The 54,289-nt window shown below is 64.2% G+C and carries 59 protein-coding genes and 3 pseudogenes (2 of these 62 cut by a window edge); 27 read left to right on the forward strand and 35 right to left on the reverse strand.

What is annotated here, in order from left to right; genetic code table 11:
- The 8 genes and pseudogenes from EJ067_RS35065 to EJ067_RS03785 form a co-directional block, all read right to left on the reverse strand.
- Positions 1-14: pseudogene (locus EJ067_RS35065) on the reverse strand (hypothetical protein) (it extends 393 nt beyond the left edge of the window).
- Between the two features lie 193 nt (positions 15-207).
- Positions 208-501 (reverse strand): hypothetical protein, encoded by a 294-nt coding sequence (locus EJ067_RS03750; RefSeq protein ID WP_126084732.1) that lies wholly within the window; start codon positions 499-501, stop codon positions 208-210.
- 147 nt (positions 502-648) lie between these two features.
- Positions 649-2,190 carry a tetratricopeptide repeat protein gene (locus tag EJ067_RS03755; protein ID WP_126084733.1) on the reverse strand — a complete coding sequence of 514 codons (1,542 nt, stop codon included), beginning with the start codon at positions 2,188-2,190 and terminating at the stop codon, positions 649-651.
- 83 nt (positions 2,191-2,273) lie between these two features.
- Positions 2,274-3,023 carry a class I SAM-dependent methyltransferase gene (locus EJ067_RS03760; RefSeq protein ID WP_126084734.1) on the reverse strand — a complete coding sequence of 250 codons (750 nt, stop codon included), beginning with the start codon at positions 3,021-3,023 and terminating at the stop codon, positions 2,274-2,276.
- Between the two features lie 202 nt (positions 3,024-3,225).
- Positions 3,226-4,008 carry a hypothetical protein gene (locus tag EJ067_RS34395; protein WP_189510366.1) on the reverse strand — a complete coding sequence of 261 codons (783 nt, stop codon included), beginning with the start codon at positions 4,006-4,008 and terminating at the stop codon, positions 3,226-3,228.
- A gap of 602 nt (positions 4,009-4,610) precedes the next feature.
- On the reverse strand, positions 4,611-5,021 hold the full coding sequence (locus EJ067_RS03775; RefSeq protein WP_126084736.1) for a TadE/TadG family type IV pilus assembly protein: 411 nt from the start codon (positions 5,019-5,021) through the stop codon (positions 4,611-4,613).
- Positions 5,011-5,451, reverse strand: a complete 441-nt coding sequence (locus tag EJ067_RS03780) for a TadE/TadG family type IV pilus assembly protein (RefSeq protein WP_126084737.1) — start codon at positions 5,449-5,451, stop codon at positions 5,011-5,013. The genes EJ067_RS03775 and EJ067_RS03780 overlap by 11 nt, the downstream gene beginning before the upstream one ends.
- Before the next feature lie 4 nt (positions 5,452-5,455).
- Positions 5,456-6,694, reverse strand: coding sequence for a pilus assembly protein TadG-related protein (locus EJ067_RS03785; protein WP_126084738.1), 1,239 nt, complete (start codon positions 6,692-6,694; stop codon positions 5,456-5,458).
- 279 nt (positions 6,695-6,973) lie between these two features.
- On the opposite strand from EJ067_RS03785, the gene EJ067_RS03790 reads away from it, so the two are divergent.
- Positions 6,974-8,191, forward strand: a complete 1,218-nt coding sequence (locus tag EJ067_RS03790) for a pilus assembly protein TadG-related protein (protein WP_126084739.1) — start codon at positions 6,974-6,976, stop codon at positions 8,189-8,191.
- A 111-nt stretch (positions 8,192-8,302) separates the two neighbouring features.
- Here EJ067_RS03790 and EJ067_RS03795 read toward each other — a convergent pair whose 3' ends face one another.
- Positions 8,303-8,539, reverse strand: coding sequence for a hypothetical protein (locus EJ067_RS03795; RefSeq protein ID WP_126084740.1), 237 nt, complete (start codon positions 8,537-8,539; stop codon positions 8,303-8,305).
- A gap of 81 nt (positions 8,540-8,620) precedes the next feature.
- On the reverse strand, positions 8,621-8,857 hold the full coding sequence (locus EJ067_RS03800; protein ID WP_126084741.1) for a polymerase: 237 nt from the start codon (positions 8,855-8,857) through the stop codon (positions 8,621-8,623).
- A 2-nt stretch (positions 8,858-8,859) separates the two neighbouring features.
- Here EJ067_RS03800 and EJ067_RS34400 point away from each other — a divergent pair, with 2 nt between their 5' ends.
- On the forward strand, positions 8,860-9,117 hold the full coding sequence (locus tag EJ067_RS34400; RefSeq protein ID WP_189510368.1) for a hypothetical protein: 258 nt from the start codon (positions 8,860-8,862) through the stop codon (positions 9,115-9,117).
- A 267-nt stretch (positions 9,118-9,384) separates the two neighbouring features.
- Here the strand turns inward: EJ067_RS34400 and EJ067_RS03810 are convergent, their stop codons facing one another.
- On the reverse strand, positions 9,385-9,576 hold the full coding sequence (locus EJ067_RS03810) for a hypothetical protein (protein ID WP_126084742.1): 192 nt from the start codon (positions 9,574-9,576) through the stop codon (positions 9,385-9,387).
- A gap of 365 nt (positions 9,577-9,941) precedes the next feature.
- Between EJ067_RS03810 and EJ067_RS35070 the strand changes: the two genes are divergently transcribed.
- Both EJ067_RS35070 and dinB read left to right on the forward strand, forming a co-directional pair.
- Positions 9,942-10,556, forward strand: a complete 615-nt coding sequence (locus tag EJ067_RS35070) for a cupin domain-containing protein (protein ID WP_245468154.1) — start codon at positions 9,942-9,944, stop codon at positions 10,554-10,556.
- A gap of 101 nt (positions 10,557-10,657) precedes the next feature.
- A complete protein-coding gene (dinB, locus tag EJ067_RS03820; RefSeq protein ID WP_126084743.1) occupies positions 10,658-11,920 on the forward strand; it encodes a DNA polymerase IV in 1,263 nt (420 codons plus the stop codon).
- A gap of 59 nt (positions 11,921-11,979) precedes the next feature.
- Here the strand turns inward: dinB and EJ067_RS03825 are convergent, their stop codons facing one another.
- The 7 genes from EJ067_RS03825 to EJ067_RS03855 form a co-directional block, all read right to left on the reverse strand.
- On the reverse strand, positions 11,980-12,852 hold the full coding sequence (locus EJ067_RS03825) for an aldose 1-epimerase (RefSeq protein ID WP_126084744.1): 873 nt from the start codon (positions 12,850-12,852) through the stop codon (positions 11,980-11,982).
- Positions 12,853-12,857: 5 nt separating this feature from the next.
- Entirely contained in the window at positions 12,858-13,613 is a 756-nt protein-coding gene (locus EJ067_RS03830; RefSeq protein ID WP_126084745.1) for an SDR family oxidoreductase, read from the reverse strand.
- 9 nt (positions 13,614-13,622) lie between these two features.
- Positions 13,623-14,354: an ATP-binding cassette domain-containing protein gene (locus EJ067_RS03835; protein WP_126084746.1), complete on the reverse strand. Its 732-nt coding sequence runs from the start codon at positions 14,352-14,354 to the stop codon at positions 13,623-13,625.
- Between the two features lie 4 nt (positions 14,355-14,358).
- Positions 14,359-15,336, reverse strand: a complete 978-nt coding sequence (locus tag EJ067_RS03840) for an ABC transporter permease (RefSeq protein ID WP_126084747.1) — start codon at positions 15,334-15,336, stop codon at positions 14,359-14,361.
- A gap of 196 nt (positions 15,337-15,532) precedes the next feature.
- Positions 15,533-16,510: a sugar ABC transporter substrate-binding protein gene (locus EJ067_RS03845; RefSeq protein WP_126084748.1), complete on the reverse strand. Its 978-nt coding sequence runs from the start codon at positions 16,508-16,510 to the stop codon at positions 15,533-15,535.
- A 40-nt stretch (positions 16,511-16,550) separates the two neighbouring features.
- Positions 16,551-17,753: a mandelate racemase/muconate lactonizing enzyme family protein gene (locus tag EJ067_RS03850; RefSeq protein WP_126084749.1), complete on the reverse strand. Its 1,203-nt coding sequence runs from the start codon at positions 17,751-17,753 to the stop codon at positions 16,551-16,553.
- Position 17,754: 1 nt separating this feature from the next.
- Positions 17,755-18,474, reverse strand: coding sequence for a FadR/GntR family transcriptional regulator (locus EJ067_RS03855; RefSeq protein ID WP_126084750.1), 720 nt, complete (start codon positions 18,472-18,474; stop codon positions 17,755-17,757).
- Between the two features lie 98 nt (positions 18,475-18,572).
- Between EJ067_RS03855 and EJ067_RS03860 the strand changes: the two genes are divergently transcribed.
- Both EJ067_RS03860 and EJ067_RS03865 read left to right on the forward strand, forming a co-directional pair.
- The gene (locus tag EJ067_RS03860; protein ID WP_126084751.1) at positions 18,573-19,472 is read left to right on the forward strand and encodes an SMP-30/gluconolactonase/LRE family protein; all 900 of its coding nucleotides are present in this window, start codon (positions 18,573-18,575) and stop codon (positions 19,470-19,472) included.
- A gap of 128 nt (positions 19,473-19,600) precedes the next feature.
- Complete coding sequence (locus EJ067_RS03865; protein WP_126084752.1) at positions 19,601-20,044, forward strand: SRPBCC family protein; 444 nt, start codon at positions 19,601-19,603, stop codon at positions 20,042-20,044.
- Positions 20,045-20,355: 311 nt separating this feature from the next.
- On the opposite strand, the gene EJ067_RS03870 is transcribed toward EJ067_RS03865, so the two are convergent.
- On the reverse strand, positions 20,356-20,559 hold the full coding sequence (locus EJ067_RS03870) for a hypothetical protein (RefSeq protein ID WP_126084753.1): 204 nt from the start codon (positions 20,557-20,559) through the stop codon (positions 20,356-20,358).
- Between the two features lie 153 nt (positions 20,560-20,712).
- Here EJ067_RS03870 and EJ067_RS34405 point away from each other — a divergent pair, with 153 nt between their 5' ends.
- The gene (locus tag EJ067_RS34405) at positions 20,713-20,931 is read left to right on the forward strand and encodes a hypothetical protein (RefSeq protein ID WP_189510370.1); all 219 of its coding nucleotides are present in this window, start codon (positions 20,713-20,715) and stop codon (positions 20,929-20,931) included.
- A gap of 29 nt (positions 20,932-20,960) precedes the next feature.
- On the opposite strand, the gene EJ067_RS03875 is transcribed toward EJ067_RS34405, so the two are convergent.
- Together EJ067_RS03875 and EJ067_RS35075 are read right to left on the reverse strand one after the other, a co-directional pair.
- On the reverse strand, positions 20,961-22,340 hold the full coding sequence (locus EJ067_RS03875) for a phospholipase D-like domain-containing protein (RefSeq protein ID WP_245468155.1): 1,380 nt from the start codon (positions 22,338-22,340) through the stop codon (positions 20,961-20,963).
- Between the two features lie 71 nt (positions 22,341-22,411).
- Positions 22,412-23,035 carry a hypothetical protein gene (locus EJ067_RS35075; RefSeq protein WP_245468156.1) on the reverse strand — a complete coding sequence of 208 codons (624 nt, stop codon included), beginning with the start codon at positions 23,033-23,035 and terminating at the stop codon, positions 22,412-22,414.
- 279 nt (positions 23,036-23,314) lie between these two features.
- Between EJ067_RS35075 and EJ067_RS03880 the strand changes: the two genes are divergently transcribed.
- The 5 genes and pseudogenes from EJ067_RS03880 (at position 23,315) to EJ067_RS03900 (ending at position 26,942) form a co-directional block, all read left to right on the forward strand.
- Entirely contained in the window at positions 23,315-24,052 is a 738-nt protein-coding gene (locus tag EJ067_RS03880) for a DUF3616 domain-containing protein (RefSeq protein ID WP_189510371.1), read from the forward strand.
- Positions 23,974-24,273 carry a DUF3616 domain-containing protein gene (locus EJ067_RS35635; protein WP_126084755.1) on the forward strand — a complete coding sequence of 100 codons (300 nt, stop codon included), beginning with the start codon at positions 23,974-23,976 and terminating at the stop codon, positions 24,271-24,273. Before EJ067_RS03880 ends, EJ067_RS35635 begins: the two co-directional genes overlap by 79 nt.
- 35 nt (positions 24,274-24,308) lie before the next feature.
- Positions 24,309-25,541 (forward strand): patatin-like phospholipase family protein, encoded by a 1,233-nt coding sequence (locus tag EJ067_RS03890; RefSeq protein ID WP_126084756.1) that lies wholly within the window; start codon positions 24,309-24,311, stop codon positions 25,539-25,541.
- 203 nt (positions 25,542-25,744) lie between these two features.
- Positions 25,745-26,121: pseudogene (locus EJ067_RS03895) on the forward strand (GFA family protein).
- Positions 26,122-26,240: 119 nt separating this feature from the next.
- Complete coding sequence (locus EJ067_RS03900; protein ID WP_126084757.1) at positions 26,241-26,942, forward strand: SDR family oxidoreductase; 702 nt, start codon at positions 26,241-26,243, stop codon at positions 26,940-26,942.
- Between the two features lie 23 nt (positions 26,943-26,965).
- Here the strand turns inward: EJ067_RS03900 and EJ067_RS03905 are convergent, their stop codons facing one another.
- Positions 26,966-27,196 (reverse strand): hypothetical protein, encoded by a 231-nt coding sequence (locus EJ067_RS03905; RefSeq protein ID WP_126084758.1) that lies wholly within the window; start codon positions 27,194-27,196, stop codon positions 26,966-26,968.
- Positions 27,197-27,334: 138 nt separating this feature from the next.
- Between EJ067_RS03905 and EJ067_RS03910 the strand changes: the two genes are divergently transcribed.
- From EJ067_RS03910 to EJ067_RS03930, 5 genes are all read left to right on the forward strand, one after another.
- The gene (locus EJ067_RS03910) at positions 27,335-28,126 is read left to right on the forward strand and encodes a pyrroline-5-carboxylate reductase dimerization domain-containing protein (RefSeq protein ID WP_126084759.1); all 792 of its coding nucleotides are present in this window, start codon (positions 27,335-27,337) and stop codon (positions 28,124-28,126) included.
- Between the two features lie 385 nt (positions 28,127-28,511).
- Positions 28,512-30,044 (forward strand): family 16 glycosylhydrolase, encoded by a 1,533-nt coding sequence (locus tag EJ067_RS03915; RefSeq protein ID WP_126084760.1) that lies wholly within the window; start codon positions 28,512-28,514, stop codon positions 30,042-30,044.
- 32 nt (positions 30,045-30,076) lie between these two features.
- Entirely contained in the window at positions 30,077-31,834 is a 1,758-nt protein-coding gene (locus EJ067_RS03920) for a type I secretion system permease/ATPase (RefSeq protein WP_126084761.1), read from the forward strand.
- Positions 31,835-31,837: 3 nt separating this feature from the next.
- On the forward strand, positions 31,838-33,157 hold the full coding sequence (locus tag EJ067_RS03925; RefSeq protein ID WP_126084762.1) for an HlyD family type I secretion periplasmic adaptor subunit: 1,320 nt from the start codon (positions 31,838-31,840) through the stop codon (positions 33,155-33,157).
- Between the two features lie 184 nt (positions 33,158-33,341).
- Positions 33,342-33,773 (forward strand): hypothetical protein, encoded by a 432-nt coding sequence (locus EJ067_RS03930; RefSeq protein ID WP_126084763.1) that lies wholly within the window; start codon positions 33,342-33,344, stop codon positions 33,771-33,773.
- 76 nt (positions 33,774-33,849) lie between these two features.
- Here the strand turns inward: EJ067_RS03930 and EJ067_RS03935 are convergent.
- The 3 genes and pseudogenes from EJ067_RS03935 to EJ067_RS34410 form a co-directional block, all read right to left on the reverse strand.
- Positions 33,850-34,808: pseudogene (locus EJ067_RS03935) on the reverse strand (EamA family transporter).
- A 123-nt stretch (positions 34,809-34,931) separates the two neighbouring features.
- Positions 34,932-35,213, reverse strand: a complete 282-nt coding sequence (locus EJ067_RS03940) for a hypothetical protein (RefSeq protein WP_126084764.1) — start codon at positions 35,211-35,213, stop codon at positions 34,932-34,934.
- A 526-nt stretch (positions 35,214-35,739) separates the two neighbouring features.
- A complete protein-coding gene (locus EJ067_RS34410; RefSeq protein ID WP_189510374.1) occupies positions 35,740-36,153 on the reverse strand; it encodes a hypothetical protein in 414 nt (137 codons plus the stop codon).
- 233 nt (positions 36,154-36,386) lie between these two features.
- Between EJ067_RS34410 and EJ067_RS03950 the strand changes: the two genes are divergently transcribed.
- The 3 genes from EJ067_RS03950 (at position 36,387) to EJ067_RS03960 (ending at position 39,158) form a co-directional block, all read left to right on the forward strand.
- Positions 36,387-37,535, forward strand: coding sequence for an amidohydrolase (locus EJ067_RS03950; protein WP_126084765.1), 1,149 nt, complete (start codon positions 36,387-36,389; stop codon positions 37,533-37,535).
- Positions 37,536-37,621: 86 nt separating this feature from the next.
- On the forward strand, positions 37,622-38,623 hold the full coding sequence (locus EJ067_RS03955; protein WP_126084766.1) for an NAD-dependent epimerase/dehydratase family protein: 1,002 nt from the start codon (positions 37,622-37,624) through the stop codon (positions 38,621-38,623).
- The gene (locus EJ067_RS03960) at positions 38,613-39,158 is read left to right on the forward strand and encodes a DNA-3-methyladenine glycosylase (protein ID WP_126089485.1); all 546 of its coding nucleotides are present in this window, start codon (positions 38,613-38,615) and stop codon (positions 39,156-39,158) included. Before EJ067_RS03955 ends, EJ067_RS03960 begins: the two co-directional genes overlap by 11 nt.
- Positions 39,159-39,293: 135 nt before the next feature.
- Here the strand turns inward: EJ067_RS03960 and EJ067_RS03965 are convergent, their stop codons facing one another.
- Positions 39,294-39,587 carry a GYD domain-containing protein gene (locus tag EJ067_RS03965; RefSeq protein ID WP_126084767.1) on the reverse strand — a complete coding sequence of 98 codons (294 nt, stop codon included), beginning with the start codon at positions 39,585-39,587 and terminating at the stop codon, positions 39,294-39,296.
- A gap of 323 nt (positions 39,588-39,910) precedes the next feature.
- Here EJ067_RS03965 and EJ067_RS03970 point away from each other — a divergent pair, with 323 nt between their 5' ends.
- Positions 39,911-40,270 (forward strand): hypothetical protein, encoded by a 360-nt coding sequence (locus tag EJ067_RS03970; RefSeq protein WP_126084768.1) that lies wholly within the window; start codon positions 39,911-39,913, stop codon positions 40,268-40,270.
- Between the two features lie 23 nt (positions 40,271-40,293).
- Here the strand turns inward: EJ067_RS03970 and EJ067_RS03975 are convergent, their stop codons facing one another.
- The 4 genes from EJ067_RS03975 to EJ067_RS03995 all read right to left on the reverse strand — a co-directional run bounded on the left by EJ067_RS03975 (position 40,294) and on the right by EJ067_RS03995 (position 43,192).
- Positions 40,294-40,893 carry a dihydrofolate reductase family protein gene (locus EJ067_RS03975; RefSeq protein WP_189510376.1) on the reverse strand — a complete coding sequence of 200 codons (600 nt, stop codon included), beginning with the start codon at positions 40,891-40,893 and terminating at the stop codon, positions 40,294-40,296.
- The gene (locus EJ067_RS03980) at positions 40,893-41,441 is read right to left on the reverse strand and encodes a cupin (protein ID WP_126084770.1); all 549 of its coding nucleotides are present in this window, start codon (positions 41,439-41,441) and stop codon (positions 40,893-40,895) included. The genes EJ067_RS03975 and EJ067_RS03980 overlap by 1 nt, the downstream gene beginning before the upstream one ends.
- A gap of 311 nt (positions 41,442-41,752) precedes the next feature.
- Entirely contained in the window at positions 41,753-42,769 is a 1,017-nt protein-coding gene (locus tag EJ067_RS03990) for a zinc-dependent alcohol dehydrogenase family protein (protein WP_126084772.1), read from the reverse strand.
- Positions 42,770-42,796: 27 nt separating this feature from the next.
- Positions 42,797-43,192, reverse strand: a complete 396-nt coding sequence (locus tag EJ067_RS03995) for a cupin domain-containing protein (protein WP_126084773.1) — start codon at positions 43,190-43,192, stop codon at positions 42,797-42,799.
- 221 nt (positions 43,193-43,413) lie between these two features.
- On the opposite strand from EJ067_RS03995, the gene EJ067_RS04000 reads away from it, so the two are divergent.
- Entirely contained in the window at positions 43,414-44,307 is an 894-nt protein-coding gene (locus EJ067_RS04000; protein ID WP_126084774.1) for a LysR family transcriptional regulator, read from the forward strand.
- A gap of 48 nt (positions 44,308-44,355) precedes the next feature.
- On the opposite strand, the gene EJ067_RS04005 is transcribed toward EJ067_RS04000, so the two are convergent.
- Positions 44,356-46,293 carry a GGDEF domain-containing phosphodiesterase gene (locus tag EJ067_RS04005; RefSeq protein WP_245468157.1) on the reverse strand — a complete coding sequence of 646 codons (1,938 nt, stop codon included), beginning with the start codon at positions 46,291-46,293 and terminating at the stop codon, positions 44,356-44,358.
- A 443-nt stretch (positions 46,294-46,736) separates the two neighbouring features.
- Here EJ067_RS04005 and EJ067_RS04010 point away from each other — a divergent pair, with 443 nt between their 5' ends.
- Entirely contained in the window at positions 46,737-48,275 is a 1,539-nt protein-coding gene (locus tag EJ067_RS04010; RefSeq protein ID WP_126084775.1) for an FAD-dependent oxidoreductase, read from the forward strand.
- Between the two features lie 53 nt (positions 48,276-48,328).
- On the opposite strand, the gene EJ067_RS04015 is transcribed toward EJ067_RS04010, so the two are convergent.
- Positions 48,329-48,670, reverse strand: coding sequence for a hypothetical protein (locus EJ067_RS04015; protein WP_126084776.1), 342 nt, complete (start codon positions 48,668-48,670; stop codon positions 48,329-48,331).
- Between the two features lie 155 nt (positions 48,671-48,825).
- Positions 48,826-49,020 carry an SDR family oxidoreductase gene (locus tag EJ067_RS04020; RefSeq protein ID WP_126084777.1) on the reverse strand — a complete coding sequence of 65 codons (195 nt, stop codon included), beginning with the start codon at positions 49,018-49,020 and terminating at the stop codon, positions 48,826-48,828.
- 135 nt (positions 49,021-49,155) lie between these two features.
- On the opposite strand from EJ067_RS04020, the gene EJ067_RS04025 reads away from it, so the two are divergent.
- Positions 49,156-49,350: a hypothetical protein gene (locus EJ067_RS04025; protein WP_126084778.1), complete on the forward strand. Its 195-nt coding sequence runs from the start codon at positions 49,156-49,158 to the stop codon at positions 49,348-49,350.
- 95 nt (positions 49,351-49,445) lie between these two features.
- On the opposite strand, the gene EJ067_RS04030 is transcribed toward EJ067_RS04025, so the two are convergent.
- Together EJ067_RS04030 and EJ067_RS04035 are read right to left on the reverse strand one after the other, a co-directional pair.
- Positions 49,446-49,688 (reverse strand): helix-turn-helix domain-containing protein, encoded by a 243-nt coding sequence (locus EJ067_RS04030; RefSeq protein WP_245468158.1) that lies wholly within the window; start codon positions 49,686-49,688, stop codon positions 49,446-49,448.
- Positions 49,689-49,870: 182 nt separating this feature from the next.
- On the reverse strand, positions 49,871-50,065 hold the full coding sequence (locus EJ067_RS04035; RefSeq protein ID WP_126084779.1) for a DUF3606 domain-containing protein: 195 nt from the start codon (positions 50,063-50,065) through the stop codon (positions 49,871-49,873).
- A 448-nt stretch (positions 50,066-50,513) separates the two neighbouring features.
- On the opposite strand from EJ067_RS04035, the gene EJ067_RS04040 reads away from it, so the two are divergent.
- The 3 genes from EJ067_RS04040 to EJ067_RS04050 form a co-directional block, all read left to right on the forward strand.
- A complete protein-coding gene (locus tag EJ067_RS04040) occupies positions 50,514-51,512 on the forward strand; it encodes a L,D-transpeptidase (protein ID WP_126084780.1) in 999 nt (332 codons plus the stop codon).
- Positions 51,513-51,657: 145 nt separating this feature from the next.
- Positions 51,658-54,096 (forward strand): FAD-dependent oxidoreductase, encoded by a 2,439-nt coding sequence (locus tag EJ067_RS04045; RefSeq protein WP_126084781.1) that lies wholly within the window; start codon positions 51,658-51,660, stop codon positions 54,094-54,096.
- A 54-nt stretch (positions 54,097-54,150) separates the two neighbouring features.
- Positions 54,151-54,289 carry the beginning of a mandelate racemase/muconate lactonizing enzyme family protein gene (locus tag EJ067_RS04050; protein ID WP_126084782.1) on the forward strand. 971 nt of this gene lie beyond the right edge of the window, so the window shows 139 of its 1,110 coding nt (coding positions 1-139); its start codon is at positions 54,151-54,153; the stop codon falls past the right edge of the window.

Here is a 54,289-nt window from a genome sequence, read left to right on the forward strand (position 1 = left end):
GAGACCCGCGGCATTTGATGTCCTCCCAATGCCCTGTGAAACCCTCACCCGCCAACTCTACACGCCGCAAGGCATATTAGCCATGACACCCGGGGAGCGGCGGCGCGTTTTGGTGTGGATTTTGGGACAGTGTCCGGCGGGGTCGGAAAGCTCGACAATGTTTCAGCCGCTGACGGGGCAGCCTCTGTCCTGCCGGCGGCGCCGCGCTCAGGACTCGCGGCCATGACGGCGATCGTCAACGACGCGCGCAAGCACCTCGGTGGGGTCGCGGTCGACAGGCAGCGCGAGCGCGTTTTCGATGTCGAAGGCGGTGAGGCCGATGTCTCGGCGCTCGCATTCGGTCATGGCGGCAAGGCCCGCGAGGTCGCTGCGCGCCTTCCAGAAGCGCGGCAGCCACAGCAGCGCCGACGTTACAACGGCCAGCAGCCGGAAAAGCCGCGAGGGAGAAGCATGTGACAGGCGATCGGCTGCGAGGCCGACGAAAGGAACCGTCGTTGTCATGGTGTGGTCTCCGTCCTCGAACTGTCTTGAGCGACAGCGAGGATGAGGGTAGCCGGCGCCTGGCCGGAGATCGTGAAGTCCCGCCGAAACTTCGGGGAAATTGCGGCGAAACCGGCGGGCGCCGGCGCCTGGTCGTCCGGCATAGTATCAATCCGGCAGGCCGGCCTCGCGCAGACCCGCGGCGACGCGCTCCGGCGTGCCCGTCTCAAAAGGCAGCTGGTCCCAGACCTTGGCGACCGTCAGCCCCGGATTGCTTTCCAGCAGCCTGACGCAAACGCGCCGTGCCTCATCCTTGCGGCCGGCATGGACAAGCGTCGTCACCAGCCAGCGCAGCGCCCAGGTGGCGCCAGGCTGCCGGCTGACCCCGCGCTGGATCATGACCAACGCTTCCTCGTAGCGTTCGGCAATGAAATGGGCGGCGCCGATGCCGATCTCGGCCATGTAGCCCATCGGGTCGCGCGGGCTCAGCCGTTCGAAATGCTCGAACTTCTCGATCGCCGCCTCGGGCCGCTCGCGATAGACATCGAGCCAGGCGCTGCGCAGCCAGGCCCAGGCGGAATTCGGATCGAGCGTGCGCGCCCGCGCCAGATGCATCTCGGCGACCTCATAGTCGCGGGCAAAGGAATGCGCGGCGCCGAGCACGGCAAGCACCATCGGGTCGTCGCCGGAGAGCGCCGCCCCCTTCTGCGCCAGGCGCAGGCCCTCCTCCCGAGACGCCGCCGGCGCTTCGGTCCAATGGTAGGCGACGCGCTGCAGATGGCACCAGGCAAGCAGCGAAAGCGCCAGCGGATAGTCGGGCTCGATCGCGATCGCCCGTTCAAGCAGCGTCCCGGCCTCGTCATTCTGCGCCCGGTCGAGCGACCAGGTGAGCGGAAAGGCGCGCAGCACGTAGTCGTAGGCGGCAAGGCTTTCCGGCCGCTTGCGCCGCGAACGCTCGATCTCTGCGGACAGGATGGAGGGCTGGATGGCGCCGACGACACTCTCGGCAAACCGATCCTGGAGGTCGAACACGTCGGCCATGGTGCCGTCATAGCGGTTGGCCCAGATCGTCTTGCCGGACGACTGGTCGATGAGTTGTCCGGTGAGACGGATGTGGTCGCCGGCCTTGCGGACGCTGCCGGTCAGCACATAGCGCACGCCGAGCTCGGCGCCGGCCCGTTTCACGCCGTCGGCCTGCCCTTTGTAGGCGAAGCTCGAGTTGCGGGCGATGACGAACAGCCACCGCATGCGCGACAGCGCCGTGATGATCTCGTCGACCATGCCGTCAGCGAAATAATCCTGCGCCGGGTCGCCGCTGAGATTCTCGAAGGGCAGCACCGCGATCGACGGCGCGTCGCCGGCGCCCTCGCCCGCCCCGCCGGCCGACGCGCCACGGTCTCCGATGCGACGGACACGATCCTCGTCGATCACATAGCCTCGCCGCAGTACGGTGCGGATCAGGCCGTCCGCCTCAGGGCCGAGGGCCTTGCGGATATCCTTCATGCATTGGGTGAGGGAATCGTCGGAGACGGCGATGTTCGGCCAGACGGCATTGACCAGTTCGTCCTTGCCGATCACGCGGCCGGCATTCTCCAGGAGATAGATGAGCAGCGAGAGCGATTTGGCGCGCAGGTCGACGTCGAGCCCGCCCCTCTGCAGCCTGCCCTTGTGCAGATCGAGCCTGTGGCCGGAGAATTCGAACGTCGTCATGTCGCCCCCGAGGAGACATCAAGCCTGTTCGGCCGCGCGACGAATAGGTGTCGATCAACACCCTAGCACATCTGAAGTCATCACTACTGTCCCGCGACATCGGGCTTGCGGCCGCTGAAGATAGCATGGCCGGCGAAGAGCCAGGTGCAGTCGACCTCAGTGAAACCGGCTTCGGACAGCCAGGCAAGCTGCTCGGCAAGCGAGGACGGCTTGTCGATCGGCTCGCCGTCGGGATTGCGGAAATAGTTCCAGCCGAGGCGGTTGAACTCGGCGAAGGCCGCAAGGTCGCCGTCGATCGCGAGCGAACGCGAACGCACCGCCTCGTCCCACTGGCGCGCGGCGATGGCGAGAGCGCGCGCGCTCGGCGGCCGCACGATATCAGCGACGACCAGCACGCCACCGGGGCTGAGCGCCTCCGCAAGGTCGGCAAACAGGATCCGTTTCTGTCGGCCGTCGAGATGGTGAATGGCAAGCGAGGAGACGATCGCATGCGGCGGCTCGGCAAAGCGTCGCCAGTCGCGATCCGCCAGCTCGAAGGCGGTCGTGGTCAGGCGGCCGGCATGATCGCGGCAGGTCTTCCGTGTCTGCTCGAGCATACGCTCAGAACCGTCGAGCGCCAGCACGCGGCTGTCCGGAAATCGCTCCAGCAGCGCGCGGCTGAGCAAGCCCTCGCCTGGGCAGAGCTCGACCAGCAGGCCGCCCGGCGCGGCGGGGATAAGGTCGGCGATCATCTCGATCTGGCGTTCGCGCTCGGGAACGAAGTAGCGCGCATAGTCGAGAAAGCTGCGGGAATTGTCCTCGTTCCAGTGCTGTGCGCCTTGCATGTCCGCCATGGTCGGCTCCTTCCTTTTCGGCCATGCTGCCCGAAGCCCCGCCTGCCGGCGTGATGCCCGGCTGAAATTCGGCTGAAATCGACGTGATGCGGCGGACCGCCGATCCCAGGCCTACAGGGGGAGATCGATGTCACCAACGAAAATGCCGCCGGGCTGAGGCCCGGCGGCATGGCAGTTCACCCTCTGGGAGGTTGCGATCGCCTTACGGCGTGGATGTCGCCGCGGCGGCCTGGTCGATCTTGTCGGCCAGCACGTCCTTGGCCCAGTCCGTCACCTCCTGGTCGACCGGCTTGTTGGCCATGTCCTGCAGGGCGGCGTCGAGCGAGGCATCATCGGGGGCAGGTGTATTGTCAACCGTGGCCTGGGCATCCGCGACCGCTTGGGTGTCATCGGCGACTGCCGTGTTCTGCGCGTCGACCTGCGCCTGCACGTCGGCGATCTGCGCCGCCAGAGCCGCCTTCTCGTCATCGGTCATATTGGACTGGTCAGTCGCATTGAGGTCGTCGAGCTGCTGATTGAGCGTGTCGAGCGTGGCCTGGTCGGCGGCCAGCTTGGCGTTTGCGGCATCAAGCGCGGCCTGCGCGTTCTTGGCCGCCGCCGCCTGCGTCACATAAGCCTGAATGCCTGCGAACTTCTTGCTCTTGGAGTTCATGTAGGCGTTGATGTTGCGCTGCAGCGAGTTCAGCCGGCCGAGCTTGGCATGGATGTTCTTTTCCTTGGGTGTCGCGGCCGCGGCCGTATCATCCGTGACGTCGTCGGTCGACTTCGCCAGCTGACCCGGAGCCGATGCCTTGCCATGCGAGGCGCCGCTATTGCCCTTGCCGCCGCCATGGCCATTGCCGTTACCGCCGCCATTGCCGTTGCCGCCGCCGTGGTTGCCGCCGTTGCCGTTGCCGCCACCGTTGCCACCGGCCCCGGCAAGGGCCGGAGCGGCCGCGAGCGCCAGAATGGCCAGTGACGCCAAGAGTGTTTTTCGGATTGTCATTGTCTATCTCCGCAGGTGAATCTTCACGTCTGCCCAACCGCTAGGCCGCGTCTTATGAGAATTCCCTAATGGCTTGGAGTAACTTTTAGACAAATACCGTCGCGACATGCGAGCAAACCGGGGAAACAGGCCCGGCGCCGGCCGAGATCTGATATTAACTCGTTGAAATCATTTCGTAAATAAAAGGGCTAGGCCCAGGTACACCCTCCGGAACAATGAAGGCCCATGCCCCATCGGACCAAGGGCCCAGCGCCATGCAACCTGCGTCGGCAAAAGGAGGCCAGACCCTTGTTTATGCAGCGGTTTTCGAAAAAAAGCCTGCCGGTTTCGGGCGCGGGGGATGAGAGAGCTGCCGGCATCGGCGCGCGAGCGCGCAAACGTTTTGTTTTTGAGCAGTCGCGGACCAACGCCGTTATATACTTTTATATATCTTTCCCGGAACGGCTCTTTGTTTCCACGCAATCCGTACGGAAACCCGGTGCGCACTTTTCTCTCGGCTCTAAGAGCAATTCCACGAAAAAGTGTGAGCGGTTTTCCGTCCGGAATTGCGTAAAAACAAGGAGATAGGGCGTTTCGCCGTTTCCGTGAAACGGTGAAAAGCACTAGGGGCTGATCAGAGGCACGTTGACGGTGGTGGAGTAGTTGATCGGGTAATCGCTGAAATAGGGGAACTGGATGACAAAGGCGTAGCTGGCGTTGACATGCGCCATCTTGAAGCCGCCGCTCGGCGGATCGGTGGTGATCGTGACGTTGACGTTCTTCAGCCCGAGCGCCTGAAGCCTCTTTGTCGCGATGGCCTGGATCTGGGCCTGGGTCATCGTGTTGTCGAGCTGCAGCGAGCGCGCGGAGGCCTCGAGCGCGTAGCGCACGCTGGACTCGCTGTTCATCGACCAGCCGAAGGCGAAGATGCCGAACAGGAGCATGATCAGGAAAGGCACTACCAGCGCGAATTCAATCGCGGCTCCGCCATAGGCATTGCCGGCAAACGCCTTCGCTCCCTGTCTAGCGGACACGGATCACCTGCTGATGGCCGAGCGCGGTGTCTTTTGGGAAGGGGCCGAAGGTGAAAGGCGGGACCCAGGTGCCCGATGCCTGGATCTGGACGAAGACCGAGGGAAGCTTGGATCCCGCGCAGATGGTGGTCGACGTGACCACGGTCGTTCCGCACTTGTAGGTGCGGGTCACCGCGATCGCGGCATCGTCCGGTTTCTTTTCCCAGCTTGCCACCGCCGCGGCCTGGACGGCGCTGTCGTCGGTGGCGCCGGCGAGCAACAGGTTCGCCGCCGTCTTCACGCCCGCCCGCATCGCCAGCGAGTTGGTGACGTAGGACCAGCCGTCGACGATGCCGAAGAGCGCGGCGCACAACACCGGCAGCACCAGCGCGAATTCCACCGCGGCGGCGCCGGAGCGGTTCTTGCGGAAGCGGATTGCCTGCGGCCCCATGGCGCTACTCGACGATCGCAATCGACTGGGCAGCCGGAATATTCTTCATCCCAAGGCTGGTGCAGTCCTGTTTGATGGTCGTACTGCCAGACCACTGGATCGTGTCCGCAACGACTTGGGTGCAGCCGCCGGTCCCGGAGAAGTTGCCGAGATAGTCGACCTGCTGCCTGGGGAAATAGATGGCGCCGGTCAAAAGCGAATCCGCGGTGCCGTTGAATGTGTTCGACGCGTTAGTGCCGGTCCTGTCGCCGTAAAACAGCACGCCGGAATAGGTGCCCGAGGTCTGCGCGCTCAGCGTCACCGTGGCGTTGCCGTTCATGCTGACGGTGTTGCTGCCGGCCATGAAGATGGTCACGCCGGTTCCGGAGACGACCGCGCCGGCGTTGATTTTCAAAGGGCCCTGGACGACATAGACGCCGGGAGAAAGCGTGACATTGCCCTTGAGGTCCATGCCATTGCAGTAGGTGCCCTCCTGGAGTGTTTGCGACGTCTTGCTGCCGTTGACTTTCGAGCACTGGCTCGAGGCCGCGGGCGTCGGCAGGCTGGCGTAAGGATCGGCCGCCGGAAGGGCCCCAGTGATCGGGGCCTTGCAGACCATCGTGGGTGTGGTGCTAAGCGAAACGCCGCCAACCGCTATCAGGCAGTCAGTCTGGAGGGTCGCCGAGCCCTGAACCTTGATCGCATCGCTGGCGATCGAATTCGCCATGATGACGCAGCCGATCTGCTTGAGGCTGGTGTTGCCGGAAATGCTCACCGCCTGCGAGGCCGACGGACTGAGCGCCCTGTTGCAGGCATAGGCGCCATCGGTGATCAGCGCCACCGCCCTCGCCTGCTCCGGCACTTTGCTCTGACTGAAGATGGACGTGAACATCCGGTCGAGGTCCTGGTTGAGGATCACCTCGACCGCCTTGTTAGCCGTGTTCGGCCCCGAGGTGGGCGGCGTGTGGACGGTGATCGTGCCGGTGCCCAGCCCGTTTTCGGTGGCGGACGTTGTGGCGGCCGCCGTGATCGCCGCCGTGTCGGAACCCGCGATCTTCTCAAGCGCGCCGGCGTAGGCGGCGGCGTCGGCCGTCGCCTGCAGCTTCAGGCTCGAATAGTACCAATAGGAGGTCTCGACGCCGAGCCCTGCCCCGCCGACGACAATGGGCAAGGTGAGCGCGAAGATGGTGGCAACATTGCCGCCCTCGCCGCTTCGCAGGCGACGCGAGACGAAATTCCTGAAGATCAGACCGAATGAGGCCATGGCCGAGCTCGCCCAAGCTATCCCGGCCATCACGTTCAGCACCTGCGGATAAACGAATGGCTAATTTTTTTTCTCGACTTGCGGCTTTTGGACCCCTGAGGGCATATTTGCCGCCTTACGTCGCAGCCGCTCAGACTTAGGTCCCAAATACACTAGGACTAAGGTATAAGGCATAGAGAAAGCTGCTATTTTAGCATTTTCTGCATTTTATCTTTTTCGGAAATCTCCCGTAGAGACAGGATGGCGTATCGCTCTTCCATATCCGGCGAGGGTGCTGCCATGATTGGACGGTTCTGGGCTTCGACGAGCGGTAATTTCGCGCTGGCGACCGCTATCGCCATGGTGCCGCTAATGCTGGTCGTGGCCGGCGCCGTCAACGTGGTGGGCACAAGCGACGACGCCGCGCAACTGCAGAACTCGCTGGACGCGGCGGGACTCGCGGTGGGCACGAAATACCAGCCGGACATGTCGGCCGGCGACATGCGCCAGCTCGGCCTGACTTTCTTCGCCGCCAATATGAGCGCCGCCGACGCCGGGGAATATTCGGGCAGCCTCGACGCCTTCCAGGCAACGGCCAGTGGCGATCCCAGCGCCTACACCATTTCGCTGTCGTCCAGCATCAGCCGCCCGGCTTTCGTCAGCGGCACGCCGGCCTGGCAAGCGATCCGCTCGGCCTCCGTCCAGGTCAAGCCCGGGGCGCAGGCGTGCGTGCTGGCGCTTGATCCGCATGTGGGCTCCGCCGTCAATCTGCAGGGCTCGACCAATGTCGCGATGAACGGCTGCGTGATCGCCTCCAACTCGGACGCGGCCGACTCCGTCAACCGGGGCGGCTCGGCGATCGTCAGCGCCGCATGCGTCTCGACGGTCGGCGCCACCTCGGGGCTCACGCCGCCCAGCGCCACGCTTTCCTGCGACGCGCCGCTCGAAAAGCAGTATGCGTCCTTCGATCCGCTGGCCAACGTCACCCCACCCGCCTACGGGACGTGCCAGTCGGTGCCCAACGGCAAGACGATCACGCTCTCGCCCGGCACCTATTGCGACAAGACATGGTCGGGAAAGATCACGCTCAATGCGGGCACGTACATCCTGCGCAACGTCACCATTAAGCCCGGCGGCAACGGCACCCTCACCGGCCAGGGCGTGACGATCTTCCTGATGGAAAACTCGCAGATCTACATCAACGCCAATGAACAGGTGAACCTCTCGCCGCCGACCAGCGGTCCTTATGCCGGCATCACCATCTTCCAGGCCCACGGCAACACACAGGCGCTGACGCTGAACGGCGGATCCGGTTCGATGGTGAGCGGCTTCATCTATGCGCCCGACGCGCCGATCTCCTACGCCGGCAATTCCGACATGAACGCGCAGGGGAGTTGCCTGCGGCTGGTCGGCAAAACCGTGGAAATGACGGGGAACTCTGCCGTGGAGTCGGACTGCGCGGCCGAGCTCGGCAACCGCGAGATGTATGCCGGCAGGATGATCACGCTGGTGAAGTGAGAGATGGCGGGGCGCCACTCTCCCGTCGAGGGGAGATGGCCAGAGGGGGTTGTCTCATCGGAGGCGACCCCCTCTGTCATCGCCTCGGCGTCGCCTCCCTCGAGGAGGAGATCACAACTCGCCGACGATATCGGCGCCCGGCTGTTCGTCGAAGAGCACCGCGCAGCCGCGCTCCAGCGCCACCTGGCTCAAGGCATTCGCCGCGGCTTCGTCCGACGAGACGAAGTCGCCGGTCAAGACGCGCAATTCCTCGACGGCTCTCGACATCGAGATAAGGCGCCCGGCCGAGCGGTCGCTCGCGCAGGCATCGACGACGCAGAGAAGATCGATGAGTTCGAAGCTGTCCATGGCGGCCTCCGCCCACAGCATCCCTTCGCGGGAATAAACGGCGTGGCGCGCAGCCGGTTCCACCCGGGGGTCGTGCAGTCACTATTTCGACAGCGGCCTGGGCGGCGCGCGCCTGAGATCGAAGCGGAGCGGCAGGCAAGGCTCGAAGCAGGCGCCGCGCACGGAGCCGGTCGTGGTCGCATCGACCGGGAATGGGGTCGCCATCCCCGTCCGCCGTTCCGGCCAGAGCGGCCCGCCGAAGACGAGGAAGACGCCGGCGATCAATCCTGCCAGGATGAAGATGGCGAATAGGTTCGCGATAGATTCGCCGGGCTGCATGCATGTCTCGCGGGTTTGCCGCAATTCCGGACGGAAAACCGCTGCGCACTTTTCCTGGAATTGCCCCTCCATTTGCCGCAATTCCGGACGGAAAACCGCTGCGCACTTTTCCTGGAATTGCCCCTCTATTTGCCGCAATTCCGGACGGAAAACCGCTGCGCACTTTTCCTGGAATTGCGGGAGAAGCCCGCCACATCGCAGGAGATGGCGGGCCTCCGTGGTCAACCGCCGATGAAGGGACTTTGCTCGACGGCCTGTGAAGCAATGAATTGCCGGCACACTTGTTTCCGCAAATCCGCCTGCTCGGGCCTCTGCGTTGCAATGTAAGACTTCGGTCCCATCCGCGGCTGGACCCCAGCCCTCGATGCCGAACCGCTCGCCCTGGCTCTGCCCGCCGGCTGCGGCTGCTCGTTTCGACCAGCCTGCAACCAGTTGCCCGGAAGCGCGTTGATTGAACGGCTACTCCAGCTTCGGCCCGCGCATTTTTCCGGAAAGACGCGGGCCTTTTTCACGCCGGCAAGGCGCGCTCAGTCATCCATCTCCATCGGCTTGTGCCCGGGTCTTTGATGCCAGACGACCTGGCGGAAATCCGTCAGTTCGACGACTTGCTCGCAGACTGGGCAGACATAGTTGTCGCAGCACTGGCGAAGCGCCGGCTGGGTGCGGTGCACTGACCCGAGCGGCGGACGGGTCTGCGTTTCTACGGCCCGATGAAGCATCGGTTTCCTCCCTGTTTTTAGTTGATTGCCTCCGCGCGATAGCTCTCCCGCCCCCGGCTACGTCCCGCCCGTCCAGGGTGCGGCGAGCACTCGAGCGTGCCGCGCGCATTTGAGCGAACGCGAGAGGATTCATCGAATTCTCCCTTTTTGGGCGAGAACGGATGGTCCCTCAACCATCGTCGTGCCAACGCTTGGAACAGCAAATCACCGGCATGACGTGCCTGCAATAGCCGTTGTGTGGCAAAATCGATTTCCTGCCGCGACCGGCAATTAAATTAGCAATCGCTCAACAAAAGGCGTATGAGACAGGCAGCGGTCGCCGACGATCGCGCGTCAGGCTCCGCTTGGAATATGGGGAGGATGCCATGGCCGAAGCTCCAATGAATGTCGCCAAACTCGAATCCAAGTCGCACAACAATCCCGACGAGGTCCGCACGCCCGCCAAGACCCGCGTCGAAGTGGTGCGGCTGCCCGGCTACACGCTCGGGCGGCTCAACATGGAGCCGGGCTGGAGATGGTCCGAATGCGTGAAGCCAGTGGTCAAGACCGACAGCTGCCAAGTCTCGCATGTCGGCTATGTCGTGTCCGGAACGATCACCGTGCGCATGAACGACGGGACGCAGAAGACCTTCGAGGCCGGCACGTCCTACACCATCCCGCCCGGCCATGACGCCTGGGTGGAAGGCAATCAGCCGTTCCAATGCATCGAGGTGCTCAGCGCCGAGCAATACGCCAAACCGGCATGGCCGAAGCCAGTCTCTCCCTCGAGGGCAAGATGGCAGCGAAGCTGCCGAGGAGATCATCTCACGCAGATCGCGGCGCCATTTTTCGTCGCGCAGGGCGCTGGTGCTCCATGCGAGACGATCCCCCGCCACCCCCGGCGATATCCCCTTTTTGAGGGCTCGGGCATCGCAACCAGCCGCCAAAATCCCCGGTTGCGCGAGGTTGTAAATGTTCTCCTGTCCGATGCGACGGCTTGACAAGAGACTGGTTTTGTTCTCTTTATGTTCCGGCAAACACCTCTTACAAAAGTCTTTACTAATGCTGCGGCGCGGTATCGGGCCGGAGATGGGAGCGCGCGATGCCCGCCACGAACGCCGCTTCAGCCGCCACCATCCTGCATGCCGATCTCGACGCCTTCTACGCCTCGGTCGAGCAGTTGCTCGACCCGTCGCTGCGCGGCAAGCCGATCGCGGTCGGCGGCGGCGTGGTGCTTGCCGCCTCCTATGAGGCGAAGGTCTTCGGCGTGCGCGGCGGCATGCCCGGCCGTAAGGCGCGCGAGCTCTGCCCGCAGCTGATCTTCGTCGGCGGCCGCTTCAGCGAATATCAGCGCCTCGGCGATGCCGCGATCAAGGTGCTCGATGATTTCACGCCGCTGGTCGAGCGCATCTCGATCGATGAAGCCTTTGCAGACGTCGCCGGCTGCACGCATCTGTTCGGGCCGCCGGAGGAGATAGCCAGAACCATCCGCCGCCGCGTGCAGGCCGAGCTCGGCCTGCCGATCTCGATCGGCGTGGCGCGAACCAAGCATCTCGCCAAGATCGCCTCGCAAGTGGCCAAGCCCGACGGCCTGGTGGTGGTCGAGCCCGGCACCGAGCTCGCCTTTCTGCACGACCTGCCGGTATCGCTGATGTGGGGCGTCGGCCCGGCGACCAAGGCCAGGCTCGCCGAGATCGGCGTCGAGACCATCGGGCAATTGGCGCGTACGCATAGCGGCGCGCTGGAGCGGCTGATCGGCCACGCCGCCGGCCAGAAGCTTGCAGCCCTTGCCTGGAACCGCGACCCGCGCCGGCTGGAGACGCATCGCCGCGCCCATTCCGCCGGAGCGCAGTCGGCGCTTGGCCGCAAGCCGGCGCTGCCACGCATATTCGTGCCGACGCTGTTGCATCTCGCCGACCGCGTCGCCAGCCGCCTGCGGGCCAAGGACCGGCCGGGCCGCACGGTGACTGTGCGCGTGCGCTTCGCCGACATGCGCGCCGTCACCCGCGCGGTGACGCTGGAGCAGCCGATCCAGGCCACGACCATGCTCGCCGAGATCGCCGAGGAGCTGGTGCGCGGCGTGCTCGCCGCTCACCCAGGCGAGCGGGAAATCTCGCTGCTCGCCATCTCGGTCTCGCATCTCGAAGAGCATGCCGAATTGCAGCTCGAGCTGCCGCTCGGCCTCGCCGACGAGAAGCTCAAGCCCGGCAGCCGCAAGGGGCTCGCCCGCTTCGGCGCCGACCGCGCCATCGACAAGATCCGCCAGCGCTTCGGCAAGGAGGCCGTCGGCTACGGCACGGTGGCGCTGGAGGCGGCGCGCTCGGTGCCGGATGAATTCAGGGAGCTGGCCGAGAAGGAACTGTGAGGCGACGTCCGATCTCCCCCACAAGGAGGGAGATTGCACGCTCCGCCGTTGGCGTATCCTCAATCCGTCTCCACCACCGCCCACTCCAGACGCATCGTTGCACTCATCGTCTCCCGATCATCGAGCGCCGTCAGCCCCTCCCCGTGATGCGCGTCGACCGCGTGCGAAACCGGCTCGAAGCAGAAGAAGCCGGCGTCCTGCGACGGCGAATAGAGGATGTAGACATCGAGCTCCGGCGATGCGGCGAGCGTGACCGCGATCCCCTCTCCCGGTTGCGTGATCATGGCGCGGCCGTCCCAGCCGTCGAAGGCGTTGTTCACCCATTGCGGCGGCAGCGGGACAGGGCGCTCGAAATCCCACCCTGGGCGCTCGCTCACCGGCACCACGCCGACGGGCAGATGGCGTTCGTCCTCCAGCCAGACGCGCCTGGCCTTCGCCTCCAGCATGGTTGTCTTGTCGCGCCGGAACCAGGGATGGAACCCGAGGCCGTAAGGCAGGCGCATGCCGGCGCGGTTCTCCACCGTCAGCCGAGCCTCCAGCGCGCCGTCGCGCAGCGCGTAGGTGACCGACGCCGCATAGCGATAGGGTCCGATGGCGCCGTCCTCCAGCACCAGCTCCGTCTCGGTGGCGGTGCGGACGGCGAGCCGCCATGGCTTCTGGAATCCGTCGCCGTGGATCGGAAAGGCTTCGTCCGGCACGTTCGGCTCGACGGCATGGAACCGGCCGTCGAAGGTGAAGCCGCCACCCGAGATACGGTTCGACCACGGCACCAGGAGCTGGCAGCCGGACGCGCCGGTGCCGTCCCCGGGCTTCAGCAGCGGGACCGGCGAGCTGCCGGCGACAAGCGCGTCGTAGCGGGCGATCGCCGCGCCCTGTTCCGGCGCCAAGACCAGCCGCGCACGCCCGTCGTTCAGCTCGACCATGCCGGGCATGCGCCTCACCAGCCGCCGTCGATGGCGATGTTCTGGCCGCTGATCATGTCGGAGGCCGGCGAGACGAGGAACAGGACAAGCTCGGCGATGTCTTCCGGCTCGATGCGCTTCTTCAGGCTCTGGTTCTCGAGGATCCAGTCATTGTACTCTCTCAACCGGTCGCCGAAGACGCGCTCCTCGGCCTCCGAGACAACCGCGCCCGGCGACACGGCGTTGACGCGGATGCCATGCGCCCCGAGCTCGCGCGCCAGCGACTTGGTGAGGCCGAGCATGGCGCCCTTCGACGCGACGTAGGGCACATAGCCGTCCCAGCGGCCGTTGAGCGTGATCGAGCAGAAGTTGACGATCTTGCCGTAGCCCTTCGCCTTCATGCCCGGCGCGCAGGCCCGCGCCAGCGCGAAGGCCGCCGAGGAATTGACGCGGATCTGGTCCTCATACTCGGCGAGCGAGAATTCCTCAAACGGGCGGTTGATGATCAGCGCGGCATTGTTGATGAGGATGTCGATGCCGCCCTCGCTCGCCGCCAGCGCCGCGACCGCGGCTTCCGCCTCGGCGAGACGGTTGAGATCGCAGCCGATGAGGGCGATATCGCCACCGGCTTCGCCGGCCAGCATCTGGACGATCTGTGACCCGTCGGTGACGTCAGGCCGGTCGAGCACCAGCACGCGCGCGCCGGCCCGCGCCAACGTCACCGCCTGGGCCCGGCCGAGCGAGCCGAGGCCGCCCGTCAGCAGAATTTTTCGACCAGCGAGCACCTTCATTGCCTAACCTCACAGGACAGAATGGACTTCGTCGATCGAGGTGTCCCCGATGCGCTTGTCCAGCACCACCTCGCCGCGCGCCATCGCCACGACGCGGTCGCAGCAGTCGAAGACGTGGTGCATGTTGTGGCTGATGAAGACGCCTGTCACCCCCTGCTCCTTCAGGCCGCGCACGAAGCCGATCACCTTGTTGGTCTCCTTGACCGAGAGGTGGTTGGTCGGCTCGTCGAGGATCATCACCTTGGACTTGAAATGCATGGCGCGCGCAATCGCGACGCCCTGGCGCTGGCCGCCGGACAGCTCGCCGACAAGCGCGTCGGGCGAGCGCAGATGCAGGTCGACATTGGCGATGGCGCGGATGCTCTCCTCGGCCATCTTCTTCTGATCGAGAATGCCGACGCCGAGGACCGAGAAGCGCGTCGGCTCGCGGCCGATGAACAGGTTCCTGGCGATCGACATGGTGGGGACCATGGAGTTGTACTGGTAGATGGTCTCGATGCCGAGATCCATCGCGTCGCGGGGGGTGGCGATGGTCACCGCCCTGCCCTCGACCCTGATCTCGCCCTGGTCGGCGCGGTGGACGCCGGACAGGATGTTGATGAGCGTCGACTTGCCGGCGCCGTTGTCGCCGACCAGGCCAAGCGCCTCGCCCCGCCGGAAGTCGAGCGTGACGCCTTTCAGCGCATGCACGCCGGAATACCATTTGTGCAGGTTGCGCACCGAGATGATCGCGTCGTTCACCGTTTCAGCCCTCCATCTTGATGGCCTTGGCGCGCTTGCGCATCCAGGCATTGGCGACGACGGCGAAGATGGTGAGGAAACCGATGGCGAACTTGAACCAGTTGGCGTCGACATGGCTCAGCACCAGGCCGTTGTCGATGACGCGGATGAGCGTCGTGCCGATGATGCCGCCCATGACGGTGCCGATGCCGCCGGTGAGCGAGGCGCCGCCGATGACGGCGGCGGCAACCGCCTGCAGCTCCAACCCCTCGCCGATCGAAGGCAACGGCGAGCCCAGCCGCAGCACCTGCAGCATGCCGGCGAAACCGGACAGCACCGAGCAGAGCATGAAGCAGACGATCTTGACCCTGGCGGTCGGGATGCCCATCGAGGCGGCGGCCGGCAGGAAGCCGCCGGTGGCCTTGATCCAGTTGCCGAAATTGGTGCGCGACAGCATCAGCGAAGTGAGCACAGCGACCGCGGCGAACCACAGGAACGACATGCGGAACATGTTGCCCGGGCCGACGAACGAAATGAACAGCCAGTTGGGCAGGTCGGCGGGCAAGAGCGGCGGAAAGCCGCCGGAGACGACGACGGTGAGCGAGCGCGCCATGAACAGCATGCCGAGCGTGGTGATGAAGCTCGGGATCGCGAAGCGGATGGTGACGTAGCCATTGATGAAGCCGATGGCCGCTGAGACCAGCAGCCCGGCGAGCAGCGCCAGCGGGAACGGCGCGCCATGCACCATCAGCACCGCCATCGTCATCGGCATCAGGGCGAAGACCGAGCCGACCGAGAGGTCGAACTCGCCGCTGATCATCAGGATGGTGACGCCGATGGCGACGAGGCCGGCTTCCGGCAGGATGCCGAGGATGCCGCGCAGGTTGTCGGCGTTGAGGAACACGCCATGCGAGCGCACCTGGAACAGGATGATGAGCAGCACCAGAAGGATCAGTCCTGCCAGCTCCGGCTTTTCGAGATAGGTCTTGAACAGGCGCTTCAATGAAAGGCTCCGGTATCGATCTCAAGGTGCATCGGCGACGCCGGTGCAAAGTTCGAAGTTCTTGTTCCAGGCAGGTCCGGACGAAAGGACGGCCGAAGTCGCCGCGGCGTCGTCATCCCAGGGCGAAGCAGGAGCGAAGACCCTGGGATGACGAAGCGAAGGGTGTGTCGGCCAATCTCCGGCGCATGCGACCTGCTCAGCGCATGCCCTGCGCCGAGAGCGCCATGATGCTGTCGGCCTCCTTCGGCCGCACGATGCCCTGGCCGGTGTCGATGTCGGAAGGAGCAAGACCGATCTTCTTGTTGAGATAGGCTTCCATCACAGGCATGAAGCCCTGCATGTAGGGCTGCTGGTCGACCAGCGCCTGGACATAGCCCTTCTGCATCTGCTGCAGCACTTCGGGCACAAGGTCGAAGCCGCCGAGCAGGACCTTGCCGGGCGCGACGCCGCGATCGGCCAGCACGCGCGCCACGCCGGCGCACCAGAAGCCGGTGTCGAAATAGGCGGTGGTGTCGGGATGCGCGTTTAGATAGGCGCCGACGCGGTCGGAGGTGATGGCGAGATCGGTGCCGCTGTCGATGCGTTCCCACGACACGTCGCGGTCTTTATGAGCGGCCTTGTATTCCTCGAGGAACTGCATGACGCCGGCGCCGCGGCTTTCCGACCAGTTCTGGCCTGGCGCGGAGATGCCGACCAGCACCTTGATCGGGCCGTCCTTCGGGAAGCTCTCGGAAATCGCCTTGGCGAGCGAATAGCCGGCCGGCTTGAAGCCCTGGCCGACGAAGGCCTGCCGCGCATTGCCCTTGGCGCCTTCGGTGTCGTCGACATTGACGGCTATCACCAGCACGCCGGCGTCGCGCGCCTCCTTGATGACGTCGTCGAAGGCGTGGTCATCGACGATGGAGGTGAGCAGCGCGTCGGGCTTGGCGGCAAGGGCGGCGCGCATGTTGGCGACCTGCTGCTCGATCGAGCCCTCGGTTTGCGTGAAGACCATGTTGCAGTTCGCCTCGACCTTGGCGCAGGCATCGTCGAAGCCCTTCTTCACCGCCTGCCAGAAGGTGTTGGAGGCCGACGAATGGTGGGTGAAGACGATGTTGAGGCCATCTGCTCTGGCCGCGGTTTGTCCGCCAACCAGCGCCGCGCCGAGCAAAAGCAATGCAGTCAGTTTCTTCATGTCTGTTCCTCCCTTTGGCTTTTTCAGATGTCCGCCTTGCCTAAATGTCTGTGTGGTCGCTGACGCGGCGGTGGACGGTGTAGGCGCGGCCGAGGTCCGGGCTAAGCGCCAGCCCGAGCCCCGGCCCCGGCGGCACGGTGATCATGCCGTCCTTGACGTCCGGCAGCGCCGTCACCAGGTCGCGGTACCAGGTGCGGTAGAAGGCGCGCACGCTTTCCTGGACGAGCGCGTTGGGGGCGTTGAGCGACAGATGCGTCGAGGCGGCGAGCACGACCGGACCGGTGCAGTCGTGCGGCGCAACCGGCAGCCGCCAGGCCTCGGCCATCGAGGCGATCTTGCGCGCCTCCGACAGGCCACCGCACCAGGAGATGTCGAGCATGACGATACCGGCCGCGCCGGTCTCCAGAAGATCGCGGAAGGCCCAGCGACTGCCAAGCGTCTCCGAGGCCGAGATCGGCGCCGGGCTGGCGGCGGCGTAGCGCTTGAGATCGCCGAGGCTGTCCATGCGGATCGGGTCCTCGTGCCAGTAGGTGGCATAGGGCCCCAGCGCCTGCGCGATCTTCATCGCCGGCAGGAGCTGCCACATGGAGTGGAACTCGACCATGATGTCGATTTTGTCGCCGACAGCTTTGCGAATCTTTTCAAAAGGTTCGAGCGCGGCCTTCAGGTCGGCGGCCGAGATATCGTTGCCGCGCGTCTTTTCCGCCGCATGGTCGAACGGCCAGATCTTCATGGCGGTGATGCCGTCGGCAAGCAGTTCCCCGGCCAGCTCATCGGCGCGAGTGAGGAAGGCGTTCAAGTCGTCATAGTCGCGCCCGGCGCCGATGCCGTAATTGGCCGTCGTCTGGCCCTTGGCGTCCTTGATGTATTCGGTGCCGGCGCAGGTGTTGTAGGTGCGGATGGAACGGCGGCTGAAGCCGCCGAGCAACTGGGCGATCGGCAGACCCGTCACCTTGCCGAAAATGTCCCACAGCGCGATGTCGAAGGCGGAGTTGCCGCGCACCTCGGCGCCGCTGGAGCGGAAGCCGAGATAGCCGACGAGGTCGGCGGCGAGGAGATCGATCTCGAGCGGATCGCGGCCGATGACGCGCGGCGCGACATATTCGTGCAGATATTCCTCGACCGTGCGCGACAGGTAGAAGGTCTCGCCAAGGCCGGTGATGCCCTCGTCGGTGTGGACCTCGACCCAGATGAGGTTGGGCCGCTCCTCGATGCGGACGGTCTCGATGGCGCTGATCTTCATCTCAGGAGATCCCCGCGTCGATGAGCGCCTTGACGCTCTTGTCGAAATGCTCGGCCATGTGCTCGGCCGCGAGCCGCGGATCGCCCTTGAGGATGGCGTCGGCGATGTCCTCATGGCCCTTGATCATCTTGAGCTGGGCCTCGTCGGAGGAGCGGGTCCGCCAGCCGATCACCCAGGTGCGCCGCGTCACGCCGCTGAAGGCGGTGACGATCAGCGAAAAGACCGGATTATGCGAGGCCGCCGCGATCGCCTCGTGGAAGGCGATGTCGTGCTCCATGACGATCTCGGGGTGATTGAAATTCTCGCGCATCAGCCGGGCGGACCGTGCGATCGCCGCCGCTTCCTGGTCGGTGCGGCGCAGGGCCGCCAGCGCCACGGTGCGCATCTCGATGGTGCGCCTGACATCATAGACCTGCTGGACGCTGATCTGCTGGGTGGTGATGCCGTGCTCGATCACCATCGACATTGCGCCAGTGTCGAGCTTGGCGACGGTGGCGCGGCGCCCGGCGCTCATGTCGATCAGGCGCATCGCCGACAGCGAGCGGAAGGCTTCGCGCACGACGGTGCGGGACACGTTGAGCTGGCGCGTCATGGCGGCTTCGCTGGGCAGCGGATCGCCCGGCGCCAACCCTTCGGAGCGGATGTGCTGGGTGATCGCCTGGATCGCCGTGCTGACCAGGCCAGGACTGGGCTCACCCACTGGATCCGTCTCTTCCTGCATCTCGCTCCCTCAAACCTGTATGACAGGTTGTTATTGAATTGCTCATAGCTCTGGCAAAAGATATATGTCAAGCGCATTTCCACGGCGGAGGAAACCCGATGAAGGAAACGGAAGCCGGCCTGATCTTCGACGCGCGCGACGTGGTCGGCGAAAGCCTGGTGTGGGACGAGCGGCGCGGCAGGCTGGTCTGGGTCGACATCATCGGCCGCAGGATCCATGGGCTCGATCCGGCGAGCGGAGCGCATGAGTGCTGGGCAACGCCGGATCTAGTCACCGCGGTCGGCCTGCGCTCCGACGGCGGCGCGATCGTCGGTTTGCGCAAGGAGATCGCGCTTTGGGATTTCGGCGGGCCGTTCCGGACGCTCGCGACGATCGAGGCCGACCGGCCGGGCACGCGGCTCAACGAGGGCGTGGTGGCGCCGGACGGCTCGTTCTGGGTCGGCACGATGGCCAACAATATCGGGCCGGACGACGCGCCGGCGGCGATCACGAGCGACGAAGGCCAGCTCTACCGGGTGGGCTCCGACGGCGACGTGAGGCGCCTCGGCGAGGAAAGGTTCGGCATCACCAACACGATGGTGTGGCTGCCGGATGGTCGCTTCGTTACCGCCGACACGATGAAGAACGCTCTCTACAGCTATGGCTGGGACGACAGAGCGGGACGGCTTGGCCAAGCCTTTCCCTTCTTTGCCGGTTTCGAGCGTGGTCTGCCGGACGGCTCCTGCCTCGACGCCGAGGGTCATGTGTGGAACTGCCGCGTGGTGGGCGGAAGCTGCCTCGTGCGCATTGCGCCCGACGGCAGGCTGGATCGGATCGTCGAATTGCCCTGCAGCTGGCCGACAAGCTGTGCCTTCGGCGGCGCCGACCTCGACACGCTGTTCGTCACCTCCGCGCGCTTCACGATGAGTGCGGAGCATCTTGCCGCCTACCCCTTCGAGGGCGGCCTGTTCGCGCTGCGCCCGGGCGTGCGCGGCATGCCGGCCAACCGCTTCGGTTAGTCTCCCCTTGCGGGGAAATTACGCGCTTCGGCAACGGCCGGCCGCAGAAAATCTTCTCCATCGATGTCGGGCTGGCCAAACGCCGTTCGTCATAGGAGCATAGACCGGCAATCATGAGGAGAAACGATATGCCAAGCACTGTCCGCCTGCACCGCGTGCTCGCCACCAAGCCCGAGAAAGTCTACCGCGCCTTCATCGAGGCAGACGCGCTGGCGAAGTGGCTGCCGCCGAACGGCTTCACCTGCACCGTCCATCACTTCGATGCAAAGGTCGGCGGCACCTTCAAGATGTCGTTCCGCAACTTCACCACGGGCGACAGCCACGCCTTCGGCGGCGACTATGTCGAGCTCGTCCCGGGCGAGCTCGTGCGCTACACCGACAAGTTCGACGATCCCAACCTGCCCGGCGAGATGCAGGTGACGGTGACCTTGAAGAAGGTCTCGGTCGGCACCGAGATGGAGATCACCCAGGCCGGCATTCCAGACGCCATTCCGGCCGAGGCCTGCTATCTCGGCTGGCAGGAGTCGCTGAAGAACCTGGCAAGGCTCGTCGAGCCCGAGATCAATCAGTAAGGCTTCATGCCCCTGTCACAATGATGATGCAAATTGGTAGCCGCCGAACGAATGATCCTTGCTCGGCGTCCCATCACCTCCGCCCGGCTTGCGACCGGGCTTTCTTTTTCCTGGGCGATTCCAGGAAAAACGCGTAACGAGTTTCCGTCCGGAAGGGCGCAAAGACAAATAGCCAGAGCAGCTCGGCGTCTCCATGAAACGGTGAACCGCTTAATGCGTATCACCGTTTCACGGAAACGGCGAAACGCCCTATCGCCTTGTTTTTACGCAATTCCGGACGGAAAACCGCTCACGCTTTTCCTGGAATTGCTCTAGGCTTCAGCGGCGTCCAGTTTGGACCGGATGGCGCCGATGGCGTTCACGATGGCCTCAGCGGCTTGTCGGTCCAGCGCAATATCCAACAGGCCCTCCGTGGTCCGAATCGAGAGGATGCCGATAGCGCCCTCCTCATCCCTGACCGTGCCGACATGGATTTCGGTCGGCACAAAAGGCCGTGCCTTGTCCGTACGCATCATCGTTCACCTAAGTTGATAGACCACCATCGCCCAATCCGGCGACCTGTTCAAGCGGGCTCAGGTTGTATCGCCCACCCGATGCGCCCGAACGGACCGCCTAAGGCGCGTCGCTCTGAAACGGATTCAGGCGACGCGCCTTAAGTCTTTGTTTTGATGCATGTCGTCTTCCCAAAATCGCTGCGCACTTTTGGGAGCGATCCGGCCTACGGCGAAGCGATGCGGTTTGCGCTGCAGGCGTCGAAACGCGTGCTCGTCATCTTCAAGGGCGACCTCGGCCAAGAGCAATTCCAGGAAAAGTGTGTAACGGTTTTCCGTCCGGAATTGCGTAAAAACAAATACTTAAGGCGGTTCGGCGATTCTATGAATCGCTGAAACGCTCTAAGAGACGGGCCGGTCGGCAGCTACGAGAGGAAATAGTCGCGGCTGGTCGGGATCGGGTTCGGCTTGAACCAGCGTGCCTGCCAGTCGGCCGTGGTTCTCAGGAACCCGCCCGAATTGGCAGCCGGCGGCTTTCCCGTTTCGACCAACGACTTGCGCAGGCGGTCCGAGAGCTTTGCCCGCATCAGATAGTGATCATAGACATCCAGGACATGGACCGCATAGGCAATCGCTAGCGGCTGGTTGCCACGAATGATGAGCAGGTTCTCGTCGTTCTGGTAGGAAGCCTTGTAGCCGAAGTTGTGGCTGCCGGTGATCACCGTGCAGGCCTTGGCGTCCAGCGGATCGATAACGATGATCTTGTCGTGGATGATGGCGTGGCCGGCCGAGAGGAGTTCCGGCCGCAAGTCCCCGGTTTGCATGGTGACGGCGGCGGCGCGGATGACCGCGACGCGGCTGGCATCGCCTCCCGGCCACCAGACGGCCGGCTGCGGCAGCTTCTTCGTCGTTCCATCGGGCGCAGTGTAGGTTGTGGGCTCGCCGGCCTTGGCCCGCGGCGGCAGCGCCTTCGGGTCGCTGACCGCTCCCTGGACAAGGAGTTCCGGACGCTCGGCGGCAAGCTTCGCCGCCTCGCCGATGATGTTCTGGACGCCGTTGTAGCCGGGCAGGAAAGCCAGGAACAGGATCGCGTTGTTGGCATGCTCCATGAGCGAATAGACCCGGCTGAGATCGACGGGTGTCGGCGAATCGGCGTTCTTCGTCTTGGCCTTGGTGTTCGGCGAGAAGAGCACCTCGACGGTGGTGCCGCCGGCGAGCGTATCGGGTTTGGCCGGCGTTGCGTTCGCTGCGCGAAGCACGGCCCCCTGCACGCCGTTGTTCTTCTCGAAGCCCGTTAGCGGCTTGTTCTCGTAGGTGACGGTCAGTTCCTGGCCGGCAGGCTGCGGGTCATCGAACAGGCGCTTCCAATAGGCGAGATATTGTCCGGCCACCTGCCTGTCGTCGATGATGATCGCGTTGTTGGACTGCGTGCACAGGCCGGTCTCGGTCCAGTTCGTGCTGCCGGTCAGGACGGACTTGGCTACGCCGTTCTCGACATAGATGGCGAATTTGTTGTGACCGATATGCGCCGTGTTGTTGAAGAGCCTGTCCTGCATATTGGCCGCCGAGGCCGCATGCAGGCCGGCCCGCGCCGCATGGTTCTCGGTGTCCCAGACGACGGGCTGCTTCTGCTCGGGCGGCGTCTTCGGCCGGTTCGGGTCAGTGGAGCCAGCCGTCGACAGGATCACATGCGCCTTACCTGCCTTGGTCAGCTTGGTCAGGCGCTCGATGAGTTCCGGGTCATGCAGCTCGTAAAGAGCCATGTAGAGCTCGGCGCCCTTCTTCTTTTCGGCGCGATCGATCATCGACAGGAGGAATCCCAGCACATCGCCGGTGAGAAAGGTCCTGATCTCGTCGTCCTTGACCGGGATGTGCTTCAGCAGTGTCTCAACAGGCCGGGCGTGAGCTTCGTGGTCGGGCCGGCGGCAACGTTCGCGGGCTTGGTTCCCTGGACCGCCTCAAGCTGCTGCAGGAGATTCTGCGTGGACAGGATGCCGTTCGTGTATGTGGCGCGCACGCCGGCGTAATCATGCGAAACGTCGATTGACGGCGTGTCGATGGGATCGCCGATCTTGGCCAGCGGATGCAGCGGTCCTTCGTATCGGGGATTGCCGTTCTCGTCGAGAAAGGGCGCCGTCGGCGAGGCCGGGAGCGCCGGGCGCCCGGGGCCCGCAAGGCCCACGGGCGTGATCTCGTAATGGACCCTGAAGTCGATGGGGCGCACCTTGGCCGTGTCGCGGGAACGCCGCAGCGTCAGGTCGCGCCATTCATATTGCTGGATCGGCCAGACCGAGCTGTCCTGGTCCAGCCAGTTCGGATTCGATTGGTCGGTGAAGCCGATCCAGGTGGGCAGTATTCGGCGCTGCCCGGCCTCCGGGCCCGTCTCATGCACGCGCGTGATCATGAACCCAACACAATCGGCGATCGGTCCATCGGCCACCCAAGACAGATAGGCGACCTCGCCATTGCACCATGCAGTTGCCTTGACCAGCTTCCCCATGCCTCACCCCTCCGATGGCAATCAAACGATACTTCTCTACTTACTTTAAGCTCTTTTCGAACCCACTATTTCGCCGGCAAACAGCTCAAGCGCCTTGCCCGACCGCGTTTCCATATATAATACTTTAGTTTACTACGCTCGCAGATTTTGATCACAACAACATGTGATCTATTTCACAGTTCGCTAATGAAATTTCGGCACCTTCGGCCTGATATCCTGACGATTTGACCGCGCCGGAGTCCGGCGCAAGCTCGCGGAATCCATTCGGAGACGACTGATTTGACACCGTCGCTCGCGCAGCTTCAGCTCACACGCGAAATCACCTTCGACTACGCCGGCGCCCGCGACATCGACAATGTGATCGGCAACATCTCCGGCATCGGCATCGGTGGCGGTTCCGCCTGGACCGTCTCGGACGAAGGGCGGACTTTCGAGCGCCTCGCGGTCGCCGATGGCGGCTTCGCGCTGGTCGAGCAATACGATCTCGACGATTTCTTCCCCGGTCTGCCCGAGGGCCATGAGGCCGACCTCGAATCCGTCGATGTCTTTGACGGCAGGCTGTGGCTTTGCGGCTCGCACTGCCGCGTCCGGCGCGAGGCGGAGGAGCCCGGTACGCTGGATCCCAACTTCAAGCGCCGCCCGAGCCGGCATCTCCTCGGCTCGATTGCGCTCGGCGGCTCCGGCAAGCCCAAGAAGGGCACCGGGCTGGCCCTGCCTTACACCGGCGCCGGCAGCCTGCGGCGCCGGCTGCGCGAGAATCCCTATCTCTCCAGCTTCCTCGACCTGCCGAGCAAGGAGAACGGGCTCGACATCGAAGGCCTCACCCTGCTGCCGAACCGACTGCTGCTCGGCCTGCGCGGCCCGGTCACAGCTACGCAGTGGTCGTCTCGCTGCCGCGCAGGGCCGCATCGCCTACCGATGACAAGCCGCACCTGCATATGCTCGACCTCGGCGGGCTCGGTGTGCGCGACCTTGCCCGACGCGACGACCACGTGCTGGTGTTGGCAGGCCCGGTGACGGCCGCGGACGGGCCGTTTCGCATCCATGGCTGGCAGCCCTCCGGCGCCGGCCGGATCGAGACCGCCAACGTGCTTTACGAATGGACGTCCAGTCGTGAGCATCCGGAAGGGCTCTGCCCGTTTGCGCTCGACAACTGGCCGGGTATGCTCGTCGCCTACGACACGCCGGACGGGCGCCGTCGCTCAGGCGCCAAGGTGAGCGTCGACTGGTTCGCATAAGCTCGCCGGCCAGCGAGGAGGCAGGGGGGACTACAATGGGCCCGGATACGGTCGAGGTCTTGTCGGCAAACGGCGAGACGACAACGCGCCAGGGCCTCGGCCTCTGCCTTTCGGGTGGCGGCTACCGCGCCATGCTGTTCCATGCCGGCGCGCTCTGCCGGCTGAACGAGGCCGGCCTGCTCCAAGAAATCGACATGGTGAGCTCGGTCTCGGGCGGCTCGATCGCCGCCGGGCTGCTGGCGGTTATCTGGCCGCGCCTCACCTTCGCCAATGGCGTCGCCGGCAATTTCCGCGAGCTTTACCTGGAAAAGATCCTCGCCTTCTCGCAGGTCTTCCTCGACGCGCCCTCGATCCTCAAGGGCCTGCTCAACCCGTTTTCGAGCGCGGCGGCGGAAGTCGCCGCCTGCTACGAGCGCCATCTGTTCGATGGCGCGAGGCCGATGCTGAAGGGCCTGACCGGGCGCCCCTGGTTCGTGTTCTGCTCCAGCAATCTCAGCACCGGCTCGCTGTTTCGCATGTCCAACCGCTATATCGCCGATTATCGCATCGGCGTCGCCTACCATGCCGACCTGACGGTCGCGACCGCGATCGCGGCGTCGTCCGCCTTCCCGCCGTTCCTATCCCCGCTCAGGCTCGACCTGACGCAATTCGAGTGGCGGAACGACAAGCTCGACGCCAGCGTCGGCCCCGCGGTTCCGGCCGGCCGCGCCGTGCTCACCGATGGCGGCGTCTACGACAATCACGGCATCGAGCCGGCGCTGAAGCGCTGCCGCTGGCTCTTGGTCAGCGATGCCGGCGCGCCCTGGCGGGCGTCGGGCTCCGGCTACTGGAACTGGTTCTCACAAGTGAACCGCGTGCTCGACACCACCGACAATCAGGTGCGGTCGCTCAGGCGGCGCGATCTCGTCGCCCGTTTCCTGGCTGCCAAGGACGCCGAGGGCCTGCCCAGCGAGGCGACCCGCCCCGATTATGCGGCCACGCGCGGCGTCTATTGGTCGATCGCCAGCAAGCCGGACGCAACAGAGCCGACCTTCGTGCAAACCGCGGCAATCGCGCCCGCCGACATCGGCACCTCGCTGCATTTCCTAGGAAGCGAAGAGACGATCGACCTCGTCAACTGGGGCTACTCAGCCAGCGATCAGGCGCTGCGCAGCTGGTACGAACCGGCCGTGCCGCCCGGAAAGGGCGTGCCGCTGGCGGCGGGCGCGGTGAAGCCCGGCCGCTGCGCGGTGGTGTCGAAGGCAATCATGAGCGCTTTCAAGATTTGAGCACGGCGCGACCTGCCGGTTTCCTCCTCAGAGAGGGAGATCATGCGCTCCGCCGCTTTCGCCCATCGCCATGCGCTGTTGAATCCCTTGCCCGCAGCGCGTAACACTGTGGCGGGCGTGACGCCGCGCCAATCTCCCCGAAAATCTGAGCATGCCGACCGCCGAAAGACGGGCGGCGCTTTTATCCAACCACGAGGCAGCCCATGCGAACCGCATCCTGTGCCTGCGGGCAGCTGAAGATCTCTTGTCACGGCGAGCCGCAACTGGTCGCGCTCTGCCATTGCCTGGACTGCCAGCGGCGGACCGGCAGCAGCTATGGCATCGGGGCTTTCTATGCTCGCGAGAAGGCGAAGGCCGAAGGCGACGCCAAGACCTTAGGCGATCGTCCCACAGCGGCCATGCCGTCACCTTCCATTTCTGCCCGAACTGCGGGTCGAGCGTCTTCTGGGAACCGGAGCGCAAGCCGGAGGTCATAGCGGTTGCCATGGGCTGCTTTGCCGACCCGGCCTTTCCAGCGCCGACACGCATCGGGTGGGAGGAGCGGCGGCATGGGTGGGTTCACAATCCCGAAGCGAAATAGCTGGCGCCGGCGCCGTCGTCTTGGCGCAATCCAAACCGGTTCGTGCCTTCCCGCTCTCGTGCTAACAGAGGCGCCTTCATCAACAGGCGGCCTCCCCGCCTCAACGAATGGATTGAGAAATGGTGGACAAAGTAGCTCTGGTGACGGCGGGCGGCAGCGGCATGGGCGCTGCGGCGGCGAAGCGGCTGGCGGCGGACGGCTTCAAGGTCGGCGTGCTCTCCTCCTCCGGTAAGGGCGAGGCGCTGGGCCAGGAACTCGGCGGCTTCGGCGTCACCGGCTCCAACCAGTCGAACGAGGACCTGAAGCGCCTCACCGACGGCGCGCTGGAGCGCTGGGGCCGCATCGACGTCCTGGTCAACAGCGCCGGCCATGGGCCGCGCGCGCAGATCATCGAGATCAGCGACGAGGACTGGCATAAGGGCATCGACACCTATTTCCTCAACGTCGTGCGCCCGACCCGGCTGGTGACGCCGGTGATGCAAAAACAAAAGTCGGGAGCCATCATCAACATCTCGACCGCCTGGGCGTTCGAGCCGAGCGTCGGCTTCCCGACCTCGGCGGTGGCGCGCGCCGGGCTCGCCGCCTTCACCAAGATCTTCGCCGACACCTATGCGGCCGACAACATCCGCATCAACAACGTGCTGCCGGGCTGGATCGACAGCCTGCCGGCGACCGAAGAGCGGCGTGGCAGCGTGCCCATGCAACGCTATGGCACCTCGGAAGAGATCGCCGCGACGATCTCGTTCCTGGCCTCGGATGGGGCGGCCTATATCACCGGCCAGAACATCCGCGTCGATGGTGGGATAACGAGGGCGGTTTGAGGTGAAGCCGGCGTCGCCTCAAGTCATCCGGGTCTGCGGGAATTGAGCACCAACAGAAAGGCTATCGAAGCCACCAGGACAATCGAATTGCCGACCACGATGTTCCAAAATCGGGTCGGATCGTCTGCCAGGGCGACCCAATGCGAGCTGCCCCGGACTTCGCCTGTCTTGATGCCGCAGGCAATGTTGTAGATCGCCATGGCGGCAAGCGCTGCCATCAGGACAAAGATGTCGTTGTTCTTGTTGCGATCCATGGGAGCGGCTTCTAACAGCGCTTGGTGAAATTTTGCTTACCTTGGGTAAGGCGGCGGCCGTGACATGGGCCGCCGTGCACTTTCGCTGTCAAATTGTTTGCGAGGCGGCTACCGTGCGGCCCTGCAACGGAGGCAGGAATGAGCGCTTCGATCAAGCTCGGCGTCGTCGGCGGCGCGGGCTGGCTGGGCGGCGCCATCGCAGGAGCTGCGCTTGCGGCCGGCGTGCTGCGCGCCGAAGACCTCGCCCTCTCCTATCGCAGCGCGAAGCCCGACCGCTTTCCAGGCGCCTTCTGGACCGACGATAACCAGGCGCTCGCCGACCGCTCCGATGTCATCGTGCTTTCGGTGCGGCCGCAGGACTGGCCCTCGCTCGAGCTCGATGCAAAAGGCAAGCTGGTGATTTCGGTAATGGCCGGCATTCGGCTGGCCGAGATCGGCGAGAAGCACGGCACGCGCCGCGTGGTGCGCACGCTGCCCAATGCGGCGGCCGAGGTCGCGAAATCCTACACGCCGTGGATCGCAAGCAGCGAAGCGACCGAGCAGGACCGCACAACCGTGCGCGCGATCTTCGCCGCCTGCGGCGTTGAGGACGAGGTCGGCAGCGAGCGCGACATCGACTACCTCACCGGTCTGACGGGTTCGGGCCCGGCCTTCCCTGCCCTGCTGGCGAACGCGATGATGCGGGATGCGATCGCCTTCGGCCTCTCGACCGACGTCGCGCGGCGCGCCGTCAATACGGTGCTCACCGGTACCGGCCGGCTGCTGGAACTCAGCGACGCATCACCCGCCGACACGGTGGAAGCCTTCCTCGACTATCGCGGCACGACCGCCGCCGCGATCGAGACGATGCGTGAAGCCGGCTTCGAGGAGGCGGTGGCTAAAGGACTGGCGGCGGCTTTCCGGAAGTCGATCGCGATGGGGAAGAAGTGAGCGGGCGCGCACGCAACCGCCAATCTCAAATGTCCACCACGGTCGGCTGAAGCGGTCCTCAGCGACAACTTCGATGGCTTGGCCGATTCGAACCGTCGCTCTGACAGCAGAAGCAAAATGCATCCATTCGTTTCGATATGCCTAATCTTTCGGCAGAAATTCCTGCAATATTAAGTAAAATTTGTCGAGCTTCGCGCTTAAATTGCATTAGAGCCCCCTTATTCTCTCTGGCTTAAAGAATTGATCGCTGAAATATAACTTTTCTCTGTACTATATGGCGATTCCTTGGAACGATAACCTGAATTACAAGTTGATCCGGCATCGATCGGTTGAACTCGTATCGCCCGATTCAAGCAAGACGTGCACCACGAGGAAGGATTGTCCGATGGCCAGCTTCGTCAATGCCGTAGGCGTTCCTCTCCCCTATAGCGGCACGTCCACCCATTGGTTCTCGGCATCCGGGTCCGGGCCGGACTTGTGGGGCACCTCCGGAAACGACACTTTCTATGGAGCCTCCGGTGTCAATGTCACCATGCACGGCAGCTACGGCGATGACATCTATTACCTCTATGCGGCGGGCAACAAGGTGGCCGAGGGCTATGGGGCAGGCATCGACACCATCAGCACATGGATGAGCTACAAGCTCCCCGACAACGTCGAGAACCTCATCGTCACCAACGCCAAGAACTTCGCCTTCGGAAACGACCTGGACAACATCATCACCGCCAAGGCCGGTCACCAGACGCTGGACGGCGGCAAGGGCAATGATGTGCTCATCGACGGTGGCGGCGGTTACGACACGTTCATCATCGCAAAAGGCAACGGAAGCGATCTGATCGCCAATTTTGCCGCGACCGACACTGTCCGCCTCGACGGCTATGGGTTCACTTCCTTCGACGCCATTCACTCAAACATGATCCAGGCGGGATCGAACGTCATCTTGAACCTCGGATCCGGCGAGATCCTCGAGTTCAAGGACACGACCATCGACAAGCTGCAGCCCAGCCAGTTCGAGCTGCCGATAGACAAGTTCGGCATGACGCTGTCCTTCAGCGATGAGTTCAACACGCTGAACCTCCACAACAGCCAAGGCGGCACCTGGGACACCAACTTCTGGTGGGGCGCGCCGAATGGCAGCACGCTCACCCAGAACAACGAGCTGCAGTGGTATATCGACGCCAATTACGCCCCGACGAGCTCCGTCCACCCGTTCAGCGTCAACAACGGCGTTCTCACCATCACCGCGGCGCAGGCGCCGGCGGACATCAAGCCGCTGATCAACAACTACGAATACACCTCCGGCATCCTGACCACGCACGATAGCTTCTCGCAGACCTATGGCTATTTCGAAATGCGGGCCGACCTGCCGGAAAACGCCGGCGCCTGGCCAGCCTTCTGGCTGCTGCCTCAGGACGGCTCGTGGCCGCCGGAGTTGGACGCCGTTGAAATGTACGGCCAGAACCCGAACTCGCTTCTGATGACCGCGCACTCGAATGCGACGGGAACGCACACCACGGTCTCGTCCACGGTGAACGTCATGGATACCGCCGGCTTCCACACCTACGGCGTGCTGTGGACGCCGGACAAGCTGGTGTGGACCTATGACGGCGTGCAGGTCGCGGAAGCGGCGACACCGTCGGACATGAACAAGCCCATGTATATGCTGGTCGATCTTGCGATCGGCGGTCAGGCCGGCGCGCCGCCGGATCATCTGGCGACCCCGGCTCAGATGAAGATCGACTACATCCACGCCTACACGCTGGGCACTGTGCAGGCGAACCCGCTGATTATGACGAGCAGCACCACCACCTCAACGCAAAGCACCGCCACGCAAAGCACCGCCACGCACAGCTTCGCCACGCATAGCTTCGCCGACAGCACGCTGCACCACGGTTCCGAGTTTGGGGGCCACGCGTAAGGGCTCGGAATCATGCAACGGGGAACGCGTAAATGACTGGACCGTCCGGCCTGCGGCCGGTCTTCCTGCGCGCCATGGCCGATGTCGGCGTCTTCTCTGTGCTGATCAACATCCTGTTGTTGGTAATCCCGCTCTACCTGCTCCAGGTCTATGATCGCGTGCTGCCGTCCTCCAGCGTCGAGACGCTATTTTACCTCTCGCTCATCGCGGTGCTGGCTCTCGCCTTCCTCGGCTTCCTCGACGCGGTGCGCGCCATCTACACGCAACGAGTCGCCGCGACCGTCGACCGGAGGCTGGGTGCCGGAACGTTCGCGCTTTCGCTGGCGCCCAAATATGCCGGCGGCCTGTCGCCTCTCAGCGACCTCGCCTCGGTCTGCGCCTTCATCCGGTCGCGCGGCGTCGCGGTGCTGTTCGACCTGCCCTTCGCTCCGATCTTCCTCGCTTTGCTCTATCTCATCCATCCGATCCTGTTCTGGGTGACGCTCGCCGGCACGGTGCTGCTCGTTCTGCTGGTCATCGCGAACCAGCTTGCCATCGGCAGGAACGATGCCCTGTCCGCGGAACGTTCGGCTTTGGCCAGCCAGGCCGAGCAGGTCTTTGCCCGCAATGCCGAAACGTTGCGCGCCATGGGCATGGTCGAGAACGCCGCACGCGTCTGGGGACGGCATATCGGCGAAGCGCTCATCCTGCACGACCGCTCTGCCGGCGCCAACGCGATCTTCAGCGGCGCCTCGCGGGCCTTCCGCATGATGCTGCAGCTCGCGATCCTCGGCGCTGGCGCATGGCTGGTCGTCGAGGGGCAGATGACGGCCGGCATGATCTTCGCCTCGTCGCTGGTGTCGTCGCGCGCGCTGCAACCGCTCGATCAGCTGATCGGCGCCTGGCGGCAGATCCTCGAGGCCAAACGAGCATGGAAGCGGCTGGAAAAGGCGCTTGCGGCGCAGCCGGCGGAAGCGCGCAAGCTCGCCCTGCCCGACCCGTCAGGCGCGATTGCCGTGCAGGAGGTTTTCTTCATGGCGCCGAATGCCCAGCCCGGCACCGAACCCATCCTCAAGCGGCTGAGTTTCCAGATCGGCGCCGGCGAAGCGGTGGCGATCATCGGCCCGAGCGGCGCCGGCAAATCGACGCTGGCACGGCTGCTCGTCGGCGCCGCCCAGCCGACCGGGGGGGCCGTTAGGATCGACGGCGCCGACCTCCGGACCTGGGACGAGAACCAGCTCGGAAAATATATCGGCTATCTCGCGCAGGAGGTGGAGCTCTTCCCCGGATCGATTGCGCAGAATGTCGCCCGCTTCGACGCGCAGGCGGAAGACGCCGCGATCGTCGAGGCGGCCAGGCGCGCCGAGGCGCATGAGCTGATCCTGGCGCAGCGCGACGGCTACCAGACCATGATCGGCCCCTCGAACAGGACGCTGTCGGGCGGCGAGCGGCAGCGGATAGGGCTGGCGCGCGCCTTCTACGGCAATCCGCGCATGATGGTCCTCGACGAGCCCAGCTCCCATCTCGACGGCAGCGGCGAAGTGGCGCTCGAAGCGGTGCTCGCCGCCGCGAAAGCCGCGGGCGTCACGGTGATCGTGATCACGCATCGCCCTTCGATCGCCGCCGCCTGCGACCGCGTGATGCTCTTGCGCGGCGGCGTGGTCGAAGCCTTCGGACCGAGCGGCGAGGTGCTACGGCGGCCGACTGTCGAAAAGGGCGCCGCAAAGAGCTCTGTCGCGCAGCCGGGTACGGTGGTGACGGGCTCGTTCATCCCGACGATCCGCACGCACGGCGTGCGCCTGGGATCGTAGACGATGACCGTCGAGAGCCTCGCCTGGAACGGCCAGCCACGCACCGATTTCCGGCGCATGGCGCTGGCCGGATATGCGGCAATCGCACTCTTCGTCGGTTGCTTTGGCTATTGGGCGGTGAGCGCGCCGCTCTCCGGCGCGGTGATCACGCAAGGCACGATTTCGGCGACCGGCGGCAACATCCTTATCCAGCAGCCCGAGGGTGGGATCGTCCAGCAACTGCTGGTCCATGAAGGCGATCGCGTGCAGCAGGGCCAGGACCTCATCCTCCTCGACCGGACGGCGGCGCAGGCAGATCTCAACCGGCTGACCAGGCAGTCGATCGCGCTCAAGGCGACCGCGGCACGGCTGGAGGCGGAGCGCGACGGACTGGACAGGCTGGCGCCGATCACCGAGGCGGCAGCGGCGCCGTTCCAGCAGGATTTCCAGAACCTCATCCGCGAACAGCAGAAGGAATTCGACGCCAGACTCGCCCGCTTCCGCTCCGAACAGTCGATCATGGCGCAGCGCGTCGCCATGCACCGCGAGTCGGTGATCGGCCTGAACGCCCAGAAGCTTGCCATCGAGCAGCAGTCCGACGTGGTGAAGAAGGAGCTCGGCATCAAGACCGGGCTTTTGGACAAGGGCCTCACCAACCGCACCGAATATTCGCAGCTTTTGCGCTCGGAGGCCGATCTCGTCGGCCAGGCCGGCGCGCTGGAGGCAAACCTCGCCGCGGCCAACAGCCAGATCGTCGAAGCGCAGGTGCAAGTCGAGCGCCTGACCACGCAGCGCGTGGAGGAAGCGTTGACCAAGCTCGACGACGTCCGCACCAACCTCGCCGACATCGAGGAGCGGATGCGCGCGGCCGAGGCGGTGCTTCAGCGCACGACGATCAAGGCGCCGGCAGCGGGCATCGTGGTGTCGTCGACCTATAATTCGAAGGGCAGCGTGATCGCGCCCGGCGAGAAGATCATGGAGATCCTGCCCACGGCTTCAGGCCTCAACGTCGACGCCAAGCTCAGGCCGAAGGACATCGACCAGGTGCGCGTCGGCCAGCAGGCGAAACTAAGGCTGTCGGCGCTCAACATGCGCCTGACGCCCGAAGTGTCGGCGACCGTGAGCGAGATCTCCGCCGACCGGCTGATCGACCAGGCGACGCGCGAACCGTATTTCCGCGCCAAGCTGAAGATCGCCGATGCCCTGCCCCCCGGCGTGAAAGCCGAGCAGCTTTATCCGGGAACGCCGGTGGAGGCCTTCATCAGCACGGGGGATAGAACCTTCTTCGAATATCTGGCGCGGCCGATGATGGACTCGTTTGCAAGGGCGTTTGCGGAGCGGTAGGGCGGCAGGCTACCGGGATCTCAAGACCATGTTCGCCACCGCCTCGTTCCGTGGCGGTCTCCCGCAGCGGAATTCAGTCCGCGAGCGCTGGAACCAAAGACGTGCGAGACTGTTCAGCTATACTTTGATACGACGCTGACGTGCCCGGCCGGTTGGGCAAGCGGCGCTCTTGAGGAGTCTTATCATGTCCATATTTCGTTCTGTCGCGATTGCCGTTTTCGCGGCCGCGGGCGTCAGCCTTGCCAGCGCAGCACACGCCGACAGCGGCACGATCCGCTTTTCCGTCTACAAGGCGGCCTTCTTCATCGGTGGATCCGGTGGCGAGGGCACGCTGACCTTCCACGGCCGCCGCTATCCGATCTCCATCGGCGGCATCTCGGGCGGTCTCGCCTTCGGAGCCTCCAAAACCTATTTCCAGGGCACCGTGCGCCACATACGCCGCGCCCGGGATGTGACGGGAGTGTATGGCGCAGCCGGCGGCGGCGGCGCGCTCGGCAAAGGGGCCCAGGTGATCGTCATGACCAACGACAAGGGCGCTGAACTCGAACTCACGGGCCGGCAGGTAGGCCTGCAAGTCAACGCCGATCTCAGCGGCATGAGCATCGGGTTGAGGTAAGGGCCGCCGCTCCGTTTGCCATCGCTTGGAGCATCGGGGATTGAACGATTTCGGCATGCTGTCGGAGAACCGCAGCCTATGCGGCGCGAGCGGGGCTCGGCCTGGGCTTGATTAGCGTCGCAAGCACGATGCCGGCGACGATGAAGGCCGCGCCGAGCAGGTCGTAGTCGTGCAGGCTCTCGCCAAGCAGCAGGTAGGCAAGGATGGCGACGAACAGCGTCTGCAGATAGAGCAGCATGCTCGCGCGGCTGGCGCCCAGCGTGTCCACGCTGCGGTTGTAGAGATAGTACATCAGCGCCCCGCCAGGGCCGGCCAGATAGGCGAGCGCGAGCCAGCCATGAACGTTCAAGGCGGAGCGTTCGTCGTTGAACCATTCCCAGACGTGAAACGGCAGAGCGACGAGCGCGCCGGCGCCGAGCAACAGCACAACCAGCGGCAGGAGCTCGATGCCGAATTTGGAACGGCGCACAAGCACGGTGTAGAGCGCCCAGCAGAAGGCACTGCCGACGATCCACAATTCGCCGAGGTTGAAGCGCAGCTGCAGCAGCGCCGTGAGATCCCCATGCGCGACGATGACCAGCATGCCCGCGAGCGCAACCGCCGCGCCGAGCGATTTCCAGAGCCCGAGCGGCTCGCCGAGCACGAAACGCGCGAGCACCATGGTCATGACCGGCGACAGCGCCATGATGATGCCGGCCGTGGTCGCGTCGGTGGCAGCGAGGCCATGGTAGATCATGCCTTGGCACAGCGTCAGGCCGATCGCCCCCACGGCGACGATCTCCAGGGGCCGGGATTTGAGAAGCGCTACCATCGCGCCGTGATGACGGTGCACGATCGGCAGCAGGATGGCGCAGGCCAACGCAAGCCGCCAGAAGCAAAGCCCCCAGGGCGGCATTTCCGGCGCCACCCATTTGGCCGCGATATAGACGCCGCCGACAGAAGCCAGCACAGCACGGCGGCCGGATAGCCGGAGAGCGAGGGTATCGAGGCGACCGCAGGCTGGTCTGCTTGATGCGCTATCGGCACTGCCTGCATGTCATCCCCCTTCGATGCACGTCAGACGCAACTGCAATATATCACCGTCCTCGAATGTTACCTATCTGTGCGGATGACGGTGATGGCGGGGATGCTTGCGTCGCACGGGAAGATGGATCGGCGTCAGTTCGGCGAACCGTCGGACGAGTGCAGAAGCCTCCAGGTCGAGCCGATGCGACCGTGAAACTGTGAGGCAAAATCTTCGGCGGCGGCATCTTCCAGGCCATCGTCGACGAGCGCCTCGATGCTGCGCCGCATCAAGGCGAGTTGCATCGCCCTTGCGTGCGTCGCGTTCGTCTCTCTCATGATTGCCGTGACGTGGTAGGCAACAACAGGCTGGCCTAGGCAAGATACAAGCGCGCCGTCTTCGGCCGTCGCTGCAGCAACTGCGTCTTCGATCTGCATTTGGCGCTCCTCATCAAAGCCGATGCAGGCGCCTCCCCGGGAGACGACGGTATTCCGTCGCTTCTTTTCAACTCAGCCGCGCTGACTCTCGCGGCTAGAACCAATATCCTCCAGGATCGTATCGAAGGCCATCGAATAGTTAACTGATGGTTAACACGAAGGTTCGCATCTTAAGCGTCGCCTGAGGAACTCGGCCTAGCATGGCGGCAGGCGGTTGCCGAGGTGCAGAAGGCCGATGGCGACAAGGGCGCCAATGTCGCGCCGCGATACGCAACCGACAGACTGTCAAGGAAGCGGTTGATGCGATGGCGCGGCGGCGCCGGCCAGAGGCTATTCGTTCGTTCTAATGTTTGGTATCTTTATGTCAGACCGATAATAGAACCAACGCCTCGTCCATTCAAATGGCCCCTCACAGATCGCCTTAAGTGGCCTGCTTTGAAACCCTGACCGCTATCAATCTCCCCCATACGATGACGGCGTGAGGCGGTGAGCAAGTGCGGGACCATAGCCCATCATTGGCAGCCATCTACCGGTAAAGCTTCGGGTACTTGGCCTTCTCGGTTTGGCAATTTCCCGCTCTCTGGACTGCCATGGCGTAAGCTCTTTCATAGGCGTGGACGGCCCTTTGGAACTTTCGTGGATTAGGCGTTAGGTGTTTATCCAACCCCTCGTACAAAAGGACGGGGACAGTAATGACGGCTTTCCCGTCTGCAGTCGGCATTAGCCGACACCTTTTCATTACGCCGTTCATATCGCCCGCCATCGTTGCGGCCTTATTCAACCAGCCATCGTCCTTCCGAGCCAGGAAGTTGATGTTTTGCTGTTCTCCCTGTCCGGCCGAAGCTGCCGATGATGCAAAGCAAATTCCTGCAGCGAGTGTAACCAAAATTCGACTCAAAGAGGCGTTCGCAATTGCTCCAATAACGTATCCAATTTTCATTTCACCTCCCCAGATAATGTCCGCATGAAGCACGTTTTAGCCCAGCTGAATAGCCACTGGCGCGGTATCCAGATCCCCATCCACAAGCGGCTTACAGTTTCGCGACAGCCAACATGATCATCTGCTCAATCGATAGATTGGAGCAGTTATGCCGCGCGCTGGTCGAGTTTACTCTGCCCCTCCGGGCGCCCTATTGTGTTTGTGTGACCTGCAAGCACAAGCGGAGCCCCGCCATGACCCTCACCAATCGAGATCTCATCGAGCTTACCGCGTGGCGCCGGAAGCTGCACCGGCAGCCGGAGATCTCCAACGAGGAAGAGAAGACCGCGCAAGAGGTCGTCGCCTTCCTCGCCGATACCGGAGCGGACAAGGTGCTGACCGGACTGGGCGGGCACGGCGTGGCGGCGGTCTATGACAGCGGCCAAGCCGGGCCGACTGTGCTGTTCCGCTCGGAGCTCGACGCGCTGCCGATCGAGGAGCTTTCGGGGGTCGAGCATTCCTCGCAGGTGCCCGGCAAGTCGCATATGTGCGGCCATGACGGGCACACCGCGATCCTCGCCGCGCTCGGCCGTCAGCTCGGGCGCAAGAGGCCGGCGCGCGGCCGCGTGGTTTTGATGTTCCAGCCGGCGGAGGAGACCGGCAATGGCGCGGCCGGCGTTGTCGCCGATCCGCGCTTTTCAGAGATCGCGCCGGATTTCGCCTTCTCGCTGCACAACCTGCCGGGCGTGCCGTTCGGCGAGGTGCGGCTCAAGGCGGGCGTGGTGAACTGCGCCTCGCGCGGCATGCGGATCATCCTGGAGGGCAAGACCGCGCATTCCTCCATGCCCGAAACCGGCGTGTCGCCGATGCTGGCAGTGAGCGAGCTGATGCCGCGGTTGCCCGCGCTCGGGCACGGCTCCTTCGCCGACGACGATTTCAGCATGGTCACCGTTACCCATGCCGCGATGGGCGAGGCCGTGTTCGGCATCGCGCCCGGTTACGCTGAGGTGTGGGCGACGCTGCGCACAAGGCGCGACGAGGGCATGGCGGAGCTGGTCGCCGCCGCGGAAGCGCTGGCGGCGAAGATCGGGGCCGAGCATCGCCTTGCCGTGCGCTTCGACTATCATGAGATCTTCGTCGCCAGCGTCAACGCGCCGGATGCGGTGGAGCATCTCGCGCGGGCGCTCGACGAGGAAGGTGTTTCGCGCGGCGAGGAAGCCCTGCCGATGCGCGCATCGGAGGATTTCGGCATCTTCGGCCATAATGCCAAATCCGCAATGTTCTTCCTCGGCGCCGGCGAGCGCTACCCTGCCCTTCACAATCCCGACTACGACTTTCCCGACGACCTGATCCCGATCGGCTCGAAAATCTTCATGCGCACGGTGCGCAATCTTTTGGGGTGAGCGGCTGGCTTCTCCTTCGACAAGCCTTAGCTATATCGCGGCAGGAACCAAATCTCGGAAATCGTGTGGGCAGCAGGGAGCAGGCCATGTCCCGCATCGTCGTCATCGGAGGCAGTGGTCACGTCGGAAGCTATCTGGTGCCTCGGCTCGTCGAGCTCGGACATGATGTCGTGAATGTAAGCCGCGGCATGGCGGTGCCCTATCGTCCCCATTTCGCCTGGAATTCGATCGAGAACATCGCCATCGATCGCGCCGCCGAAGAGAAGGCGGGACGGTTCGGCACGATGATCGCGGAGCTGCGTCCGGAGATCGTCGTCGACATGATATCGTTCGATCTGCCAAGCGCCCGGCAACTTGTCGAGGCGCTGCGCGGCAGGATCGAGCACTATCTGTTCTGCAGCTCGATCTGGGTACACGGTCGTTTCTTCACCATCCCGTCGACCGAGGCGGACCCGCCAAACCCCATCGACACATACGGGGCGGACAAGGCCGCGATCGAGGCCTGGCTGTTGCGGCAGGCACGGCTGACCGGTTTTCCGGCGACCTGCTTTCGGCCCGGCCATATCGTGGGAGAGGGATGGATCCCGATCAACCCGCTCGGCAATGCCAATCCCGCCGTCTGTTCCTTGATCGCCCGCGGCGACGAGCTGGTTCTGCCGAATCTCGGGCTCGAGACGGTGCATCACGTTCATGCCGATGACGTCGCCCAGTGGATCATCCGCGCGATCGAAAACCGGACGGCCTCGATCGGCGAGGCATTCAACACGGTTTCCGAGCAGGCGGTCACGCTGCGGGGCTATGCCGAAACAGTCTATCGCTGGTTCGGCAAGGAGCCGCGGATCGCGTTCAAACCCTTCGACGAATGGATCCTCGATCTGGAAGGCGATGATGCCGTGGGCTCGCGAGGACATGTCATGCGCAGCTCATGCCACTCGATCGAGAAAAGCCGTCAGCGCCTCGGCTACAAGCCTCGCTATACGAGCTTCGAGGCAATCCAGGAGTCCGTCCGGGCGCTGATAGCCGCGGGGACGGTTGCCGCCCCGGATCCCGGCTTTGCGGGAGAGGCCGCTGACCGTTCTGTTGCGTGATTTCTTTGCCCGTGACGCGCTTGTGGTCGCGCGCGAGCTCATCGGCGCGCGGCTTGGTCTCGCCGGCGTCGGCGGCATCATCGTCGAGAGCGAGGCCTATAGCCCCGACGACCCGGCCTCGCACAGCTATCGCGGCCGCACGCCGCGCAACGCGCCGATGTACGGTGCTCCGGGCACTGCCTATGTCTATCGCTCCTACGGCCTGCACTGGTGCCTGAATGCGGTGTGCCTGCCGGGCAGCGCGGTGCTGATCCGGGCGATCCAGCCGCAATCCGGCATCGCCGCCATGCGCGGCAGGCGGGGAACCGACGACGACAGGCTGCTGTGCTCCGGTCCGGGCAAGCTCTGCCAGGCGCTTGGCATCGACGGCTCGCACAACGGGCTGTCGTTGAGCGCGCCGCCCTTCGAGTTCGCCCGCTCCGAGACCGACGCCGCCGCGGTCCTCAGCGGACGCAGGATCGGGATTTCCAGGGGCGTGGAAGCCGAGTGGAGGTTCGGCCTTGGCGGATCGTCCTATCTCAGCCGGAAATTCTGAGCGGCCAAGCGGTGTAAAGATCGCGGCCCTCGTCGAGCCGCGAACCTCTTTCTTATGCCGCGGGCTGTGGTCATGGATCAGGAGGCCGTCGCCCGACTTGATTTGGACGATCTGCGCGCTGCAGCGCGGTGGCGATCAAGCCACCTTTGCCAATATCTTGGTCATATCGGCCGTATCAAATGCCCTCAATGTCTGAGTTCTGATGTTGCCTAAAGATGCGATCGATAAGGAGAGTGCGGTAGCGGCAATGTCGTCTTCGGCTTCAGTGATCCCCACGACATCATATTGACCCAGCGTCCACAACAGCGTGTGAACCTTGACGCCGCTTTTGCTGGCCGCCGCCTTGAAGGCCTCGGCACGCTTCTGAGTATCCTTTATTGCCTTGATACCCTGGTCTGTGAAATTCGACAGGAATACGTAATAGGCCATTTGTTCCTCCCACAACGGGGAGCGGGCGGGCGCTCACGGCGCGTCCGCCGTCTCCCGCAGCAACGATACCACGAGGTGGGTGCGCAAACCACAGGCGGCCCGAAAAGCGCCGTCTGCAAGGACAGCTCCCGCAGACCCTGCCAAGCGCTCGGCGTGGACGGCTCGCATGGCGGCCTTTGTTGGGCGCGCCGCCCTTCGCGTTCGCCCGGTCCGGATCCGGCACGGTCGGGCGGACAAGGGCGGCAGCTGTTGGCCTCGGATATCCTCCTTGTGGGAAGAAGGGTTCCTGTGTACTCCCACCCTGCTTTAGGAGAGGCTTAAGGATGAGATATGCAATGGCCGTCGCTTTGAGCGCGGTGGTGGCTGGATGCGTCAGCTCTCCGGTCGACTATGGATCGTCGCTCTCGCAGCAGGACCCGAAATGGGCATCGCCGGAATGCCAGCAAGCCCGCTTGGCGGCCTCGGACTACGCCACCCGTGAAAAAGAGCACCCCGGCTGGGGTTTCGGCGTCTTGCTCGGCCCCTACAGCATGGGAATGGTGGCGGCGGTCAAGGAGCATGAGCAGCAGCAGCGACGGCTTCTCGCCCGGCAGATGCATCTGCAGTGCTCCAGCCAGCCACTGCCGAAGGAACTGGATTTCGATCCTGCGATCTACGCGCCAAAGAAGGCGAAGTATCCATAAGCGGTGGCCGCGCGTTCCGATCCCTACTCCGGCCGTGCAGCCTTCTTGTCGAAGGCGTAGGTGAGGATTGCCACGCCCGTTTCGGTCGCGACCTGGCTCAACAGTTTCAACGTCGAGGGCGCCTGCCCCGGCTCGAAAAGGCGAAAACCTTCGCCCAGCACCAGCGGGTGGACCACCAGCACCAGTTCATCGACCAGCCCATGCCGCATCAGCGCGCGGAGCAGCTTGCCGCTGCCGAACATGACCAGCGGCTTGTCATGAGCTTGCTTGAGCTGGCGCATGGCTGCCTCGCCGGCAAGCAGCGTCGAATTTTCCCAACGCGGTTCGTAGCCTGGGTCGTGGGAAGCTACGAATTTCCGCACGTCGGTCAGCGCCTTGGTCATCGGACTGGCAGGCTGGCGGACGACCCAACCTTCGTAGAGGTCCTCATAGGTAGTCCGGCCGGCGAGCAGCGACCATCCGCCGGCCATGGCGTGTCCAATGACCTCCTGCATCTTGCGGTCGCTGCCCGGATTGCCCCAGCCGCCATGGGCAAAACCATTGCGCGTATCCTCATCGGCGCGCGCTGGCGCCTGGTACACACCGTCCAGCGTCAGATGCTCGATGGCGACGATCCGTGCCATCAGCCTTCCTGCCATGCGGCAAGCAGCGGGCCTTCGCTGCCATAGACGGGGTCCTTCTCAGGACGGCCGACCTTGGGGATGGTGCGCAGCGCCTCTTCGTGCTGCTCGGCGCGCGTGCACAGATCGTAGGTGCCGAAAGGCGGATAGGCGCCGACGACGAGCAGGTCAGATGACGACGACAGGCGCTGGTGGCCGGTGCCGGCCGGCAGGATCGCGACGTCGCCGGCCTTGACCGTCAGCACCTTGCCCTTGCCGCCGCCGAAGCGCACTTCGGCCGTGCCGCGCGCGATGCCCAGCACTTCGTGGATGCGCGAATGGTAGTGGACGTAATCGTAGATGCCGTTGCGCCAGCCGTCGCCCCAGCCGTTCGTGCTGAAGAGATCCTCGAAGACGGAAGCCGGATCGACACCGTCCGGCAGCGTCACGGCCTCTCGGTAGACGAGCATCGGCCAGCGTGGATGGTTGGGCACCAGGCCGTCATCCTCGAAGCGGAAGGTGAGCGGTTCACGCTGCTCGACAAGTTCCCTGAGCTTTGCTTGTCCTGGCATGCCGTGACCTTTCCGCCACTCGATTGCCGACCGTTCTCAACCAGCGGCGGCGCGCTTTGTTCCCGCCCCTTGCGGCGATTGGCGAAGGCGAACGTGACATCCGATCTCCCCCCTTGTGGGGGAGATGGTCGGCAGCCCAGAGGGGGGCGCGAAGGAATGCAGCGTTGGCGCTTGCCAAAGTGCGCCCCTCGCAAGGATGCAGGTACGATCGACCGGCAAGGCCGGCGGGACAGCGCCCCTCTGTCCTACCGGACATCTCCCCCACAAGGGGGAAATTGGCAGTTTTGCCGCCGGCTCTCCCTTGCAGAGACCTACACCTCGAGCATGACCTTGATCGCGCGGCGCTCGTTCATGGCGCGGTAGCCTTCCGCCACCTCGGCCAGCGGCAGCTTGAGGTCGAAGACCTTGCCGGGCTTGATCCTGCCCTTGAGCACGCGGTCCATCAGATCGGGCAGGAAGCGGCGCACCGGCGCCGGGCCGCCCAGCATGCGTTTTTGGCCGAAGAACAGGCGCTGGCCATCGAAGCTCACGCCATGCGGCACGCCGACATAGCCGATGGTGCCGCCGGGCCGCGAGCAGGCAAGCGCCTGGTCGAAGGATTCGGCCGTGCCGACGCATTCCAGCACCGAATCCGCGCCGACGCCCTTGGTGAGTTCCTTGATGCGGGCAATGCCTTCCTCGCCGCGTTCGGCTACGATGTCGGTCGCGCCGAATTCGCGGGCGAGTTTCTGACGGCTCTCGTGCCGGCTCATGGCGATGATGCGCTCCGCACCCATCTCCCTGGCAGCGAGCACGCCCATCAGGCCGACCGCGCCGTCGCCGACAACGACCACCGTCGACCCCTCGCGAACCTCGGCCGCGTCGGCTGCATACCAGCCGGTGCCGAGCACGTCCGAAACGGCCAACAGGTCAGCCACCAGCTCGGCGGGCGGAACCTCGGCGGTGGCGACCAGCGTGCCGTCGGCCAGTGGCACGCGGGCATAGGGCGCCTGCGCGCCCGACATGAACTCGCGCTGCTCGCAGGAGGACTGGAAGCCGAAGCGGCAGTGCGGGCAGGTGTTGTCGGAAAGGCAGAAGGAGCCGACGACGAACTGGCCGGGGCGCACGTTGCGCACCTCGCTGCCCACCTCGACGACGATGCCGCAATATTCGTGGCCCATATGCATGGGGCCGTCGACCGGCTGCAGCCCGCGATAGGGCCACAGATCCGAACCGCAGATGCAGCTTGCCGAGAGCTTGATGATGGCGTCCGTCGGGCGAAGGATTTTCGGTTCCTCGATTTCCTCGCAGCGGATGTCGCCGGGCCTGTGAAGAACGGTTGCGAGCATTTTGCTTTCCTTTCGTTCGCGAGAGGGTCAGGCGCCGTAGTCGGCGTCGCTGACATGTTCCAGCCATTCGACGACCCTGCCGTCCTTGACCTCCTGGACGGCAATGTGGGTCATGGCGGTCTCGGGCGATGCGCCGTGCCAGTGCTTCTCGCCGGGCGCGAACCAGACGACGTCGCCGGGCCTGATCTCCTCGACCGGGCGGCCCTCGCGCTGGACGCGGCCGCGGCCGGAGACGACGATCAGTGTCTGCCCGAGCGGGTGTGTGTGCCACGCGGTGCGGGCGCCGGGCTCGAAGGTGACCTGCGCGCCCTGCGTGCGGGCGGCGCCGAAGGGGTTGAAGAGCGGATCGATGCGGACGGTGCCGGTGAACCAGTCAGCCGGACCCTTGCCGGACGGCCGCGTGCCTGCGCGAAGAATGTCCATGGTGATCTCCTGTCAGATGCGTTCGATGCGAAGCGGAAACTCGCCGCTCTGCCGAGGGCGTCTTGATCCTCATTGAGGCGGCCGAGCCTCACGGGGGGCGCGGGCTGGCCCGCACGGACTTGCCAGGGAAGATATTGCAGCGAAGCTCGTGGGATTAGATGAGATAATCCGCATGGACTTATCGGCCTGTGATATAAATCTGAAACCGAAGAAGGTTTCCGATGCAGCGCGACGACATGAAGGATCTGCTGTGGTTCCTTGCGGTCGCCCGCGAGCGCAGCTTCACCAAGGCGGCGGCGGGGCTCGGCACCTCGCAGTCGACGCTCAGCCACACCATAAAGGAGCTGGAGGCGCGGCTCGGCGTTCGCCTGCTCACGCGCACGACGCGCAGCGTGGCGCCCACCGAAGCCGGCGAGCGGCTGTTCCAGTCGCTTGCGCCGCGCTTCGAGGAGATCGAGGCGGACCTCGCCGGCCTGGTCGCCTTTCGCGACAAGCCCTCGGGCACGGTCCGCCTCACGCTGTCTGACCATGCGCTGCAGACGGTCGTCTGGCCGAAGCTTGAGCCGGCGCTGCGCGACTATCCGGATCTCCGCGTCGAGCTCTACAGTGATAACGGCATGCGCAACATCGTGGCGGAGCGTTTTGACGCCGGCGTGCGGCTCGGCGAGAGCGTCGATCGCGACATGATCGCGGTGCGCATCGGCCCGGACTGGCGGCTGGTGGCCGTCGCCTCGCCCGACTATTTCTCGCGCCGCCCCGCCCCGAGGATACCTCAGGATCTGGTCACGCATGACTGCATCTGCCTGCGGCAGGCGACGTTCGGCGGGCTCTATGCCTGGGAGTTCGAGAAAAAGGGCCGCGAGCTTCGGGTGCGAGTGGACGGCCAGCTGACCTTCAACACGACGCTTCCCATGGTCGACGCGGCGCTGAGCGGTTACGGCATCTGCTACGTCCCGGAAAACCTCGTCAGCCACCACATCGCGGAGGGACGGCTGACGCTCGTGCTCGACGACTGGAGCCTGCCCTTCCCGGGCTATCACCTCTACTATCCGAGCCGACGGCAGCTTTCACCGGCGATGGCGGTGGTCGTCGAGGCGCTGCGGCATCGGAGTTGAAGCCGCGGCCGGATCGATCGCTGCTGAGCCATCGCAGCCGCTCGCCTCTCAGGCAGCGCTGCCGGTTCGTCGTGAGGGCCCGGGATCGAAGGAAGCTTTGGCAGAGCCGTCGAAATGCCTTGGTTCGAAGGCAAGAGCGTCATGCATGGGAAGCGCTGCCGAGAAGAGAAATCCCTGGGCGATCATGCAATCGAGCGAGCGCAGGATCAGGCGGTCGGCGTCCGTCTCGACGCCCTCGGCCATCACTTCTATTCCCAGCGTTCGCCCGAGATCGATGACCGCCTTGACGAGCGCCTGGTCTTCTACGGACTTCGGCAGATCGCGAACGAAGTCCTTGTCGATCTTGATCTTGCGGATGCGGCTGTCTTTCAGCGACACCAGGGTCGAGAAGCCGGTGCCGAAATCATCCAGCACGATCGATATGCCCGCGTCCGCCAGGCGTTCCAGCTTTTCGTCGACCCTCTCGCGATCCACGGGCGCCTCTTCCGTGATCTCTATCTCGAGCATGGCCGCGGGCACGTTGTTTGCCCTGAGGCCGTCGAGGATCATGTCGTCGACATTGCCGGCCTCGAGCTCGCGCGGCGAAAGATTCATCGCTACGCGCACATCCTGGCGACCGTCCCTCGCGAGTTCTTCGATCATGGAGCAGCAGTTGAGAAACACGGTCTCCGTCAGCAAGGAAAGCAGACCGGTTTCACGCGCCGCCGTGACGATCTCCGGCGGCGGAATGGCCCCATGGACCGGATGCTGCCACCGCAGGAGCGCTTCGAAGCCGACGACCGCATGGGTGTCCAGCCGCACGATCGGCTGGAACCACGAGCAAAGAGCGCCGCTCTCGATGGCTGCGCGCAGGTCGCGCTCGATGCAATGCTTGCGTTCGAGCCCTTGGTCGAGTTCGGCATCGAAGAGACAGTATTCGTTCCTGCCGCTGTGCTTGGCCGCATAAAGCGCGAAGTCCGCGCGCAGCAGCATCTCCGTCAATTGCGGTTTCTCCGATGCGTAGATTCCGATCGACGCGCCGACACGCACCGAATTCAGCGCCGGATCAGGATCTGCGATGGCCGCGATGATCGAGGAGGCAAGCTCTTCCGTCGAATGCGGGGATCGCGAGGCGGGAAACAGCAGCACAAACTCGTCGCCGCCGATGCGCGCAATTGTTGCCCCTGGCGGAGCATGGTTCTCTATCCTGCGCGCGACCCTGACCAGCAGGTCGTCGCCGATATTGTGACCATAGGTGTCGTTGACGGATTTGAAGCCGTCCAGATCGATCAGCATGGCCACGAACGGACCGTCGGAACGCCCCAGACATGAGATGGCCTGCTCGAGCCCGTATCTGTTGAGCAAATTCGTCAGCGGATCCCGCCTGGAATTCCGTTCCATCTGGGCGGCGAAGGCCCTCGCCTCGTATTTGAGGCGGCTTGTCTCCTTGAAGCGGGCCTCACCGAGAAGCGAGCTCCTGATCATTCCGCAGAGAAAAAGCAGGACCGTGAAACCGAGGACGTAGTTCTCGATATTGCCTTTCGCCAACACGCATCCGGCAGCGATCAGCAGCGGCAGCGTCATGAAGTTGATCGAAGCCGGTGCGTATGACGCTCCGTAGGTTACCGAACCGGCCGACAGGCCCGCAAGAACGACCAGGTAGAGCGGCGCCTGCGGCGTGGTGTACCCGTCAGACAGCGCGGCCAGAAAAGACCACGCGACGCCGGATGCCAGAGCCAACAGCCCGTAAAAGGAAAGTCGGGCAGCGACCGGCTTCAACCCGCCATCGGGCCCACTATCGGGAACGTCCGACCGGGCAAGCGCCAGCCCTATGCGGGCGCCATTTATGATGGTGACCGCCGCGAACCACAGCACCGCCGCGAGGCGGCCGCCCGAGAGCATCTGCACCGCCAGGACCAGGGCCGAGAGCACCGTGCCGACGGGCATCGAGATGAAGAGGCCCTTCCTCAGGTCAGCGAGCTGATCCCGGAGTATCCCGTCCTCCACGGATTCGCTTTGCCCCTGAGGGCCCGGGCCTGAGCCAGGCGGCTTGAGATGTCCCATGATACTAAGTGTGTAGGTGAGCGGGATGAAAATCACGTTAAGGATTTCAGCAGCTTACGGCGTATCCGGCAGATACAGGCGCGCGCGGCGTCGGGGTCGAGGCTGCCCACAGCCCGACGGGCAGGGTTTGCACGAGCGGAGATCCCTGACCCGATCCGACCGTGCGGCCGGGCCGCGAAAATTGATCGGTCCGTTGGAACCGATCCGACGAAACTTCATCTAATCATCGGTCGGTCTCCACGGTCAGGGAAGGATGGCGCACCGATGTCGCAACAAGGCCCCGAACCTTCACCGACTGGAGTAAGCAGGCCAAGCGATCGTGTGATTGCCCAAAACATGGCCCGGAGTCACTCTGGCAGGTTCTAGATGGCATAAGGGAGGAGAAGATGGCTCAAGACCATTCCAAATCGAATGGACCGGATTTGACCCAAGGCATCGCGCAATCCGACCTTCCCGATGGCGGAAAGCTGGTCGGTCACTGCGGCGATGAACAGGTGCTGCTGGTGCGCAGCGGGACGGAAGTCTTCGCAATCGGAGCGACGTGCACGCATTACGGCGGGCCGCTGGTTGACGGTCTTGTCGTGGAGGATACCGTTCGATGCCCCTGGCACCATGCATGCTTTGATTTGCGCACCGGCGAAGCCTTGCGCGCGCCTGCCTTCAGTCCGCTCGCCTGCTGGTCGGTGGACCAGCGGGGTGACCGGATATTCGTGGGCGAGAAACGCAAACGGGTGGCTCGGAAGCCCGCCGGCGGAGACGCCGGCCAGTTTGCCGGTAAAGTCGTGATCATCGGCGGCGGCGCGGCAGGTTTCGCGGCCGCCGAAAGACTACGGCGCGAAGGCCATCGGGGCAGCATCCTGATGCTCAGCGACGACGAGGCGCCGCCCGTCGATCGTCCCAACCTTTCCAAGGACTACCTCGCCGGCAAGGCGCCGTCGGACTGGGTTCCACTGCGTGGCGCAAGCTTTTATGCAAAGAATGACATCGATCTGCGTCTCAAAACCACCGTCGCCGACATCGATGTCCGGTCCGGCGAGGTCGTGCTCGCCGACGGAACCCGGGCTGCTTACGACCGATTGCTGCTTGCAACGGGAGCCGAACCGGTCCGCCTCACCATTCCGGGCGCCGATCAGCCGCACGTTCACACGCTGCGCTCGTTCGCAGACTGCAGCACGATCATCGACCGGGCCAAGACGGCCCGCAGCGCCATCGTTCTGGGCGTCAGTTTCATCGGCCTCGAGGTTGCCGCGTCGCTGCGCGCGCGAAACATCGAAGTTCATGTCGTCGCTCCCGACGAACGCCCGATGGAACGGGTCCTCGGGCCGCAAATGGGCGACTTCATCCGCAGCCTCCACGAACAGAACGGCGTCGTCTTTCATCTCAAGGACACCGCGACCGGCATCGACGGCGCGAACGTGCAACTGAGCAGCGGCCTTGCCCTGACCGCGGATCTTGTCGTAGCCGGCATCGGCGTGCGGCCGCGGCTCGGGCTCGCCGAGAAAGCCGGGCTCAGGCTCGACCGCGGCGTCATGGTGGACGCCTTCCTGGAGACGAGCGTGCCGGGCATTTTCGCGGCCGGCGACATTGCGCGGTGGCCCGATCCCCACACCGGCGAAAACATCAGGGTCGAGCACTGGGTGGTCGCGGAAAGGCAGGGGCAAACGGCAGCACTGAACATGCTCGGACGCCGGGAGAAATACACTGCCGTCCCGTTCTTCTGGAGCCAGCACTATGACGTCCCGATCAACTACGTCGGGCATGCGGAGCGATGGGACGAGATAGCGGTGGAAGGCGACATTGCCGCCAGAGATTGCCTGCTGCGTTTCAAGCGCAAGGGACGCACGCTGGCGGTCGCTTCGATTTTCCGCGACATCGAAAGCCTGCAGGCCGAGATGGAAATGGAACGCCAGACGGCCAACGGATGAATGATACAGGAGGCGGTCAGATCGGGATGACGACCTGGGAGCGACGAGCCGTACTACCTTGGCGTCGGCAGCAAAAGAGAGATCTTAGCCCGTGGCGCGAAAAAGCAGCGCAAATAGGGCTGATTGGTTATGACGTAATGATTCTCGCAGATATGGTATTGGCCGTCCGGCGATTCCTGCACGCGATCTCGCGGGATGTTGAAACCGTCGGGCACATAGGTATAGCCCCCGTCAACCCTCGACTGTACCGAAGACTGAGGTATGGCGCGGCAGTCATAACCGCCGCAGCATTTGAACTTCGTCACCGGATCAACCTTGTTTTCGTACCAGTCATGCGCGTTGGCGCCTGTTGCGGCGGCGGCGATGCACATGGCTGTGAGAATGAAGCTTCGCACGGCATTCCTCGTCTGCGGAGACGCTGCTCATTCGAGCGTCATGTATATTAGCGTTCCGCCAAAAACGCCATTGGTCCGCGAATGCCCAGCAAAGCCCCAGCAGGCGACGTTCGGCCCTGGTGAGAGCAGGACACCAGGTCTTCCGCCCTGGCCGCTCAGACCAGCCGCTGCCCGCCGTCGATGTGGATGGTCTCGCCGGTCATGAAATCGTTCTCCAGCAGATAGAGATAGACCGGCGCAACATCGGCGGGCGTCGCGATCCTTCCCGCGGGAATGCTAGCGCCCATCTGGTCGAAATGGCGGCGTGGCTGGCCAGCGCCAGCGAACAGGCGGGCCGGCGCGCCTTGCATTGAGTCAGGGCCTGTATGGAGACGAGACAATCGATCGCTCTAACAGACTGACTAAACGATTTTATTAGTGAATCGCGGAACATCTTTTGGCCGACGACGTTTGACGCCCGGGATGGCTGTTCAGGTGGGCTATCAATGAACAAGTCAATCGTAATGGATTCGGTAGAGATCGACGCATTGGAGGACAGGTATTACGTGCGCGTCATCGAAGACGGTGTTGTAACCATAAAGGGGTTCGGGTCCGAACCGGACGCGAAATCTTTCGCCGAGGGCGAAAACACACGACTGGGACTTGACGCTGTCAAGCGGCCGGGTGCCGGCCAAAAGTAGCCTCGTAGAGATCTCCAGCAAGTTGATGCATCGGCGATGCAACCTAGACAGCCAGGCTCGCTGCCGGTGGTGCGGACTCGGCAGCGCCGCGGTTATCAATAACGATTCATTCCGGACCTCGCGGCAGACAGCGAAGGTCCCTTCGCCGTGAACACCACGCCGGCCATCTCAAACGCGCGGCGGATGCGGGTTCGTTTCTCGACCCGCAGAATTCTAATCCCGTTCTCGAATTCGCGAATGGTCCCTTCGCCAAGGCCGGCTTTGGCGCCGAGGCGCACTTGGGACCAGTGCAATAGTTCTCGTGCGGCTCGGGACTGCTCTGGCGTCAAATCTATCAAGGGGCTCTCCACTAAGACCTTTCAGCTGTCCATTTCCGGCGGCTTGTGCCCCGCTGCTCATGCCAGATCACCGGCCTGAGGTCGGGCCCAATCTAGTGCCTGCAGGCGCGACGGACCTGGAACCGATCGTCTTCCTTGGCAGTTGCACTGACCGCAGTCGGCCAAAGATCGGCGGTCCCAAATTAGAAAGCTTTGTCACCTAGCTTCCTGGCCTCACGTTGCAAAGTCTTGCGGTCGTTACCGTGCTCACTGATCAGTTCCCGAACCTGTTCGGCCGTGATGCGGTGCTGCTTGGCGAAGTAGCGAACCTCGTAGTCCTCGTCTGCCGACACACGGTCGCGGTCCCGGAAATCGCGCTTCATTTTGACGCCTGCCATGGGTGCTCCTCCTGGCAAACGAACACCCGGGAAGCAGGAATGTTCCAGAACGCTAATATAGGCGTGCGGCGCTACCATTTGCCTCGGTCGGCGACCTTGGCGCATCGGTCGCTTTGAATCGAATGCACGCCGGGTCGGCCTCGGCATTGCTCGATTTTGAGGCGCTCAAATGGGGCAACCGACGGCATGGGCGGGGGCGTTGGGGAGCCGCCGGTCACCAGGACGGGGGCCATGGAATCAGAGAAATGCATAGGCCCTTATATAAGCATGCCATCAATCTGCGTTTTTGGGAACTGGTTCCGGCTTAAAATTCAAACGCATATGCCTAGGAGTGCACATTCACGGTGATGTTCGCGCGACTCTCGTGACAGGAACCAGATCGGCCGCGCCGCGTCATTAGGACAGGTACATGGGAGACAGGTATTGGCGCGGTCCTGGAGTGACGTCGATGGTCAGGTTCCTTCTTGTCATTGCGATGGCGCTTGCGCTCGCATGCGGCGCGGCGCAGGCGGCCAGGTTCGACCTCGACGCGGTCAATCAGGCGCAGTTCATCGAGGGCGAGCCAAAGGCCGTCGATCCGATGCTGCTCAAGGCGCAGATCCTTCTCGATCGCGCCCGCTTCTCGCCCGGCCTGATCGACGGCCGGCTTTCCGACAATTTCGCGAGGGCCGTCGCGGCTTTCCAGGCGGCGAACGGGCTGCCGTCCGACGGCAAGCTCACGCGAGAGACCTGGGACAGGCTCACGGCAACCTTCGCCGGTCCGGTGCTGACAAACTACGAGGTCACGGCCAGGGATGTGCGCGGGCCCTTCACCAGGCGCATCCCTGCCCGCATGGAGCGCATGGCGCAATTGAAGCGGCTCGGCTACCGCAACGCGCGGGAGAAACTGGCCGAGCGCTTCCATCTCAGCGAACAAGTGCTGAGAATGCTCAATCCCAGAAGCGGTTTCAGGAAGGCCGGCACCACGCTGGTTGTGCCCAATGTCGGCCGAGGCGATCCTCCCGCAGCGGTCGCAAGCGTCGAGGTCGACAAGGCGTCCCGCGAGGTGCGCGTGCTCGATCCATCGGGCAAGCCGCTCGCGGTCTACCCCGCCTCGATCGGCAGCGAGGAAAAGCCGGCGCCGAGCGCCGCGGCCGAGGTCAGGCGCGTGGTGCGCAATCCGACCTACCACTACAATCCGAAATTCGCCTTCAAGGGCGTCAGGAGCCAGCGGCCCTTCACCATCGCCAGGGGGCCGAACAATCCGGTCGGATCGGTCTGGATCGACCTCTCGATCGAAAGCTACGGCATCCACGGCACGCCCGACCCCGGCAAGATCGGCACGACCTTCTCGCATGGCTGCATCCGCTTGACCAACTGGGACGCCGAAGACCTCGCCGCCATGGTCAAGCCGGGCACGAAAGTCGACTTCAAGGACGAGACGGCGCAGGACGGGCAAAGTCAGTGAAATGCTGCCAGTGTGCCAAACCGCCGAAGCGGACCGCTGCATAAGTCGAGCTTATCGTCACCCCTAGTTTTTCAGAACGTTACACGGCGTTCCACCGCCTGTAGCTTCGGCGTCGCGCTTTTGAAAACGGTCAATTGGCGGTTCGATGCAAGCACATGCGAGAGTGGTGATCGTCGGCGGCGGATGCGTCGGGGCAGGTATCCTGTATGGTCTGGCTAAGCGCGGCTGGACCGATGTCGCGCTGCTCGAGCGCACCCAATTGACCGCAGGCTCGACATGGCACGCCGCGGGCCTGGTCCCGTCCTATGCCCGCAACATCAATGTCGGGCGCATGATCAAGAAGACCATCGAAATCTATGAAGGGCTGGAGGCCGAGACCGGGCAGCCGGTCGGCTGGCACAAATGCGGCCAGTTGCGCATCGCCAATTCCCGGGACCGGCTGGACGAGTTCAAGAGCTATATGAGCGTCGCCGACGTCCAGGGCATGCGGGCGCAATTGCTGACGCCGGCGGAGGCCAGGGAGCTTTGCCCGCTGCTCCACAACGACCACATGCTCGGCGCGCTTTATCACCCCGATGATGGCCACATCGCGCCGGCCGACGTGACGCATGCCATGGCCCGAGGCGCCCGGGATCTGGGTGCCAAGGTCTACTTGAACACCGAGGTGACCGGCTTCAAACGAACGCCCGGTGGCGAATGGCTCGTTGAGACGAACCAGGGCGACATCACCTGCGAGCACGTGATCTCAGCCACCGGCAACTATGCGCGCCAGACCGGCGCGCTGCTCGGCCTCGATATCCCGGCTATCCCGATCCTGCACCAATACTGGATCACCGAGGCGGTGCCGGAGGTCGTGGAGCGGAAACGGCAGGGACGGCCCGAGATGCCGATCCTGCGCGACGAGGGTTTCGAGGGGTATCTGCGCGAAGAAGGCGACGGCCTGATGTTCGGCCCCTACGAGCGCACCGCGAACCTCAAACTCTTCGCCGAGGACGGCGTGCCCGCCTGGTTCGGCGCCGATCTCGTCGAAGAGGATTTCGAGGCGGTGTCGTGGAACTGGGAGCAGGCTTTGCAGCTCGTCCCGGCGCTCGGACGGGTGGGCATCAAGGCCAATGTGCGCGGGCCCTTCCAGATGACCGCGGACGAGCTTCCGCTGATGGGACCGGCCTGGGGCCTGCCCAATGTCTGGCTGGCCGAAGGCGTGCCGGGCGGCATCCTGTGGGGCGGCACGATCGGCTACTATCTGTCGGAGCGGATCGTCGAAGGCGGCAACAGCCTCGACACCTCCGATCTCGACCCGCGCCGCTTCGGCGACTACGCCAACAAGGCCTGGACGCGCGAGAAGGTCCGCGAGGCCTGGGGCACGCATGCGGAGCAGAAATATCCGGGACAGGACATGCCCGCAGCCCGGCCGCAGAAGACCGCGCCCTCCTATGACAGGCTGACCGAGCTCGGCGCGGTCTGGGGCGTGCTCAATGGCTGGGAAATGCCCAACTGGTTCGCGCCGAAGGGCATCGAGGCGAAGGACCAGTACAGCTGGCGCTGGACGACCAAGGGGAATTTCGTCGCCGAGGAAGTTCAGGCGGTGCGCAACGCCGTCGGCCTGGTCGAGATGACGCCGATGACCAAGTTCGAGGTGTCGGGGCCGAGTGCCGCCGCCTGGCTCGACAATATCCTCGCCAACCGCCTGCCGGCGACCGGCAAGGTGACGCTGGCGCATCATCTGACGGCGGCCGGCGGTGTGCAGGCTGAGTACATGGTGGCGCGCCTCGAAGAAGACAGCTTCTACCTGATCTCGACGCCGCGCGCGGAGCGCTGGAATTTCGACGACCTCTCGAAGTTGCTTCCGGCCGACGGCAGCGTGAGCCTGAAGAACGTCACCAACGATCGCGGCTGCTTCACCGTCGTCGGGCCGAAGGCGCGAGACGTGCTGCAACCTCTCACCGAGATCGACCTTTCGAACGAAAAGTTCCCGTGGTTCAGCGTGAAGAGCGGCAGCGTCGCCTTGGCCAGCGACGTGCGGCTGCTGCGCGTCAACTACGAGGGCGAGCTTGGCTGGGAACTCTACCATCCCCTCGCCTACCAGCGGCAGCTGCTGGATGCGATCCTGAAGGAAGGCGAGAAGCACGACATGCGGCTGGTCGGGCTGCACGCGCTGGAATCGCTCAGGCTCGAAAAATCCTACCGCGCCATGTATCGCGACATGAACCCGGAGCTCAACGCGCTGGAGAGCGGGCTCGAGCGTTTCATCCGCCTCGACAAGAGCGATTTCGTCGGACGCGGGGCTGTCTTGAAATACAAGGCGAGGAACGACCAGCGCCGGTCGGTGACGCTCAAGATCGAAACCGACGGCGCGAGCACGCTTGCCTCCGAGGGCCTCTACATCGACGGCGCGCTGGTCGGGCGCATCACGTCCGGCGGCTATGGCTACGCGCTCGGGCATGACGTGGCGCTGGCGCTGCTGCCCGAGCGCCTGAGCCGGCCCGGCACCAAGCTCGACGTCGCGGTCCTCGGACAATGGAAGATCGCCGAAGTCATCGCGGATTCGCCTTATGACCCGACCTCGGCCAGAGCGCGGATGTAGCAGACGGGGCCGTCGAGCCCCCGTAGCTGATGCAGCCCTTGAGTGGAGCCGAGCATGCGCATCGATCGGATCAATGTCTACTCGGTGCAGCTGCCCGTCAAAGGCGGCGTCTACCGGATGGCCAGCGCCGACGTGGAGGCGCTGGACTCGACGCTCGTCGAGATCGTGACGGATGATGGTTTCACCGGCTGGG

The sequence above is a fragment of the Mesorhizobium sp. M1D.F.Ca.ET.043.01.1.1 genome (assembly GCF_003952385.1).
Taxonomy (GTDB): Bacteria; Pseudomonadota; Alphaproteobacteria; order Rhizobiales; family Rhizobiaceae; genus Mesorhizobium.

Excerpts from the sequence above, each read along its gene's own strand:
- EJ067_RS03750 (WP_126084732.1), bottom strand. The coding sequence starts at position 501 with ATGACAACGACGGTTCCTTTCGTCGGCCTCGCAGCCGATCGCCTGTCA.
- EJ067_RS03755 (WP_126084733.1), bottom strand. The coding sequence starts at position 2,190 with ATGACGACGTTCGAATTCTCCGGCCACAGGCTCGATCTGCACAAGGGC.
- EJ067_RS03760 (WP_126084734.1), bottom strand. The coding sequence starts at position 3,023 with ATGGCGGACATGCAAGGCGCACAGCACTGGAACGAGGACAATTCCCGC.
- EJ067_RS34395 (WP_189510366.1), bottom strand. The coding sequence starts at position 4,008 with ATGACAATCCGAAAAACACTCTTGGCGTCACTGGCCATTCTGGCGCTC.
- EJ067_RS03780 (WP_126084737.1), bottom strand. The coding sequence starts at position 5,451 with ATGGGGCCGCAGGCAATCCGCTTCCGCAAGAACCGCTCCGGCGCCGCC.
- EJ067_RS03785 (WP_126084738.1), bottom strand. The coding sequence starts at position 6,694 with ATGGCCTCATTCGGTCTGATCTTCAGGAATTTCGTCTCGCGTCGCCTG.
- EJ067_RS03790 (WP_126084739.1), top strand. The coding sequence starts at position 6,974 with ATGATTGGACGGTTCTGGGCTTCGACGAGCGGTAATTTCGCGCTGGCG.
- EJ067_RS03795 (WP_126084740.1), bottom strand. The coding sequence starts at position 8,539 with ATGGACAGCTTCGAACTCATCGATCTTCTCTGCGTCGTCGATGCCTGC.
- EJ067_RS03800 (WP_126084741.1), bottom strand. The coding sequence starts at position 8,857 with ATGCAGCCCGGCGAATCTATCGCGAACCTATTCGCCATCTTCATCCTG.
- EJ067_RS34400 (WP_189510368.1), top strand. The coding sequence starts at position 8,860 with ATGTCTCGCGGGTTTGCCGCAATTCCGGACGGAAAACCGCTGCGCACT.
- EJ067_RS03810 (WP_126084742.1), bottom strand. The coding sequence starts at position 9,576 with ATGCTTCATCGGGCCGTAGAAACGCAGACCCGTCCGCCGCTCGGGTCA.
- EJ067_RS35070 (WP_245468154.1), top strand. The coding sequence starts at position 9,942 with ATGGCCGAAGCTCCAATGAATGTCGCCAAACTCGAATCCAAGTCGCAC.
- dinB (WP_126084743.1), top strand. The coding sequence starts at position 10,658 with ATGCCCGCCACGAACGCCGCTTCAGCCGCCACCATCCTGCATGCCGAT.
- EJ067_RS03825 (WP_126084744.1), bottom strand. The coding sequence starts at position 12,852 with ATGCCCGGCATGGTCGAGCTGAACGACGGGCGTGCGCGGCTGGTCTTG.
- EJ067_RS03830 (WP_126084745.1), bottom strand. The coding sequence starts at position 13,613 with ATGAAGGTGCTCGCTGGTCGAAAAATTCTGCTGACGGGCGGCCTCGGC.
- EJ067_RS03845 (WP_126084748.1), bottom strand. The coding sequence starts at position 16,510 with ATGAAGAAACTGACTGCATTGCTTTTGCTCGGCGCGGCGCTGGTTGGC.
- EJ067_RS03850 (WP_126084749.1), bottom strand. The coding sequence starts at position 17,753 with ATGAAGATCAGCGCCATCGAGACCGTCCGCATCGAGGAGCGGCCCAAC.
- EJ067_RS03855 (WP_126084750.1), bottom strand. The coding sequence starts at position 18,474 with ATGCAGGAAGAGACGGATCCAGTGGGTGAGCCCAGTCCTGGCCTGGTC.
- EJ067_RS03860 (WP_126084751.1), top strand. The coding sequence starts at position 18,573 with ATGAAGGAAACGGAAGCCGGCCTGATCTTCGACGCGCGCGACGTGGTC.
- EJ067_RS03865 (WP_126084752.1), top strand. The coding sequence starts at position 19,601 with ATGCCAAGCACTGTCCGCCTGCACCGCGTGCTCGCCACCAAGCCCGAG.
- EJ067_RS03870 (WP_126084753.1), bottom strand. The coding sequence starts at position 20,559 with ATGATGCGTACGGACAAGGCACGGCCTTTTGTGCCGACCGAAATCCAT.
- EJ067_RS34405 (WP_189510370.1), top strand. The coding sequence starts at position 20,713 with ATGCATGTCGTCTTCCCAAAATCGCTGCGCACTTTTGGGAGCGATCCG.
- EJ067_RS03875 (WP_245468155.1), bottom strand. The coding sequence starts at position 22,340 with ATGATCGATCGCGCCGAAAAGAAGAAGGGCGCCGAGCTCTACATGGCT.
- EJ067_RS35075 (WP_245468156.1), bottom strand. The coding sequence starts at position 23,035 with ATGGGGAAGCTGGTCAAGGCAACTGCATGGTGCAATGGCGAGGTCGCC.
- EJ067_RS35635 (WP_126084755.1), top strand. The coding sequence starts at position 23,974 with ATGCTCGACCTCGGCGGGCTCGGTGTGCGCGACCTTGCCCGACGCGAC.
- EJ067_RS03890 (WP_126084756.1), top strand. The coding sequence starts at position 24,309 with ATGGGCCCGGATACGGTCGAGGTCTTGTCGGCAAACGGCGAGACGACA.
- EJ067_RS03900 (WP_126084757.1), top strand. The coding sequence starts at position 26,241 with ATGGTGGACAAAGTAGCTCTGGTGACGGCGGGCGGCAGCGGCATGGGC.
- EJ067_RS03905 (WP_126084758.1), bottom strand. The coding sequence starts at position 27,196 with ATGGATCGCAACAAGAACAACGACATCTTTGTCCTGATGGCAGCGCTT.
- EJ067_RS03910 (WP_126084759.1), top strand. The coding sequence starts at position 27,335 with ATGAGCGCTTCGATCAAGCTCGGCGTCGTCGGCGGCGCGGGCTGGCTG.
- EJ067_RS03915 (WP_126084760.1), top strand. The coding sequence starts at position 28,512 with ATGGCCAGCTTCGTCAATGCCGTAGGCGTTCCTCTCCCCTATAGCGGC.
- EJ067_RS03920 (WP_126084761.1), top strand. The coding sequence starts at position 30,077 with ATGACTGGACCGTCCGGCCTGCGGCCGGTCTTCCTGCGCGCCATGGCC.
- EJ067_RS03925 (WP_126084762.1), top strand. The coding sequence starts at position 31,838 with ATGACCGTCGAGAGCCTCGCCTGGAACGGCCAGCCACGCACCGATTTC.
- EJ067_RS03930 (WP_126084763.1), top strand. The coding sequence starts at position 33,342 with ATGTCCATATTTCGTTCTGTCGCGATTGCCGTTTTCGCGGCCGCGGGC.
- EJ067_RS03940 (WP_126084764.1), bottom strand. The coding sequence starts at position 35,213 with ATGCAGATCGAAGACGCAGTTGCTGCAGCGACGGCCGAAGACGGCGCG.
- EJ067_RS34410 (WP_189510374.1), bottom strand. The coding sequence starts at position 36,153 with ATGAAAATTGGATACGTTATTGGAGCAATTGCGAACGCCTCTTTGAGT.
- EJ067_RS03950 (WP_126084765.1), top strand. The coding sequence starts at position 36,387 with ATGACCCTCACCAATCGAGATCTCATCGAGCTTACCGCGTGGCGCCGG.
- EJ067_RS03955 (WP_126084766.1), top strand. The coding sequence starts at position 37,622 with ATGTCCCGCATCGTCGTCATCGGAGGCAGTGGTCACGTCGGAAGCTAT.
- EJ067_RS03965 (WP_126084767.1), bottom strand. The coding sequence starts at position 39,587 with ATGGCCTATTACGTATTCCTGTCGAATTTCACAGACCAGGGTATCAAG.
- EJ067_RS03970 (WP_126084768.1), top strand. The coding sequence starts at position 39,911 with ATGAGATATGCAATGGCCGTCGCTTTGAGCGCGGTGGTGGCTGGATGC.
- EJ067_RS03975 (WP_189510376.1), bottom strand. The coding sequence starts at position 40,893 with ATGGCACGGATCGTCGCCATCGAGCATCTGACGCTGGACGGTGTGTAC.
- EJ067_RS03980 (WP_126084770.1), bottom strand. The coding sequence starts at position 41,441 with ATGCCAGGACAAGCAAAGCTCAGGGAACTTGTCGAGCAGCGTGAACCG.
- EJ067_RS03990 (WP_126084772.1), bottom strand. The coding sequence starts at position 42,769 with ATGCTCGCAACCGTTCTTCACAGGCCCGGCGACATCCGCTGCGAGGAA.
- EJ067_RS03995 (WP_126084773.1), bottom strand. The coding sequence starts at position 43,192 with ATGGACATTCTTCGCGCAGGCACGCGGCCGTCCGGCAAGGGTCCGGCT.
- EJ067_RS04000 (WP_126084774.1), top strand. The coding sequence starts at position 43,414 with ATGCAGCGCGACGACATGAAGGATCTGCTGTGGTTCCTTGCGGTCGCC.
- EJ067_RS04010 (WP_126084775.1), top strand. The coding sequence starts at position 46,737 with ATGGCTCAAGACCATTCCAAATCGAATGGACCGGATTTGACCCAAGGC.
- EJ067_RS04020 (WP_126084777.1), bottom strand. The coding sequence starts at position 49,020 with ATGCAAGGCGCGCCGGCCCGCCTGTTCGCTGGCGCTGGCCAGCCACGC.
- EJ067_RS04025 (WP_126084778.1), top strand. The coding sequence starts at position 49,156 with ATGAACAAGTCAATCGTAATGGATTCGGTAGAGATCGACGCATTGGAG.
- EJ067_RS04035 (WP_126084779.1), bottom strand. The coding sequence starts at position 50,065 with ATGGCAGGCGTCAAAATGAAGCGCGATTTCCGGGACCGCGACCGTGTG.
- EJ067_RS04040 (WP_126084780.1), top strand. The coding sequence starts at position 50,514 with ATGGTCAGGTTCCTTCTTGTCATTGCGATGGCGCTTGCGCTCGCATGC.
- EJ067_RS04045 (WP_126084781.1), top strand. The coding sequence starts at position 51,658 with ATGCAAGCACATGCGAGAGTGGTGATCGTCGGCGGCGGATGCGTCGGG.